Source organism: Cryobacterium sp. Hh38 (genome assembly GCF_004403235.1).
In the GTDB taxonomy this organism is placed as follows: Bacteria; Actinomycetota; Actinomycetes; order Actinomycetales; family Microbacteriaceae; genus Cryobacterium; species Cryobacterium levicorallinum.
In genome coordinates this window covers 1-57,287 of record NZ_SOHD01000024.1, presented here as the reverse complement: position 1 = coordinate 57,287, position 57,287 = coordinate 1, and the positions used below count along the sequence as shown (strand labels likewise).

Sequence of the window (57,287 nt, the reverse complement as noted above, 5' to 3'; positions counted from 1 at the left end):
TTCCGGTCGCTCCGCCGGTCGCTCCGACAGCGGATGCCCCGCCGGCCGTGCCCAGCGCGGAGGCCATGGACGCGGCGAAGCTCTCGGCCGAGGCTGTCGCGGCGGTCGCCGTGGCTGCGGCGACGGTGGTCGTCGCAGCGCGCGGTCCAGAGGCAAGCTGCTGCATCATCGACTGGATCTGCTCGATGCGTCCCATAGCGGCGATCATGGTCATTCTGAATCACCTTTCTCGGGCGAAGTTGGAGTGTCGGTAGGGTTTTGGTGCCACCGGGTTGAGGCGATTTCATCGAGCACGATCTGTTCGGCGCGCAGGTCTTTGGCCGCGACGGTTTCGTGGTGGCGTACCTCGAGCTTTTCCAGGGCGAGCGCTTCGGCGCGGGCCGCATCGAAGGCCGCCTGCGCCTCTCCAAGCGACGCGGCGTTGTTGCGGCCGAGGGCATCGAGGTCGGCGAGCATACTGCGGGACGACGACCGCGCGGCGGCCATGGCGTTCATAGCTGCGACGGTGTCCGGCGTGATCGACGTAGCGCTGAGAGCCGATCGTGCCCGGCCGCGCCGCGCTTCATTCGCGGCCACTCGCGCATTCGCTTCGGCCAGGTCACTCGCCGCCTGGTCCTGCTGCAGGTGGCGCAGGCGAAGCAGACCGGCCAGCGGAAAGAACCGGCCCATTAGACGCTACCCAGCTTGCGGGTGAGCCCGGCGAGCTGCTGCCAGGCCGCGTCTGAGGGAGTCTGGTCGTCCATCCGCTGTTGCAGAAAGGACTTGATGGCAGCATCGTGCGCAACGGCAGCGTCAACCAGCGGGTTGGTCCCGGCGCGGTAGGCGCCGACGTCGAGCAGGTCCTGGGCAGCCGACCGCGCGGCAAGCACCGTGCGCAGGGTCGTCGCTATGGCGTTGCGCTCGGGCGAGTTCACCCGCGACGCCACGCGCGAGATCGAGCCAAGCACGTCGACGGAGGGAAAATGGCCGGTGATAGCGAGTTTGCGGTCGAGAACGACGTGGCCGTCGAGAATGGACCTGGCAGCGTCAGCGATGGGTTCGTTGTGGTCGTCACCGTCGACGAGCACGGTGTACATGCCCGTGATCGAGCCGACCTCGTCGGTACCGGCGCGTTCGAGCAGGCGGGCCAGCACGGAGAAGGTCGAAGGCGGGTAACCGCGGGTGGCCGGCGGTTCGCCGACCGACAGGCCGATTTCGCGCTGGGCCATGGCCACGCGGGTGAGCGAGTCCATCATGAGCATGACGTCGGCGCCGCACGAGCGAAAGGACTCGGCGATGCGGGTGGCAGTGAAGGCCGCGCGGAGTCGCATCATGGCGGGTTCATCAGACGTCGAGACCACGACGATGGAGCGGGCCAGCCCCTCGGCTCCGAGGTCGTCTTCGAGGAATTCGCGCACCTCACGCCCGCGCTCCCCGACCAGGGCAATAACCGATACTTCGGCATCCGTTCCGCGGGCGATCATCGACAGCAGCGAGGACTTGCCGACGCCGCTGCCGGCGAACAGGCCCAGGCGCTGGCCGCGACCGACCGTGGTGAGGGTGTCGAGCACGCGCACTCCCAGGTGCAGCGGAGTGGTGATGCGGGCGCGGTGCATGGCCGAGGGGCTGTCGTTTTCGAGCGCCACGGCGCCGTCGGAGACCAGCGGGCCCTTGCCGTCGATCGGCCGGCCGAGGCCGTCGATGACGCGGCCGAACAGGCCGGAACCGGTGGGAACGAGCAGGGGGCTGTGCGCGGCGCGCGCGGGGGCTCCGGCGCGGAGTCCGGTCATGCGGCCGAGCGGCATGCAGCGGATGCTGTCGCGGGTGGTCGCGACGACTTCGGCGTCGATGCCCGGCGCATCCGTTTCACCGCCGAGAACGACGAGGTCACCGATGGCGGAGCGCAAGCCCCGTACTTCGACGCCGAGGCCGACGATCGACGACACGACGCCGATCCGCTCGGGGCGCGCGACCCGCAGCGCCGAGGCGAAGGCGTCGGCGTGCGGGCGCCACGCGGTCGTCGTGGTCATGGGGTCTGGCCCGCGGCATCGGCGAGCAAAATCTCTTTCGCTCGGGCCAGGGCGGTCTCGATGCGGGCGTCGAGAATTCCGTCGTTGAATTCGGCGATGGCATCCCCGCGCTTGATCTGTGCGTCGGAGATGAAGGTCACGCCGCTGAGGCGCACGGTCGTCGCGTCGAGCAGCGGCAGATCTTCGGGATTCATGCGGATGTTGTGGGCCGACGTGCGGTCGCCGTCATCAACCGAGCGCATGGCGCGGTCGAGGGCCCGACGAGCGGATGGCTCGGTGCGGCTGAGTTCGTTGCCGATAATGGCTTCGGCCAGTTGCACCGCGCAGGCCAGGAGGGTGTTTTCGGCGTCGACCAGCACCGGCCGGCGGCGCTGGTCGAGGGCTGTGGCTGCGGCATTGAGCACGCGCACGCCGCGATCCATTTTCGCCGCAACGAGACGCTCGCCCTGCTCACGTTCGGCTTGCAGGTCGAGCTTGATGCGATCGATCTCCACCGTCGCCGCGCGCAGGCCTTCGGCGTAACCGGCGGCATGCCCCTGGGCCCGCGCGGTTTCGTCGGCGCGGATGCGCTCATCGTCGTGCAGGCGGGGAAAAGAGATTCGGCCGAAAACGGTGTCAGCTGACATATTCGTCGTCCGATCCGCGCTGCACGGTGATGATTCCCTGGGCTTCCATGTCGCGAATGGCGCGCACAACACTGGCACGGGCATCCTCGACCTGGCTCATGCGAACCGGGCCCAGGCTGCGGATCTCGTCGTCGAGCACATCGCGGTTGCGCTCGGACAGGTTCGCGCGAATGACTTCGGAAACCGCGGAGGTGGTGCTCTTCATCGCCATCGCGAGAACCGTGGTGTCGATTCCACGCAGAACCTGCTGCACGTCGCGGCTTTCCAGCTTGACGATGTCGTTGAAGGTCAGCATGCGCGAGCGAACTTCTTCGGCCAGATCCGGGTCGCTCTCTTCGAGGCCCTCCAGCAGGGCGCGCTCGGTGGCGGCATCCGCTTGATTGAGAATATCGACGAGCGGCTGAATTCCGCCGACGACCTCGGTGACCTCGCGGGAGGCGAGGGAACCCGCCCGCTGCTTGAGCGATTCGGTCACGACGCGGATGGATTCGGGGGTGGCGCTGCCCATCGTGGCGATGCAGCGGGCGACGTCGGTGCGCAGGCTCGGGTCCATGCCGGTGAGCACACCGGAGGCTTGGTCGCGGCGCAGGTGGGCGAGCACGAGGGCGATGGTCTGGGGCATTTCGCCGTCGAGCAGGTTGAGCACATCGGTGGGTTCAGAGGAGTCGAGAAACTCGAACGCCTTGCTGGCCATCGATGTCGCCACGCGAGTCATCATGCCGGCCGAGCGCTCAGCGCCGAAGGAGGCCTCGAGCAGGCCCATCGCGAAGTCATGGCCGCCGCGGGCGTGACGTCCGCCGCGCTGGGTCATTTCGTGGAACTCGGTCAGGATCGCCTCGGCGATGCTGGAGTCGACCTTGCGCAGCTGAACGATCTCGGAGACGATGTCCTCGGCCTCGACCTCGGTGAATTCCTTCATCACCTCGGTCGCGCGCTTGCGATCCATGTTCATGAGCACGACGGCCACCTTTTGGGTGCCGGTGAGGGGAACATCCGTTCGGGCGACCGTGGGGATCGCTACGGTCTCGGTCATACGCTCTGCCGGTCGTCCATCAGGCCGCGCAGCTGCTCAGCCATGCCGCGGGGGTCGTTCTGGGCCAGTGCGTCGATTTCACCACGACGGATGTCTGCTTCGGTCGGTTCAAAGTGAACCGTACGAATGACCTGGGTCGGCAGGTCGGTCGGGTTGAAGAACAGCGAACCGGGGCCGGCGATGGCCGAGTTCGAGGGGTTAGCGCCGGGGCCGGTGAGAGCGCCGACACCGCCGACGCCGCCGAGCATGCCCCGGGTTTCGCTGAGTTCGCCGATCTCGACCGACTCGCGACGCTGACGGCGGGACCGGCGAGCGTAGAACACGAGGCTGATGACGATGGCGGCGACGATGCCGAGCACGATGACGGCGATGCGAATGATCTCGGCGGTGGCCGCTGCGGAGGCAGCATCCGTCGACGCCTTGAGCGCGTCGGCCGCTGCGGTTGCGCCGGCGGTGCTGAAGGCCATGACCTCAACGGTCACGGCGTCGCCGCGCACGGCGTCGATACCGGCCGCCGAGGTGACCAGCGAAGTGACGTCTGCAACGTTGATGCCCGCGGCGGCGTCGGCGTTGAGGGCGACGGATACCGTCTGACGGGTGATCGATCCGGCCGGAATGGTGCGGTTTTCGGTGACCTTGTTGACGGCGTTGTTGCGGGTGGTGGATTCGGAGCTGAAGGTACCGTCGGTGCCTTCTGTCGTGGCCGCCGTATCGGTGCCGAGCACCCCGGCCGCGGCGCCGCCGGTGCCGGTGTAGGTCTCGGTGTCGACCGAGTCGCTCAGGGTGAGCGCCTCGGTCGGGGAGGTGAAGGACTCTTCGACGCGGGAGGCTGATTCGGTGCTTAGGTCAGCGGCGACGACAACGGTGGCGTTGCCGACACCGACGACCTTGTCGAGCATGGCCTGCACGGCGCTTTGCACGCCGGATTCATAGTCGGAGGCCTGCTTGTCGGCGGAGCCGGTGGCGCCGATGCCGACGGCCGAGAGAACGGTGCCGGTCGAGTCGATGACAGCCACATCCGAGGCCTTCATACCGTCGATGGAGGCGCTGGTCAGGTGCACAATCGCCTGAACCTGGTCGCTCGAGAGGGTGACGCCGTTGCGGGCCTGCACGAAAACGGATGCCGTCGGCGCGTTCTTCTCGGACACAAAGACGGTGTCTTCCGGGATCGCCAGCTGCACCGACGCGCTCTGCACGCCGTTCATCGCTCCGATGGTCTGGGCAAGTTCGCCCTCGAGCGCACGCTTGTAGGTGACCGACTGCTGGAACTCGCTCGACGTGACACCCATCGTGTCGAGCAGGGAGTATCCCCCGGTGCTCGAGGAGGGCAGGCCCGCCGCGGAAGCCTTGATGCGCTGGCTGTAAACATCCGCTTCGGGAACCAGGATGCTGGCGCCGCCGTCGGCGAGTTCATAGCTGACGCCGTCGGCGGTGAGCTGGTCGACGATGCTGCTGGCGTCCGTGCCGCTGAGGCCGGTGAATAAGGGGGTGTAGGCGGGCTTGGTGAGGAACATACCGAGCGCGGATGCGCCGAGCACGAGCACGGCGATGCCGATGATGGCCACCGTGCGCTGGGCGACGGTGAATTCGCGAACGGCATTGCCGAAGCGGCGAAAGATGGAACTTACCTGACGGGGCATTATGCCTGCATCCTCATGATCTCGTTGAACGCGTCGACGCCCTTGTTACGAACGGCGGCGACGAGCTCCATCGTGAGCTGTGCACGGGTACTGGCAATGGTGGCGGTGTGAATGTCATCGAGGCTGCCGTTGACGGCCTGGATGGAAAGTTCGTTGGATGCGGACGACAGACCCTGCAGGTTGTCGACGGCGCCGGACAGCGCGTTGCCGAAACCGGCCCCACCGGTCGCGGTGGTGCTCGAAGAGCCCATGACGCCGCCAGTGGTGCTGGCGCCGATGATGGCGGGGGGAAAGCCGATTGCGCCAATAGGCATCAGCCACGTCCGATCTGTAGTGCTGCTTCGTAAGCGGTCTTGGCCCGGTCAACCACGGCCGCGTTGGCCTGGTATCCGCGCTGAGCCATGATGAGGTGTGCCATCTGCTCGGCCATGTCAATGTCGGGGTACCGCACATAGCCAGCTTCATCGGCGAGCGGATGCGTCGGCTCATAGACGAGAGTGCCGGCCGCGTCTCCGAAAGCGGCAGATGCCCCAACCCCGGAGGTGCCCTGACCCTCTTGAGCCACAATGAAGCGCTCCTGGAAGGCTGGACCGTTGGTGGCCTTGACCGTGTTGGCGTTGGCCAGGTTGTCGGCGATGGCGTCGAGCCATTTGCGGTGCATCGTCATTCCGCTGCCGGAGATGCTGATCGCGTCGGTCATCAGCTGGTCCGCAGCGCGGTGCGCATCGCCGTCGCCGGGCCGTCAACGGCCTTCGCCGCGAACTGGTAGCGCAGCAGGGCGTCGATGTTGGCGAGGGTCTCGGTATCGAGGTTCACGTTGTTGCCGTTGAGGTTCGTCGCCTCGGTGGAACGCGTCGTGGCCGCGGTGACTTTGCCTTCGCCGGCCTGCACCGACTGGGCCAGGGCATTCTCGAACGAGACGACCTTGGCGTGATAGTTCGGCGTGTTGATGTTGGCGATATTGTTCGCGATGGTGCGCTGGCGAAGCGCGAGGCCATCCAGTGCGCTGGTGAGGGCCACAGAGGTCACGGAATCAAGCACAACTACCCGTTTCGTCGACGAAAGACATAAACGGCCAATCCCTGGCCCGATGGTGAGCAATCCGTGCTCGATAGGACCTATCGGCTGGGGGAGATGCTGCGTTAGGAGTTTTGCTGAAAGAATTCAGAAATTGTTGCGATACAGCTTTCTAGCCGGCGCGGGGCGCGCTGCGTCGAGGTCGTCAGCCGGCAACGTCGAGATAAACGGATGCCCGCGCGTCGCGCTTCGGCGGCACCGCCCGCACCGCGGCGAGGTGCTTCGCGGTCAGATTACGCGCCGTCTCCAGCTCGCCAATGAGCTTGTGCTGGTTGTGCAGCAGGTCCCGTACGCGCTCCGCGAGTTCCGCCGGAATAGCTCCGAGCCCCCGCGGTGGCGTCCAGTTCGCGGCGGAGTCTGCCGCTGCCAAAACATTCGCACCCAAAAACTCGCTGGTCGAGCTTGCCGAGACCGCCAGAGAACCAGCCGACGCGCTCGACCCGGCCACGCCGGAACCCGACCGCCCGCCGTCGGTGACGCCCGTGATCGACCGAGCCGCAGCATCCACTCGCAGCTCGAGGTCTTCGAGCACCGCCTCCCAAGCCGACAGGTTACCCAATGCCGAGTATTCCGCCGACGCGAGCAGCGGGGGCCGGCGCGGCCGGCAGCATCCCGGCCGCTTCGTGCCAGGTCTGCCGCAGCGGCTCGAGCAGGGCGATGCACTCACGGGTGCGCTCCGCGTTGCGGCTCGTGTTCGCGCTCATCATGGCCGTCGACGCATACGTATATAGCGAGAACAACCCCTCGCCGCCGTCCCACGCCTCAACGTTGAGCGAGGTGCTCAGCTCAGACACGATGGCCTGAGCGTGCAGCAGGTTGTCCGACGCGATCTGCCAGTCTTGGCGCAGCTGCGCGGCCTCGGCCCGGTTCAGGTCGAGCAGCAGGCGGTCATACAGCATGGTGAGCAGGCGCACCGGCGTCGCCGAAAGCACCGCGTCGCGGTTGTAGCGCGAGCGCTGGGCCTGGGTTGCTGCAGTCATCGTCATGGGTATCACTTCGTCGTCGAGCTGGTCAGTGAGCTCACCTGGGCGGTGAGCCACGCGGATTGTGCGTTCATATTGCTGAGCTGTACTTCCATGGCCGAGTACGTGCGCTCGAGAGTCGACCGCCGCGAGGCCAGCCTCACATCCCAGCTGTCGATCTGCGTGCCGAGGCTCTTCACGAGCGATTCCTGCCCGGTGATTCTCGACGTGATCATGCCGTCGTACTTGTCCGACGCGTTCTCGGCGACAGCCTCGACCCGGGAGGCGATCGTGGCGAGCACGCCCTTCACGTAGTCCGGGTCGGCGGCCATGGCCGTGGCAAACTTGGCCGAGTCGAATTCCATCGTGCCGCTCTTGGTGATGCTGATGCCGATCTCCGACGGGGAACGCCCGTTGATCGGCTGGCTGGCAGCGTTCAGAATCTGCTGCTTCACGTCGCGCACCGTGCTGTCGCCGCTGAACACGCCGGCCGACAAAATGGCCTTGCCGCTCGAGTCGGTGCTGTTCACCACGGCGCTCTTGGTCGAGATCAGCGCGAACACCCCGTTGAGGGCGCTCACCAGGTCGGAGGCGATCGTGCTTACCGCGGCATCGTTGCGCGACACGCTCACGGTCACGGCTTCGGTTGCTACAGCGGATGCCGTCACCGACACTCCCGGAAGCAGGTCACTGAAGGTGTTGGTCGCGCTGGTGATGGTCTGTTCGGCACCGGTTCCGGACCAGAGCCGAACTTTGGCGTCCTGAGCGGCCGTAATCTGCGTCATGCCAGGCGGCGTGATGGCCGCGTCATATTTAAACGAAAAGGCGCTCGACGCACCGGTCGAGGTCGCGGTGAATTGCACACGATACAGCGCATTTCCGCTGCCATCGGTCCCGGCAGCAACCTTTACGGCTTTCACTCCGGCATCCGCCGCATTTACGGCCGTGACGACATCGTCGAGACTGGCCGAGTCGGCGACAATTGCCGTCGCCACGCCCGACGCATCCAGGATTGAAAAATTCGATCCGGGCCACACAGACACGGCGTCAGAAACCGACACCTGCGGCTTGGCCAGCTGGTCGACCACGATGTCGATCGAGCCGGCCGTAGCGGATGCCCCGGCCGTCACCGATACGCCGGTCGAGCTACTCTTTGCCGAGTACAGGTCGAGGGCATTGGTCGCCGTTGCCTTTGCGGCGAGGGTCGCGAGGGAAGCGATCTGACTATTCAGCCCCTGCAGGGCGGTCATGAGCGTGTTCGTGCTCGTGACCTTGGCCTTGAGCTGGTTCTGGGGACCAGCCTCGAGGGTCATGAGGGAGTTGATGAGGGACGTCGTGTCCAGACCGCTGATGAGCCCATCGACTGCCATCGACATGGGGTGCCTCTCCTGATGCTCGGTCAATCATTTATTACGGGGTCTGTATGGCGGCGGTGTTGGGCGAGGTCCAGTTCGCCGGTTCGCTTCCGCCATACAAGATTGAGGGTCAGCCCTGGTGGAGCACCGGCTGGGATGGATGCGGCGTCGTGAACGCGGGGGCGGCATCCGTTTTGATCAGGAGTTCACCTCGGCCAAGGTTCGGCGAATGCCGTACGCCCTGGCGGCAAGCACTATGTGTGTCTCTGTGCGCGCTAATGATGAGTCCTCCATGAACAAATGATGCTGCACCGGCCCATCCATGGGCCAGTACCATGAGCTATCGACCGCGCGGGCCTCCCGGTTAGAAAACCCGGCGAGAATCTGGGCGTGCACCGCCCTCAGGTTCGTAAACCGCCAGCGCGAGTCGGGGCCGAGACAGCGCGCCGTGTGCGCGCCCGCTGTGCACCCCCGATATCGGTACGCGCTACGGTAACCGGCGCAGCGACTCCCCGTTTTGGGCGCGGCCACGTGCAGACGTTCCCCGTCTCACCGACTCGCCCCGACCGCTGATCGAGCCTGCCGAGATCTCCATCGACCAACGCAACCCGCCTTAAGAAGCCGCGTCCGCGGCACCGTTCGTGCCGCGGACCGGCACCATCTGCGATCAGTCCGCCATGCGCTGCTTCCAGTATCCGGGGCGGCGACCCTGATGCGCGAAGGCGACAATCACGAGCTCGTCGTCGCGCACGAAGTAGATGACCCGATGGGGCGACGTTAACCTTTCTGCTTCGCACCACAGGTAGCCGATCCCAACCCGGAGTTTTCGGCCACGCGTCCGGGATCCACACGGCATCATCAACGGCCCGGGCGACCTCAGCATCGAACTCGTCGCCGAGCCCATTTTTCCGTGTCTGGTAATACCGGACGGCATCGAGAAACTCCGCGTCAGCCTCCGGATGAACGAGTGGGCGAAGCGTCACTTCCGCAGGTCGTCCAGGAGCGCTCGCGCCGTGGCCCGCGTCTCCTCGAAATTGCCCAGCTCAACGTTGCCATTCAGGATGTCGTCAACTCGGGAGCCGATCTCTGCCTGCCAGACCTGGTCGACCTCCCGCTGATCGGCACCTTGCTCTGGGTGCAGGCTGGCCAACAAACGGTGCGCGACGACAGCGCGTTCAGCGCGACTGAGATCGAGTCCTGCCTCGTAAACCTCATCAGCTTTGAGCGCCATAGGCCCAGTGTACGACGCGACGCTGGCATCCAGGAAGGTTCGTTGGGCCTGCTCCAGCTTGTGGTCACGGCGCAACCACCGCAGACCCGCGGATGCGGGATGGCTGGCTCCCAGGTGGATCACGCAAGTTTCACGCTGATCTCGGCAGCCCATCCCCGTCGTTGATCGAGCTTGCCGAGATCGCCATCGACCGACGCGAGCCGTCTCAGGTAGCCGCCGGGCCGCCTACATCCGGCGGCATCCGCTTCACCAGGTCGGCGATGCGGCCCTCCATGAGTGCGACTCGCTTCTTGCGGCCCCAGTTCTGCAGCTGCTTCTCACGACCGTAGGCATCGATCATGAGCTCATACTCCTCGAAGTAGACGAGCACGACGGGCCGGCGGGCGGCCGTGTAGTTGGGTCTGCCCTCAGCCTTGCCGTGGTTGTGCTGCCAGGTCCGACGCTCCAGGCTCCACGTGCTGCCGATATAGAAGGCCCCGTCGAAGCACTTCACCATGTACGCATAGGGCATGTCCCTCAGAGCGGCACTGTGCCGGCCAGCTCATAAAAGTTATCCTCAGGCCTGCCATCGCAGCGGATGCAGAATGGCTGGCTTCCCGAGACCGCTCACCCCAGTCGATGGAGGTCTCGGCAAGCTCGACCGACGGGATGGGTGCGTTTTCGAGGCCGGCTCACGCCAGACGATGCTGGTCTCGGCAAGCTCGACCGACGGGATGAGCGCGTCCCCGAAGCCGGCTCACACCAGACGATGCTGGTCCCGGCAAGCTCGACCGACGGGATGGGGACGTTTTCGAGACCGGGCACGCCCGTCGAGGCTGGCGCGACCCGTCCGCAAGACCCGACCCCCGCCGTTGATCGAGCTTGCCGAGATCTCCATCGACCAACGCGAGCTGCCTCAGAAAGCCGGGTCGGCGGGGGCTTCGATACCGTAGCCCGGTGTTCACACATCCAAAGTCTCAATAGATAATTCAACAAAGGGAATTGAGCGTCCGTAATCGCGTATTTACTTAGCGTATAGGTACTCGAAGAGACGCGCATATTCATCAAGCACGAACCCTTGAACCACTCCCCCATTAATTCACTAGATCCCTACCGTCATCATAGACTCGACCAATTCACGATATAGAAATCCATTGTCTACAGATCCGCAACTGCGCCCGCTTCGCGGGAGACTGGATGCAAACTATTTCTTAGTGAATCAGTCCGCAGGGCCACGAGGAGACTGTCTCAGAGCCCAAGCCGGCCAGCCTCGCTTCAATCCCGGTTTAGAACTATTTCCGATAGCAATTGACCGATACTAACGCTCATCCTAATAAACGAGAACACGAAAATAGCCTGGCTGCAGTTGAAGAGCGACGTCCAATTCGCTTTCTGACTGCGGCCAGGCTCAGGTCAGAATCGACCCGTTTGTTCGGTTGTGCTGGTGTTACTGGAGAAGCTGCAGAACGCCCGAGTTGCTCTGGTTGGCCTGCGCGAGCATGGCGGTTCCAGCCTGCGACAGAATGTTCGCACGGGTGTACTTGACCATTTCCTCAGCCATGTCGGTGTCGCGAATACGCGATCCGGCAGCGGTGAGGTTCTCTTTCGAGACGGCCAGGTTCTTGATGACGCTCTCGAACCGGTTCTGGTTTGCACCCAGATCGGCGCGAGCCGTGGAGACGGTAACAATCTGAGCCGTGATGGTGGCAATTGCTGCCGTGGCCCCGGCAGCGTCCGAGAAGTCTAGTGCGGAGGCGCCCACAACAGGGTCAACGGTCGTGCCCGCACCTGTTCCAGTAACGCCGGCCGAAGACAGAGCCGGGTCAAGAGTTCCCCCGTCCAGGGTCTTGATATTCAAGACATTGGTCGAGCTAACACTTGCATATAGGTTGTTCTTGAACTGACCGTCCGCATTCAACGCCGCCGCGAATTGAGAAACAGTTTGTACGCTGCCAGCCACAAACACGTCCGTTTCGATGGACGTGATAGTTCCATCGGAATTTTCAATGCTGAAAGACTGCGCGCCAGCGATCGTGTCCGCGTCAGCGTCAACGAGGGCATAGTTCACGGAGGACGGAGCTGTCGTCAGGTTAGCTGCGAGCGTCCCGATGTTTGCGAGACCAACTCCGATTGTGTCGTTCGCGTTTGCGCCGATCTGGAAGCTCATAGAACCTCCCTTGAGAAGGTCAGTTCCGTTGAAATTAGTTGCCGCCGCGATGCGGGTGAGCTCTTTGGTCAACGCGGTGGCTTCAGTCGTGATTGCGTCACGTGACTGCTCGTTGTTCGAGTCGTTACCGGCCTGAACAGCCAGGTCGCGCATGCGCTGCAAGATCGAAGTGACCTCGTTAAGCGAACCTTCTGCGGTCTGAATAACGCTGATCGCGTCCTGGGCGTTGCGGCTGGCGACCGTGAGGCCGCCGACCTGCGACTTCAGGCCTTCGGAAATTGCCAGACCAGCTGCGTCATCCGCGGCGCGGTTGATGCGCAGGCCGCTGGAGAGCTTTTCCAGCGACTTGGACAGGTCGTTCTGCGTTGTTGCGAGGTTGCGGTAGGCGTTATTCGCCGCAATGTTCGTGTTTACCTGCATGCCCATGATGAATCCTCCGTGATTGGGTCAATTTCACCGGCCCATCCATGGCCCGGCACCCGAAGCTATCGGCGGGGGTAGACGACGGGGTTAGAAGAAATCACGAAAAACTTTGTGGCACGACGAATAAGCCCGGCGGCATCCGCTTCACGAATTTGCATTCATGAGCGGATGCCACCCGGCTTAGATCAGCGGTCGATCTCGCTGGTGACGCCTACTTCAGGTGTTACTGGAGCAGCTGCAGCACCCCCGAGTTGCTCTGGTTGGCCTGCGCGAGCATGGCGGTGCCGGCCTGCGACAGGATGTTCGCACGGGTGTACTTGACCATTTCCTCGGCCATGTCGGTGTCGCGAATACGCGATCCGGCAGCGGTGAGGTTTTCCTTGGAGACGGCCAGGTTCTTGATGACGCTCTCGAAGCGGTTCTGAACGGCACCGAGGTTGGCGCGAGCCGTCGAGACGGTCGTCAGTTTCGTGTCCAACGTGGAGATCGCGGCCGCTGCGTTGGCAGCGGTGTCGAACTGCAGGGCCGGTACTGCGGCTGCAACAGATGTTGCAACACCAGTACCCGAGGAACCGTGGGTTCCAGCGGTGCTACCACCGACGACGGTTCCACCCGTATTTGACGTAACGGACAGCTGGTTGTTGGAGTCAACCGTTGCGGTCAAAGCAGAGCTGAACGAACCGTTGGAGTTCAACGCCGACGCGACGTCCTGAACCGACTTGTACGTTCCAGCAGCACCCAGGGTTGCCGTAACGGACGTGACGGAGGCATCCGCGTTGGTGATGCGGAAGTTCTGGGCTCCGGTGACTGCGGTCGGAGTAGCAACGGCCAGAGTCGCGCCGCCTGAACTGCCGGTCGAGAGGCTAGCGGCCAGCGCCGTGATGTTGACGGTAGAAAGGTTCACCCCGATTTTGTCATCGGCGGTGCCGTTTGCTCCGATCTGGAAGCTCAGGTTGGCGGTGCCATTCAGTAGCTTGGTGCCGTTGAAGTTGGTGCTCTTACTAATGCGGTCGAGCTCCGAGGTCAGCGCCGTGACCTCGGTCTGGATGGCGGTGCGTGACTGGGTGTTGTTCGAGTCGTTACCCGCCTGAACGGCGAGGTCGCGAACGCGCTGCAGGATCGACTGCACCTCGTTGAGCGAACCTTCAGCGGTCTGGATGACGCTGATGCCGTCTTGGGCGTTGCGGGAAGCTACCGTGAGGCCACCGACCTGAGACTTGAGTCCTTCCGAAATGGTCAGACCAGCTGCGTCATCCGCGGCGCGGTTGATGCGCAGGCCACTGGAAAGTTTCTCCAGCGACTTCGACAGGTCGTTCTGCGTTGTTGCAAGGTTGCGGTATGCGTTGTTTGCCGCGATGTTTGTGTTGACCTGCATGCCCATGATGATTCCTCCGTGAGTGGGTGTTGTTACACTGGCCCATCCATGGGCCGGTACCTACATCTATCGGCCGCCCCCCTATGGGGGTAAGCAGTGCGGCGATTAAAACGCATTAACTTAATTTCGCCGGTTCTCCCCCTATATACGAGTGCATTCGTCGCGAGGTCTTGACGGCACATTGGCCTGTCCACCCCCGATTCAACCCCGTCTTTATGCGGATGTTGCCGCTCACACTGGTCGGGATGCCCCGCCTTCCCCAGGCCTTCAGCCCTGAAAACAGCCCACCCCCCGCTTGCGGGACACATCGACTCCCCCATCGCGCTGGTGATTGACGAGGCCTCCCTCGAATGGGTGCCACCCATAAAAGGCCAGATGAGGCTAGGAATCTTCGATAAACAAAACGACACGCCGCATGATCATTCATGAGCGAATTCGCATGCCCCCACTCTGGGTTACTCGCTGTCTACCCCAATATTCGAGAATCATCCGCACACAATGTAGCAACACGCCATATCCCCGGTTTTACGGGGTTTCGGTTGCGCCCCACTCCGGGTTACGCCTTGTCTAGCCCGGTGGCGACGTCAGACGGACTCGTCGAAGAGGTTGCGGCAGCATCCGTTCAGGCGAAACGAAGTCGGGGCGCCTCAACTCCAGGAGAAGGGTCGCGGCACGTGTTTGGGAAGCCGGCACTGGTTCAATCACGTGCCGCGAGCCCAAACACGTGCCACGACACCAAGGCGTCCAGCCTCGGCCTGCAGACACGCGCGCCAGCCGGAGGCCTCAATTGCAGTCGTTCGCTGTAGGGCTACCGCAAGAACGGCACCGACGTCAGCCAGCGTGAGACCCTGACCTCGGAGGCCAGCCGCGACCATCCGTGATTCTCTCGCTGCTTCCTGCCGCGTCGCCAGCTCTTGTGTGAAATTCTAGAGCGGCCTGGCAAATGAGCCGCCGGGGCGGCCGAACAGGAACAGCAGGTGCGCCTCAGCGGTCCCGGCAAGCTCGGGGCCGCGACCGACGCGCCAGTTCGCATCCGTCGCTACCAGCGTGCGAGCGCGCAGTATGGCCTTGATCTCGGTCGGGGCGATCAGGCTCTGACGCAGGGCCACCGCGCCGGATACCGGCGGTGCCACCGGCAGCTTGACGCCGAGCGGATGCGCCAGGTCAAGGCCGTGCACTACGGCCTCGGTGAGTTCGGTAATGCCGTGGCGCCCGCGGCCGGCAGCCTTGTCCGCGGCGATCTGCCTGATCTGCGCGACGAGTTCGGCCGGGAGCGCTTCTGCTGCTGCGCGGCTGAGTACGTCGATCGCTCGGTTGGGATTGATGAAGTGCCCAAGATAGGCGCGGGCCGCGGTGCTAACCAGCTGCCGGTTCGAGCTGCCAACTCGCCAGACGACATGGCCGGCTACATCCCGAACCCGCCAGCCCGCACAGAGGCTCGGCGTCTCCCACTGCTCGTCGGAAAGCTCCGCGAGCAGGTCGGCGGTTGCCGTGAGAGTGGACACCAGATAGGCGCGCCAGTTCGAGTTCGCACCGGATTCGTCACCGACACGTCGCTGACTGAGCGGTAGGTATTTCGACAGGTCGGCCATGTCATTCAGCGTAGACGACAGTGATCGGTAGCACTCAGAAATACCAGGCCAGGAACACCAAAACCCCGCCGACCGAAGTCGACGGGGCAGGCAAAACACCGCAGCCGCTGGAGCGGCCGCGACGACTACTTACGGGCTGGCTGGAGCAGCTGCAGCACGTCAGAGTTGGACTGGTTGGCCTGGGCCGACATAGCGACTCCCGGCTGCGCGAGGATATTCTCCTGCGTGTGCTTGCTCATTTGGGCGGCCATCTCGCCGTCGCGCAGAGGCGTACTGGCGGCGATCTTGTTCTCGGTCGCGACCTGGGAGACCTTGCCATCGAATTCGACGGTGTCGGTAACGACGCGGTCTCGAATTCCGCTTGAGAGGGCGACAGTTGGCTGAGCGAGACTACTTTGCGACGCTGCCAGATTGCGCAGGGCAGTCGAAGCGGAGCTCGAAGTGTTGACCTGAATGCTCATAATTTTTTCTTCCGTGAGAGGTGATTGTCACCCCGGCCCGTCCGTGAGCCGGTGCTGTTTAGTGAGGTGAAACTAGGCAGTGAATTGGTAATGCGGGGGTCAGGACGCGATGCCCGCGACCTCGGGTAGGACAACCCCTGGGAGTGGGCCTCGCACCGCGCGGGTCATGCCCACGGCTGCCAGGTCGGCCAGTCGAGCGAGGTAGGCGCTGCGACGGGCTGGTGCGATGCGCGACTCCGGCTGATACTCAGCCTCGGTGTCATCGGCGTAGTGGGTGCCCAGTCCATCACGCAACAAGCGGATGGCCTCGGCTCGGGTCTGAGACACGGCCGAGTGGGTGGTACCCAGGTCGGCTGCAATCTCTTTGACCGATCGGGCGTCGAAGTAGACCTGCTCGACGATCTCGCGCATTTTCTCCGGCAGAGCCGCGATAGCAGCGCGCAGGTAGACCAGTCGCTCATCGGAGAGCAACGAAGCTTCGGGCAGGGCCGTGTCGGCCACGAGAAATTCGGCGGTGGTGTCGTCGAGAGTGGACAACGTGCGGGCAGCATCGGAGAGGCCGGCAGCGGCGGTATCGCGATCGACACCGAGCGCGGCGGCAACTTCTTCGACGTTGGGCGTGCGACCGAGAGCTGCGGACAGCGTGTCCTGCACGGAGAGGGTTTCCTTGATGCGGCGACGCGCGGTGCGGGTGGCCCAGTCGTTGGAACGCATCTCGTCGGCGAAAGCACCGATGATGCGACGGCGAGCGAAGGCGCCAAAGGGGACCCCTAGATCGGGATTGAAGGCATCCGCTGAAGTAATAAGGGCGACGGAGCCAGCCGAGGCCAGATCATCGCGAGACAGGTGACGAGCCTTGGCCCAGACCTCGGATACCAGGTATCCAACGAGCGGAAGGTTCTCGACGACGAGGGCGTTCCGATCAGTTCTATTCACAAGCCGGCCCCCAGAAATATTTCACTACCTGTCAAATCGTGCCCGCTCAGGCGACACACGCGATAGACCCATGGCCTGACAGGCTCAATCTACCCCAGAAAAGGGTAAATGGGTAGCACTTCTTTACCCATTTGGCTAATTTGCTGTCCCTCGAAGTGGGGATTAGCACGTTCCGGGAGCTGTGGTCCGGCATTTAGGCAACATCACGGCGGCAAACTGTTGGAGTTTTCGTGAATTGCGAGCTTTTTTTCTAACGCTTTCGGGTGACCGGCCGAAAGTGAGATTGACGGAATCGTTGCATCTACGTGGGTAGGTGCCGAACTAGACCGATAAAGGTGGTTGGAGGACTCATGGGCGCCAATGAACTCTCAGCGTTGCTCTGGCGCGAACGGGAACTCCTGGAACTGCTGGTGTTCAAGCTCGAAGAGGAACAACTGCTGTTGCAGGGCGGCAAGTCACGCTGGCTCCAGCACGCCACCCGCGAGGTCGAACAGGTCTTGAACCTGGTGCGCGAGGCCGGCCTCGGTCGCTCGGTCGAAGTCGCCGCCCTCGCTACCCAGTGGGGAACGCAGGACGATTCGACCCTGCGCGAGCTCGTCGCCAATGCGCCGACCGGTCCGTGGGGCGAAATCTTCGCTGCCCACCTCAAGGCCATGGGCGATCTCACCGCGCAGATCAAAGAGCTGCGCGACTCCAACGAACGCTTCATTCGTAACGCCGCTCGGTCGACGCAGGAGACCATGGCCAGCGCGAACGTCGGTGCCAAGACCTACAACGCGAGCGGAGCGACCGGCGCCCCGGTGACGAACGCCCGAATCTTCGACCGAAACCTGTGAGGAAGTCGCGATGAGTACCTTCAGCGGTCTGAACACGGCCTACTCGGGACTCGTCGCGGCCAGAAAAGGTCTCGACGTCGTCGGGCAGAACATCTCCAACGCCAACACGGTCGGGTACACCCGCCAGCGGGTGACTACCTCGGCGGTCGGCAGCCTGGCCGAAACCGGCCAGCTCACGGGCGGCTTGCGCGTGGGCGAGGGTGTCTCGGTCGACGGTATCGCCCGCCTCGGCAATGCCCAGTTGGATGCCCACGTGCGTAACTCCGCAGCGGCCGCCGGCTACACTGCGGTGCGCGCGAATTCCCTGAGCAGCATTGAGACCTCGCTAAACGAGCCCGGCGAGAACGGCATCTCGGCCAAGCTCGACGAATTCTGGGCGGGCTGGCAGGAACTCTCCAACGGATCGGATTCGGCCACTCCGGCCGCGCTGCTCCTCTCTACTGCCGGCGAACTGACCACCATGATCGCCCAGGGCTACCAGGCGGTCAGCACCGAGTATTCCTCGGTGCGCGGCGACCTCGGCAGCATGGTGTCCGAGCTCAACACCGCGGCGAGCCAGGTGGCCGCCCTCAACGTGCAGATTCGCACGACGCTCGCCACCGGTGGCAGCGCCAATGAGCTGCTCGACCAGCGCGAACTGCTGACGACGACGATTTCGGCGCTCACCGGGGCATCCGTTGTCGCGCAGAGTGACGGCACGGTCAACGTGCTGATTGGCGGCAACGCGCTCGTGAGTGGCGGGACGGCCAGTGCGCTAACGGTGTCTGGGGCTTCAACGCTCGACGACGCCATGGGCGGCAGCGCGGTCACCCTCGCCTGGGCCGATTCCGCGCGTACGTCTGCTGTGACGATTGACGGCGGGGAGATTGCCGGGGCGTTGACTCTTCTAGCTACCGAGGGCGATCTGGTCACGGCCGCTCAGGGATACAACGCGTTTGCGGAGAACCTCGCTAAAGGCGTCAATGACATCTACAAGACCAACGACGACAAGACTAATTTCTTTACCTTTGAGTCCGGCAACGCTGCACGCTCGCTGGCCGTGATTCCCCAGACCGGTTCAGCAGTTCACTCTGGTAACAGCGCCAATGGCGCCTACGACGGTTCCATAGCGGATGCCATCGCCCAGCTCGGCGCAGGCAAGGCTGTCGACGTCGATGGAAACCCCGTCGTCTCCCCCAATACGACCTGGTCAGACTTCGTCTCGACCATTGCCGTCGCCACCCAGTCCGAGCTGCAGCAGGCCAACCTGGCCAGCACGACGGCCACCTACGCGTCCAGCCAGCAGCTTGCCAACTCCTCCGTCGACCTTGATGAGGAGAACGTGAACCTGCTCATGTTCCAGACCGCGTACCAGGGCGCCGCCCGCGTGTTGACGGCCGTGGACGAGATGCTCGATACTCTGATCAACCGCACCGGACTGGTAGGAAGGTAAATCATGATCACTCGTGTCACCGGCCAGACCCAGATGCGCGCGGCCCAGCGCAACCTGCAAGACAACATGGCACAGCTGTCCAAACTGCAGGAACAGGCCAGCACGCTCAAGGGCATCAATCGATCGTCCGACGACCCGACGGCGGCGGCATCCGCTCTCGCCGTGCGGGCCGAGCAGGCAGCGACCGGCCAGTACAGCCGCAACGCCAACGACGGCGACAACTGGCTCACCACCATCGACTCCGCCATGTCGGCCACGAGCGACATTATGATTCGGGTGCGGGACCTCACGGTGCAGGGCGCCAACGGCGCCGTCAGCGCCACCGCCAAAGAAGCCATCGCCGTCGAGCTCGAGGGCCTGAAGGCCGAGCTGCTCACGCAGGCGAACACCACCTACCTGGGCCGCAGCGTGTTCGCGGGCAATTCCGACGCTACGGCAGCCTTCGTTGATGATCCTGATACCGGGATCTTGTCCTACACCGGTGTCAGCGTAAGCGGCGTACCCAACAGCCCCGTGGAACGGCGCATCAGCGCCGACACGACGGTTCGAGTGGATGGCGATGGTGCGGCGATTTTCGGTGGGAGCGCCGGGGAATCCGTTTTCGATCTACTCGACGGTGTCATCGCGAGCCTGCGCGGCACTTCGACCACGGACGCTACGGTCAGCAGCCACCTCACAAATATCGACACCCGAATGGGCACGATGACGAGCGAGTGGGCCACCATCGGTGCCCGCCAGGTGCAAGTCGAACGCGCGCAGGAGAATCTGCTGAGCAAGACCGAGGCGCTCGAGACCCAACGCGTTGGACTCGAAGACGTCGACCTCACCCAGATCGTGCTCGAACTGCAGTTGCAACAGGTTTCCTACCAATCCGCCCTCGCTGTCACCGCCAAGGTGCTGCAGCCCACACTGATGGACTTTCTCCGATGAGCTCCTCTTCGCTTCTGGTCAGCCCCCTGCTGAGCTTCGTCACTCCGCCGCCCGGGCTCGATCCGCACACGGATTTTCGTCTCAGCGAGATCGAGGGTGCTGCGGGGCTGTACTCCCTGCAGGCCGAGGCCGAGGCCGAGACGCGCATGTTCGTGCTCGACGCCGGAGTCTACCTGCCCGACTACTCCCCGGTGATCTCGAGCGAGCAGTCCGATGCGCTGTCGATCACGGAGGCGGCCGATGCGATCGTGCTCGTCGTGGTCAACCCCGGCGAGGAGGCGACGACGGTGAACCTCATGGCTCCAATCGTGGTCAACGCGCTGACCGGCATCTGCGCCCAGGTCATTCTCGACGGCCAGGAGTGGCCGCTGCGCGCCGAGCTCGGGGCTCTCGCCGCCTGATTCCTCCGCGCGTCCAGCTTTCTGCGCGAGGACGCCCACTCATGGGGCCAAAGATGGCACCTCGCGGGTAGCGCTGTCAGCTAGCGCGACTCGGCCTCGATCAGCGCAGCCTCGAACGCTACCCACGGCAGCATCGCGCACTTGACCCGGGCTGGATAGCGCGAGACTCCCCCGAACGCGGCCGCATCGCCGAGAATCTCTTCGTCGGGTTCGATCTTGCCGCGCGAGCGCAGCATCTCGCGAAAGTTGTCGAGCAGGGCCCGGGACTCGGTCACACTGAGGCCGCGCAGTGTGTCCGTCAGAATCGAAGCGGATGCCTGCGAGATCGAGCAGCCCTCCCCGGCCCAGACCAGGTCGGCCACGATGGCATTCGCAGCTGTTTCCGCGCCACCGGCCGAGTCAGCGCCATCCGTTTCGGCAGAAGCCCCTGCGCCGAGCGACACGCGCAGCGTCACCTCGTCACCGCAGGTCGTGTTGATCTGGTGCGATTCGGCCACGCGCAGGCCGCTAGCCGCGCCGAGCGCGACAGCCTCGGCCAGCGGCGTGAGGTCGACGGCTCCGTTCCTGGCCTTGGAGTGCTCCAGAATGATGGTCTGGTAGAGCTGCTGCAGGTCGCTCATCGGCGCACTCCCGTGCTGACCCCGAAGAAGGGCGCGACCTCAGCGAGGGTAGCCAGAAACAGGTCGACCTCATCAGTGGTGTTGTAGAGGTAGGTGCTCGCCCGGGTCGAGGCGGTCACGCCGAGTCGACGGTGCAGCGGCTGGGCACAGTGGTGGCCGACCCGCACGGCGATGCCGGCGTCGTCGAGAAACTGGCCAACGTCGTGGGCGTGCACGCCGGCGACATCCACGGCGGCCAGTCCGAGCCGTTCCACGCCGAGCCCGGGGCCGAGCAGGCGCACTCCGGGAATTTCGGCCAGCCCCGCCACGAGGCGCTGACCGAGCTGCGCCTCCCACGCTGCGACCCGATCCATGCCGGTCTCCCGCAGGTAGTCAACGGCCGCGGCCAACGCGATCGCCTGCGAGATGCGCTGAGTGCCGGCCTCAAAACGCTGCGGCGGCGCCAAGAACTCGGCGGTCTGCATGTTCACGGTGGTGATCATCGACCCACCGGTGAGGAACGGCGGCATATCGGCGAGCAGGTCGGTCTTGCCGTAGAGCACCCCAATGCCCGTGGGGCCGAGCATCTTGTGACCCGAGAACATTGCGAAGTCCACATCGAGCGCCGCAACGTCGACCGGCAGGTGCGGCACGGTCTGGCAGGCGTCGAGCACGACGAGGGCACCGACTTTGCGGGCGAGGGCGACGAGTTCGGCGACCGGGTTCAGGGTTCCGGTGACGTTCGAGCCGTGCGTGAAGGCAAGGAGCCTCGTGTGGGGGCCGACAATGTTCGCTGCGGCGAGCAGGTCGAGGGTGCCGTCATCCCGCACCGGGATGAAGCGCAGCGTGGCGCCGGTGCGCAGCGCGAGTTGCTGCCAGGGAATGAGGTTGGCGTGGTGCTCCATCTCAGTGACAACGATCTCGTCGCCGGCGCCGAGGCTGAACCGGCGGGCGGCCGGGCCGCCGAGGCCGAGCGAGGCGTTCGAGAAGCTGTAAGCCAGAAGGTTGATGGCTTCGGTGGCGTTGGAGGTCCAGACGATTTCGTCGGTTTGGGCGCCGACGAACGCAGCGACTTTCTCGCGGGCGGCTTCGAACCCCTCGGTCGCTTCGACGGCGAGCGTGTGGGCGCCGCGGTGCACGGCGGCGTTACGCTGCTCGTAGTACTCCTGCTCGGCTTCCATCACGCTGATCGGGTTCTGCGAGGTTGCCCCGGAGTCGAGATAGGTGAGCGGATGCCCGTTCACCGTCTGATGCAGCACCGGAAAGTCGTTGCGAATGCGTTCAACGTCAATGTTGGTCAGTGGGGCCAACTCGGGGTGCTGGGAACCAGCTGCGGGAGTTCCGGGTGGTGTAGCGGCGGACGATGGTGCAAAAGACGTCATACATCAAGGATATTGCCTCTCCCCGAACCCGGGCACCGCGCGGGCACATCTGCACGGGAAGTCTGCGTGTGCGGTGGAAAACTCCGCGGCGGCGTGTGAGGCTTAAGGGGTGACCCAGACTGCCGAACACACGGAGCTACGCGAGCACGTGTTACTCGACCGACCGTGGGTGACGCTGGTCTGGGACGACCCGGTCAATCTCATGTCGTACGTCGCCTACGTTTTTCGTAGCTACTTCGGGGTCACCCCGAAGCAGGCCGAACGTCTCATGCTGCAGGTCCACAACACCGGTCGGGCCGTCGTGGCCACCGGCAATCGCGAATCGATGGAGCGCCACGTCGAAGCCATGCACGGCTACGGGCTCTGGGCGACCCTGGCCAAGGCTGACGAATGAGCGGCCTGAGGCGGTTCACCCCGCACGTCTCCGGTTTCCTGTTCGCACGATTCGAGGCGATCGAGGTCGATCTGCTGCGTCTGGCCACCAGCCAACTGGTCGATATGCTCGATGCCGGAGCCGCCGACCCCGTGCTCGCCCGCAGCGACGGTGTCTTCGGCCGCCTGCTGCCCGACGCTTACCGTGACGACGATGAGGCTGCGGCAGAATTTCGTCGCTTCACAGCGCCCGGCCTACTCGAACGCAAGGAGCACAACGCCCAGATTGTGTTGGACACCCTCGGAACGGAACGGGACGAGACCGAAACGGACGACGAGGAACACCAACCGGTCACCATCAGCCTCGACCCCAATGCCGTGCAGGCCTGGCTGCGCAGCCTCACCGACCTACGGCTGACGCTCGCCGACCGGTTGCAGGTCTCCGCCGACGGAGTCGTCCACCTCGAGGGTGAAGACGCACCGTTTTTGCGCGAACTTTATGACTGGCTCGGCATGCTGCAGGAAGAACTCGTCTACGCGATCGACGTGTGACCTCGACGACGAGCTGACCCATCGGCGTTCTCGGCCAACAGATCTCGGGCAGCGATACCGATCACGGCGCTGTAGGTGGGGTAAGCGAAGCGCACTTTGGCCAGCGTGGCCACGTCGATTCCGGCGGCCATCGCCGTGGTGACCGACTGAATGACCTCCACGGCGTTCTCACCGACCGCGTGAGCACCCAGAATGAGCTCACGCCGACGATCGGTGATGAGTTTGAGAAATCCACGTTGGCGATCGTCGATCACAGCACGATCCAACCGCGAGAACGGTACCACCGCCACCACACACAGCTCGTCGCGACTCCGGGCCTCCACCTCGGACAGGCCAACGCCAGCGTAATCGGGATCCGTGAACCCACCCGCCGGAAGCAAATGGTGCGTGGTTCGCCGGTTGGCATCCAAAACGGCGTTCTCGGCTGCTGCCTCTCCCTCGGACTGTGCAGCTTGCACCAGCATGTCCCGGCCGTTGGCATCGCCGACGGCGAAGATGTGCGGCACCGAACTGCGAAAATACGCATCGACAGGGATAGACGATCGGCTCGTAACGACGCCGGCTGCTTCCAGTCCCAGGTCGTCGACATCCGCTGGCCAGCCGGTTGCCATGATCACGGCGTCGAAGCTGCCTGACACGTCGTGCCCGTGCTCGCGCCAGGTCAGCGTGATCGAGCCGTCCGTGGCACGATCGAGCCCGGCGACACCGTCAATGCCGAGGTGGACGGCGACCCCCTGTTCGACGAAGGCCTCCGCAACGGCCTGCGAGACGGACTCATCGGAGGTGGCGAGTACCCGGTCGGCCACGTCGAGCAGCGTCACTGTTGAACCGAAAGAATTGAACACGGTGACCAGTTGTGCGCCGGTGTTGCCGCCGCCGATAACCGCCAGCCGATCGGGAACTCGAGGCAGGTCGAGCACGTGTTCGGGCACTACCGCCAGTTCAGCTCCCGGCACCGGCAGACGGCGAGAATGACCTCCCACGCACACCACGACAGTGTCGGCCGAAATTGTGCGCCCGGTGTCGAGCTTGAGCGTGAAGGCATCCACAAAGCGGGCGCGCCCCTCCAGGATGAGATGAACGCCGGCATCGGCAAATCGGGTGGCCTCACCCTTCATGGAACGAACCCGGTCCACGGTCTCCCGTACTCGGGCGACCGTGGCGGGCCAGTCGATGGGACGTTCAGTCACGGAGATGCCATACGCGTCGGCCGTTCGGATCTCTCGCATGAGTCTTGCGGTTTTGGCGAGTACGCGAGTCGGCACGCATCCGGTGTTCACGCACGTGCCCCCCAGGCGATCAGCCTCACAGATGGCGACGGATGCTCCAAGCTCGGCGGCGCGCAGGGCTGCAGCGACTCCGGCCGGGCCGGCACCGATCACGACGACGTCGAAATGGTCGCGCCCGAGCACGCGTGAATCGGGAGCCGGGTTGGCGGCTGACTTCGTGTGCGCGAAGATTGGGGTCGCAGTCATCTCGGTCTCCCACCGTCGAAAGGTGCCTAAATCCTGACAGTGTCGGCTGGGAATCAACCGGTGCCGACACCCCGTTTCTACAGGAAATCTCATCATCATGGTGGGTTCAGTTTGGTGGGCAGAGTGTGCGGTAGCCTACTTTGTGAACCCCCTATTACCGTGTGCTCAAGGCCGCACGCACGGCTCGACTTGGCCCGCGACGGAGACCCATGGACCTCAGCACTGTGACACACGTCACCTCTGCTCGACAGCGGAGCGACCTCGCCGCGCTCGGTCCGACAGTCGTACCGCTGGCCGGCGGATCCGAGCTGTTCGCCGACCCGCGAGCCCACCTCAGGGGTCTGGTCGACCTGCACACCTTCGGGTGGCGCGCGCTGACCATCACGGACGACGGCCTCGAGATTGCCGCGACCTGCACCTTCACCGAACTCTCCCAGCTGCCGATGCGGGAGGGCTGGGCGGCGCATCCGCTGTTCTATCAGTGCTGCACGGCCCTGTTCGGCTCGTTCAAGGTCTGGAATGTTGCCACGGTCGGCGGCAACCTGGCCACCGCGCTTCCGGCCGGGCCCATGATCACCCTGGCCGTCGCGCTCGACGCGGAGGTTCTGGTCTGGCGTGCTGGTGGGCGCGATGAGGTCGTGCCGGCCCGTTCGTTTGTCACGGGAAACATGACCAACGTGCTCGCACCCGGTGATGTGTTGCGCTCTATTCACGTTCCGCTCGCCGCGTTGCAGTCGCAGACGGCATATCGCAAGATCGCCCTGTCGCCGCTCGGACGCTCTGGCGCGGTGCTCGCCGGGCGGCTCGATGCCGACGGTCTGTTCGTGCTCACGGTCACGGCGGCGACGCTGCATCCGGTGCAATTGCGGTACCCGAAGCTACCCGCCGCCGAGGTGCTGGCCGGCGATATTGCCGCGATCGACTGCTGGTTCACGGATGCCCACGGCGCCGCCGACTGGCGACGCGCGATGGGACTGCTGCTCGGCGAAGAAATTCGCGCTGAACTTGTTGGAGGTCTCGCATGACGCTGGAACGGGTCGCAACGGTTGGCACGGTCATTTTTGAGGTCAACGGCAGCCCGGTCGAGGCGACGCCCCAACCCGGCCAGTGCCTGCGCACCCTGCTGCGCGACCACGAACACTTCGAGGTGAAGAAGGGCTGCGACACGGGCGACTGCGGCGCCTGCACGGTTCAGGTCGACGGCACGCCCGTGCACTCCTGCATCTACCCGGCCTACCGGGCAGCCGGCAAGCAGATCACGACCGCGGCCGGCCTCGGCCAGCCCGGCAACCTCGCGCCGGTGCAGCAGCGCTTCGTCGACGCCGCCGGGTTTCAGTGCGGCTTCTGCACACCCGGCATGGTCGTCACCGCCGCCGCCATCGAAGCGGATGCCGACACCACCCGTGCAAACGGCGTCGATGCCAGCTTCAGCACCGACCCCGACGAACTTCCCCGCCTGCTCAAGGGAAACCTCTGCCGCTGCACCGGTTACCGTTCGATCAATGACGCCATTCGCGGTCAGCACACCCCGCCGGCGGTCTCCTGCCACGTCGTCCCAGAGCGCGAGCACGCCGAAACGTCCAGCCTCGGACCGGTGCGCACGACCGGCCAGGCCACTCCCGAACCGGCTTCGGCTGGTGCGGGATCGACCGGATTGGCCTCAACCGGACGGGTCGCGACGAGCGAGTCCATGACGGGCCACTCCGCCACGAGCCGCATGGTCGGCCCGGTTGGCACCTCCGCCGGCGCGATCGCCGGGGAGCGCGTCGTGAGCGGGCTCGAGCCGTACACCCTCGACGTTTCCGTTGCCGGACTGCTGCACCTCGCGGTGCTCGGGAGTCCGCACGCGCACGCGCGCATCCGCTCTCTTGATGCGTCGAAAGCGGCCAGGCTGCCCGGGGTGCACCGCGTGCTCACCCATGCCGACTCCCCCACGACTCAATTTTCAACCGCGCGGCACGAGAGCCGGTTCGACGACCCCGACGACACCCTGGTCTTCGACCAGACCCTGCGTTTTCGCGGGCAGCGCGTGGCAGCGGTCGTCGCCGACTCGGTCGCGATCGCCGAGGCCGCCTGCCGACTGATCGACGTCGAGTACGAGGTGCTCGATGCCGTCTTCGACCCTTGGCTGGCTGCTCTGCCGGGTGCCCCGCTGGTACACGGCGACAAGGACCCGGTCATGTCGCGACTGGCCGACCCGGGGCGCAACCTCGTCGCCGAACTGCACGGCGAATTCGGTGACGTTGCGGCCGGACTCGCCGAGGCGACCACCGTTATCTCGGGCAGCTGGCAGACCCAACGCATTTCGCACACCCACCTCGAAACCCACGGCACGATCGGCTGGATCGACGGCGACCGGCTGGTGCTGCGGACGAGCTCGCAGGTTCCGTTTTTGGTGCAGAAGGAGATCTGCCGGCTGTTCGACCTCGACCCGGCCGGAGTGCGGGTGTTCACGGCCCGGGTCGGCGGCGGTTTCGGCGGCAAGCAGGAGCTGCTCACCGAAGACCTCGTCACCCTCGCGGTACTCAGTACCGGCCAGCCGGTACAGTACGAATTCACCCGCACCGACGAGCTCACGATCGCCCCGGTGCGGCATCCGTTTGCGATCGACGTGACGCTCGGCGCCACGGCCGATGGCCGCCTCACCGCCCTGAAACTGGGCGTGCTCGCCGACACCGGCGCCTATGGCAACCACGGCCCGGGCGTGATGTTCCACGGCACGAGTGAGTCCGTCGCGCTCTACAACGTGCCCAACAAAAGAGTGGATGCCCGGAGCGTCTACACGAATAACCCGCCGTCGGGCGCCTTCCGCGGCTACGGCCTCGGCCAGATCATCTTCGCGATCGAAAGCGCGCTCGACGACCTGGCCCGGGAACTCGAGATGGACCCGTTCGAACTGCGCCGACTCAATTCGGTGCAGCCCGGCGACCCGCTCGTGGTCACGCACGAGGAAGGGCCCGACCTCGTCTTTGGAAGCTATGGCCTCGACCAGTGCCTCGACCTCGCCGAGTCGGCGCTGGGGCGCGGCAACCGGTCCGTCGTTCCGGTCGGTGCCCAGTGGAAAGTCGGCTCCGGCATGGCGTCGTCAATGATCGCGACCACGCCGCCACGCGGCCACCGCTCGCAGGCATCCGTTCAGCTACTCGCTGGCGGACGCTATCTGGTGCGGGTCGGCACGACCGAGTTCGGCAACGGCACTACGACCGTGCACGCGCAGATCGCGGCGACGGCGCTGCACACGTCTGTCGACCGCATCGATTTGGTGCATTCCGACACGGATGCTGCCGGTTACGATTCCGGCGCGTTCGGCTCGGCCGGGGTCGTCGTCGCTGGCAAGGCCGTGCTCGCCGCGGCGACCGCGCTGGCCGAGTCCCTGGTTGGGGCAGCGGCATCGTGCAGCGGTCTCGGTGAGGTGGATTGGCAGCTTGAACGGGAGGGGCTGTGTGCGACGGGTACGGTCGTCACCCTGGACGACCTCGCAGCCTGGGCCGCGGCCAACGACGTCGACCTCACAGCGATGCGCCGCGAAGACGGAGCGCTGCGCTCGCTCGCCTTCAACGTGCACGCGTTTCGAGTGGCCGTGAACACCGACACCGGCGAGGTGCGCATTCTGCAGTCGATCCAGGCCGCCGATGCCGGCTTCGTGATGAACCCCGAGCAGTGTCGCGGACAGATCGAGGGCGGAGTCGCGCAGGCGCTCGGCACCGCCCTGTTCGAAGAGATCGTGCTCGACGGCGCCGGAGCGGTGACGACGCGAGTGCTGCGCAACTACCACGTGCCCCAGCTCGTGGATCTGCCGGTCACCGAGGTGTACTTTGCCGAAAGCCACGACGTGCTCGGGCCCTTCGGTGCCAAGTCGATGAGCGAGTCAACCTACAACCCGGTCGCGCCGGCGCTGGCCAATGCGATACGCGACGCGATCGGCATCCGTCCGACCGAGTTGCCCATGTCCCGCGACCGTATCTGGCGTCTGCTGCACGGCTGAGCGGATGCGCCGCCCGGCTCGCGCAGGGTAGCTCGCGCCGGTCGATGGCGGTCTCGACGCGCTCGACCAACGCATCGGGTCGCGGCCCCGAAACCGGCTTGCGCCAGTCGATGGCGGTCTCGGCCACCGGACAGGCGGCCGACCTACGCGAGCCAACCATCTCGCTGATTGAGCTTACAGAGATCACCATACGACCGACCGCCGCAAACGGTCAAAATTACCGATTTCGACGCCGGAACACGATAATATCCGTAGATATGTACGAATCAACGGGTAGCGCGGTCTTTCGAGGCCACATTTTTCACATAGCCGGCGCTCCCACAGTTGCGCAGGCCCATTCGCAGCTCGTTTCGGTGCCCGACGGGGCCCTCGTCACGGCCGACGACGGCACGATCGCCTGGGTCGGCCCCTTCAACGAGCTGCCGGCCGCGTTCACTGCACTGCCGGTGGCCCGAACCGGGTTCATTTTGCCGGGTTTCGTCGACACTCACATTCATTTTCCGCAGACCTACACAACGGATGCCTACGGTGGCGGCCAGCTGCTCGAATGGCTCGACGAGTGCGTCTTCCCGGCCGAGTCGCGGCTGGAAGACCCGGGGTTTGCCCGGCAGGTGGCGCGCGATTTCACGCGGCGGCGGGCATCCGTCGGTACGACCAGCGCCCTCGTGTTCGGCTCGGCGTTTGCGCCGGCGCAGGACGCCCTGTTCGAAGAAACGCAGAAGGCCGGCCTTCGCCTGGTGAGCGGGCGTGGCATCCAGACCGTCGGCACCGACTCCGCGAAGGCGCTGGTCACGAGCGAGCAGGCCGCGATCGCGCTCACGGCGGCCGAGATCGACCGCTGGCACGCCGTCGACACCGGTGACGCCCAGACCGCGCTGCTGCAGGTCGCGATCGTGCCCCGGTTCAGTCTGTCGGTGACGCCGACAACCCTCGCAGGCCTCGGCGAGCTCTACGACTCGGTGCGCGGGCGAGGCGTGTACTTTCACAGCCACCTCAACGAGAACGACCGGCCGGGCACGGGAGAGATCGACGCGGTGCGCTCGGTGTTCGGCACGAAAACCTACCTCGACACCTACGACGGATGCTTCCTGCCGGGCTCCGCCCGCGGCGGCTCGTCCTTGCTTGGCCGCCGCAGCATCCTCGCCCACGCCGTGCACTGCCAGAATTCGGAGCTCGCCCGTCTCGCCGACACCGGCACGTCGATCGCGCACTGCCCGACCTCGCAGGCGTTCCTCGGCTCCGGCACCATGCCGTGGCGGCGCACGACCGGGTTCGGGGTGAACGTCGCGATTGGAACGGATGTCGGTGGCGGCGACGAATGGCTCGTCGCGCGGGTGCTCAACGACTGCTACAAATCGCACCTGTCCGAGCCCGGCGACGCCGGAGTGGCACTCGACCCGGCCGCGCTGCTGTTCACCGGCACACTCGCCGGGGCCCGCGCGCTCGATATGGAGGCCCGGTTCGGCAACTTCGACCTCGGCAAGGATGCGGATTTTCTGCTGATCGACCCGGACCGCTGGGACCCGCTCGCACTCGTGCTGGCGAACGCCGTGCGCGCCGACGACGCGGTGCTGGCCGCCGAGCAGACCCTGTTCGCGCTGCTGCTCGCCCTGCGCGAGCCCGCGATCACCGGGGTTTATGTTCGTGGCCGCAGGGTGAGCGTGGAGTAGTCGAGTCGGGTGACGCATCCGCCCGTCGAGCCGTGAGTTCCAGCCCATTTTTCGTGATTTTGAGGCCAAGTCTCACGGCTCGGCACGGCTCAGCTACCGCGATAGGTGGAGTACGCGAACGGGGCGAGCAGCAAGGGCACGTGATAGTGCTCCGACACGTCGGCGAGGTCGAAGGTGATCGTGACCTCCGGGTAGAACGTGGCCTGGCCGGACCGCGCGAACCAGGCCCCGGTGGCGAACGTCACGCGTTACCAACCGGCGGGAAGCGCGACCGGGCCGAGCGCGGCGAGGCGGCCGTCGGCATCCGTTTGGCCGGTCGTGAGCAATTTAGCCAGCTCGGCATCGTCCGCGTCGGCCGAGGCCTGTTCGCGGCGGGAGAATCCATCGGTTGGGGTCTGGATGATGCGCGGATGGTCCGCGAGGGCTTCATACACCTCGAGCCGGGTCAGCGGGGTCGCGGCCCGCCGCGCAGCGTCAACGAGCGCCCCCGCCTGGCCTGTTCGACCGCGGCGGGCGTGAAGACCTGGCCCCAGGCGACCTCCCGCACGTGCACCTCGGCGCCGGCCCGCTCTGAGAGAATCATTGCCAATGTCTCGAGTTGTCCGTCGCGAGTGTGCCAGGCTTTCGAGCGTTTGCCATCCTGGGCCTGAAAATCGAACGAGTACGAGCTTCCGGACTCGATGTCGCCCACTTGGCATCCAGAGTCCAGCGGAATGTGACGACCCTTTTCGCGTTATTTCGTTCCCGAACCCGGGGGTGTTGTCACTCGATGCTCGCTGTGATCTACCACGTCTGGTTCCGCTCGCAGGACATCGGCGATCTCTTCCTCCGGACGCGGGGCGATGGTCTGGTCGACCTCGAGCTGTGGGATGGACGGCTCACCCGGGCCGGGAACGTGGCGCTGAGGGGAATGTTCGAAGTGGAGGGACACGGCGAATCCTTCGGTCGGTAACATTCACAGCGTATGCGCTTTTACGGCGGAGTAGCCAGGTTTCGAGCACATCGCTACGGCTGCGATCAGCCTGTGCCACACAACGTCAAGGATCTCGACGCCGGAGTCCATGGTGAGCACGCCCACATCGCGCGCAGGGCTGGAGTGGGCGGGGCAGAGCTAGGGACACATCCGCTCGACGAGCGGTGAGTCTTGGGGCCAAAACGGCACAAAACAGGCCCAAACCTCACGTCTCGGCGCCCGAAACTCACGGCTCGGCGGAGCCATGTAGTTGAACATGGCGCCACGCCGCGGCTCGTGAACCCTACGATGGCAGACATGCACAAGCCGCCAACACCCAACCACGTGGCCGGACTCGTGCTCGCCGCTGGTGCTGGCTCCCGCTATGGCATGCCCAAGGCGCTCGTGCACGATGCCTCTGGCCGATCCTGGCTGCAGAACGCCGTCGACGTGCTCGCGGCCGCCGGATGTTCCCCGGTCATCGTCGTGCTCGGCGCCCGCGGTGCCGAGGCCGCGGCGCTGCTCAAAACGGATCCCTTGGCCTCAAGGGACGGTGCGCGAGCCCGCAGCACGAACCGGCCAACAGCATCCGTTTTGGTCGTGCAGGCCGATGATTGGGCCGAAGGACTCTCTGCCTCCCTGCGCGCCGGCCTGCGCTGCGCCCTCGACCACCCCGAGCTCACGGCTATCGCGGTCGTTCCCGTTGACGTACCCGACCTGAACGCGGCGACGGTGGCTCGCCTGATCGGCAGGACCAACGAGACGACGGATGCGCCCGGCTCCGCCGCCGCGTCGGCCGGCACACTGCGTCAGGCCCGTTTTTCCGGCCAGCCGGGGCATCCCGTGGTGATCGGCCGGTCGCATTGGGTGTCCCTCCTTGAGACTCTCTCCGGCGATTCCGGCGCGCGACCCTATCTGCGCGCGCACGACGTCGAAGCGGTCGAGTGTGGCGACCTCGGCACCGGGGCCGACGTCGACCGGCCCAGGGAACCACCGGGCCCACCTTCGGAACATGGGCCCATGATCTAACTTGGGCCCACATTCCGGGCCCGGGCCCGGAACAAATGGTGAGGTCCCGAACCCTCGTGGCTCAACGAAACTGCGCCTGAACTACCCCCGTGCCACCACCCGAGTCAGCGCCGCGTAGGCACGCGCCGCGCCCGGCTGCACGGTCAGCGACACCGCGAGGGTGTCGAGACGGGCGCGCGTTTCGCCGGCGAGTTGCAGCATCCGCTCACAGGCGTCGCGCAACGCGAGAACGGTTGCGGTATTGGGCGGCAGCGATGTGCCGAAGCCCGCCGCGTCGAGGGCGGCTGCGCCGGCGAACTGGTCGGTGGAGAACGGCAGCACAACGAGCGGCACGCCTGCCGTCATCGCCTCGGTCACCGAATTGTTGCCCCCGTGCGTCACCGCGAGCACGGCCTCCTGCAGCAGGCGTACCTGCGGCAGAAACCCGCGCACCAGCCAGGAATCAGGAATGGGGCCGAGCGTTTCGCGGTCGGTCGCTCCGACAGCCATGGCCACCCGCACCGGCAGCCCGCTCAGGGCCTCGGCGACGCGGGCGAGCACATCACCGCGCACCGAGAGAAAACTTCCGAAGCTCACGTAGACGACGGGCCGAGAATCAGCCGCCAGCCAGGCTTCGACCTCGGGGTCGACGGCCTCGGATCGCACCGCCGAACCGAGAAACCGGTGGGGTGGAAGCTGGTCCGTGCGCGCCGACGAGTGCAGTTCGCCCGGATAATTGAGCAGCAGCAGATCCCCGCACTCTTGAAAGGCATCGAGGGTCGGTGCCGCGGACGGATCGAGTTCAAAAAGCGCGTCGTTCCACTGAGCGGTGAACGAGTCGCGAACGGCCGCACACTGCAGCTCAAGCAGCGCCAACTCGCCAACGTCGGGCGAGAACACGGCGGGCCAGGCCGGCGGGTAACCGTAGATTTCCGGGCCGACGGGCAAGGCAGACGGATGCCCGAGCACCACATCGGCGTGCGGCACGCCCGCACTGAGCAGCCCGAGCCGGGCGCTGAAGGCGAGGTGGTCGACGATCACCTGGTCGGGCTGCACCCGTTCGACGATGCGCTGCACCTCGCGGGCGATCGCGACCGGGTTATAGAGCAGGTCGCTGCTGCGGGCCTCAGCCTGAAAGAGCAGGGTATCGACCATTCCGCGGCGGGTGGCGTCGAAAAACCCGCGCAGGGCGTCATCTTCGCCGGCGGGCTGCTGCTCGACCCGGATGGTGCCGGGGTTGGAACCGCGGCCCAGCTGCAGGTTCTCCCGTTGGAACCCGAACGCGGCCACAATGTCGGCCGTTGCCGGTCCGCTCGCCACCACGACGCGTTCGCCGGCCTGCGCCCAGGCGGTGCCGAGCGTCGCGAGCGGGTACAGGTGCGAGGCGTAGTCGGGGCTGATGATGAGCAGGGTCATGAGACGCTCAGCTCCCAGGCGACCGGCTCGGTCGCCACGGCGACGTCCCGGTAGACCGAACCGAGTGTGCTCGCCATGGCTTCGATCGTGAAGTTGTCGGCCACCATGCGCCGGGCCAGGTCGGCGTACTCGCCGCCGTGCACTCCGGCCGCCACGGCGAGGGCATCTCGGATGCCGGAACCGAGAGCCTGCGCGTCGCCGGTGTCGACCAGAAAACCGGTCACGCCATTCTCGACGTAGGTGGCCGGTCCGCCGCCGTTCGGCGCGACGACCGTGAGGCCGGTCGCCATCGCCTCGAGCAGCGCGATGCCGAACTCCTCCTTCATGCTCGCGCAGACATACACACCGAACGGCGCAGCGAGCCCGGGCCGGCCGTAGCGGATCGCGGCCAGCCAGCGGGCGACCGTGTCGTTGGCGCGATGCCCGGCCAGAACCAGGCCGTGGGCCGCAGCGTCGTCACGATTCGCCCCAGACAGGGACCGGGACATGCGAGCCAGCTCAATGCCCTCGTCAAAGGACGGATGCTCCAAATCACCGCCCACAATCAGCAGGTTGCAGCGCTCTTGCAGGGTCGGGTCCCCGGTCCAAGCTTCGACCAGGGCCGCCATGCCCTTGACGCGGTGCAGACGGCCGACGCTGATCAGCAGCGGCAGTCCGTGCCGGGACGGCGGAAGGGTGCCCAGCAGCGCGTCGAGCTGGTCGAAGGCAAGCGCGGCGGACGCAGCGCGAGCATCGTCCATATTCGTGCGGTCGATGCGGTCAAGGTCGTGGTCGAAGTGATCAATCGGGTCCTGGTCGTGGCTGAGGTCGTCGTCGCTGGCGACCAAACCGTTCCCGCCGGACTGGCTAAGCGATGCCAGGGCATCCGTTCGGGCACGGTCGATCACCGCGAGGTCGATGCCCTCTGGAATGACCGAGTGTCGTTCCGGGTGTGCGTCAATGTCGATTCCGATCAGGCGCTCAATGTCCTGCTGCAGGTGCGGGCGCGGAAAAAGCACGGTGTGCGCGGCATCCGCGGCGAGTCGCTGCACCAGGCGGGCACGAAACCAGAAGTGTTCCACCGCATCAACCTCGCCGAAGTTCGTTCGGGTGAGCGCGCCACTCGATTCGAGCGAGTCGATCACGCCGTGCGGGTCGGGGGCCACGGTGAAGACGACCGGAATGTCCAGGTCGCGGGCCACGGTCGCGGCGGCGAGGCTGCCGACATCGGCCATGCGGAGGTGAATCGCGTCGACGACTCCGGCCGAGCGCAGGATACGCCGAATGCCGCGTTGCGCTGCGACCCGCCGAGGCCAGGAGTCGATCGACGGCACCGGACCACCGACGAACGGAACCGCCGCGAAGGAGTGCCCGCGCCGGGTCGCTCCGACGTCGGCCAGTCCATCAAGCGCTGACTCGTGGCTGCCGCGGGACATGGTGATAACCCGATCGACCCGATCTTCGCGGCCCGTCCCGAGACGGCTTCCGACAAACGGCGCACGCAAAGCGGATGCCGCGGCGCTCTCCGTTCCGCTGCCTCGGCCGGCCGGCTCGGCGACGAGGGCGTCACCGAGCCGCACCAGCAGGGTCGCGATGCCGCCGTTGTCGCCAGCACCGACCTGGGAGAGCTCCCCGTCGATGTCGGCGTGCAGAAAGAGTTGGGCGATTGTGGCGCCCTGGTTCCACTTCGGGCGTGGTGCGGTCGTCGCCGTCAAGTCGAACAGGGCCAGCCGAGCAACGGCCGCGAGTTCGCTCGCATTGTCGTCCTGAGAGAGGACGCTCAGTATTTCGAGCACAGCTTCGCTCGGGGATCGGTCCCCGAGGCCGGCGATGGCGGCGGCGCGAGCGGGCAGGCTCTCGGCACGGTCGGTGGCCACCCGCCGCAGCAACCGCTCGGGAATGCGGCCGGGCATGAGGCCGATGGTCTCGATGAGGCGGGTGCGGGCATCCGTTTCGGTCATGCCGAGCAGGGAACCTTCGAGGAACAGGGCCACCTGATCGGCGGCCGAAGATCCCCACTGTTCCAGAGTGCGCTGGGCGAGCATGCCGGTAAATCCGCCCTGCCGAACGAGCGTGACGAGGTCGGCGATGGCGTCATAGCGCGGCAGGCGGCTGCCGAAGGCCCAGGCGGAGTGCTCACGCAGAAAAGCCGAATCGTGGTGCAGCAAGGCAACAAGCACCTCGTCAGCGGAGTCGTCGAAGACCTGGGCGAGGGCGTGCACTGCGGCGATGGCGGTGAGCTGGTCGCTCGGATCGGTCGAGGCTTGTGCCAGCAGGCGCACAGCCCGGGCGCCCCCATCGCGGCTGGCTGCCACGGTGAGGTCGTCGGCGCGTCGAATTCCCTCGAGCAGCGTTGCGGCGGATCGTTGTTCGTCGAGTGCGGTGTGGGTAGCCATTGACTGCTCCTTTTCGTTAAACTCGTCGAATCAATCGTGGCGATTCGGGGTTGCCACGAGCGAACATGGGTAAATTTCGGAACTTTGGGCGCGAGAGGTCGAGGATCCCGAACACGAAAGCGAACGAAACAGGTATAGCTAGCCTAGCTAGCTAATTCCCCATTCGCCATCATTGCATGAATGAGGGCGCCAGGGCTGACAGACTGCCCTGATCGGTGCCGAGCACTCAAGACAAAAAAAGAACCATGCCCCAGTGAATGGGGCATGGCTCTATCTGTTTATATCTGCAAATGTCGGGTTTAGCCGAACAGGGCCGTCACCTTCGCGAGTGTCTGAGAAATGCCAAAGGCCAGCGGGATCCCTACTAGCGCCCAAGCCACAATGACTTTTAGAACCTTCATGCGTGCGCCTTCCAAGCTGTTGCACCGACGAGCGGCTTTTCGGGTTCGTGAAAGTCGGTGTGAACCGGTCGCACGAAAAGGTTCGCCACAAAGCCAACAACGAGCAGCCCAACCATGGTGAGCAGGGCCGGCTGATAGGCCGCAGCCGTCAACTCACCCGGAGCGCCCTGAGCATCGAGGAACGAGTTGACAATGAGCGGACCGGCAATGCCGGCCGCCGACCAGGCCGTCAGCAGGCGACCATGGATTGCCCCCACCTGAAAGGTTCCGAACAAATCCCGCAGGTAGGCCGGAGCGGTAGCGAAACCGCCACCGTAAAAAGAAATGATGATGAAGGCCAGTACAACGTAGAGCGCCGTCGTACTCGATCCGAAGAGCGCCAGCAGCACATACAACACCATGCCAACGCCGAGGTACACCATGTAGATGTTCTTGCGTCCGGTCTTGTCCGACGTGGCCGACCAGGCGAATCGTCCGCCCATATTAGCGAGCGACAACAGGCCCACAAAGCCTCCGGCAACGGCCGCCGAGACCAGCGAGTTGCCGTCGCTCTGCCGGAAGAAGTCCTGGATCATCGGTGCGGCCTGCTCGAGAATGCCGATACCGGCCGTGACGTTGCAGAACAGGACGACCCAGAGCAGCCAGAACTGACGCGTGCGAATGGCGTTCCTGGCTGAAACGTGGTTGCTCGTGACGAGGGCCTTGACCCGCACCTTCGACGGATCGAAACCGGCCGGCACCCAATCAGCAGCCGGAACCTTGATCGTGAAAGCTCCGAACATCATGTACGCGAGATAGATCACGGCGAGGGTGAGAAAAAGCTTGCCCACGGAGTCGCCGCTCGCCACCCAGTTCGCTGCCCCGGAGTTGGGGTCATAGAAGCCGAGGAGCGCCGTCGACACTGGGCTGGCGATGAGGGCGCCGCCGCCGAAGCCCATGATGGCCATGCCGGTGGCGAGGCCCGGGCGGTCCGGAAACCACTTAATGAGCGTCGAGACGGGCGATATGTAGCCGATGCCGAGGCCGATACCGCCGATGAAGCCGTAGCCGACGTAGACCAGCCACAGCTGGTTCGTAAAGATTCCGAGCGAACCGATGAGGAATCCGCCCGACCAGAACAGAGCCGCGACGAACATGGCCTTGCGCGGCCCGTTGGTGTCGACCCAGGTACCCATGATGGCCGCCGACAGGCCGAGCATCACGATGGCGATTGAGAAGATCACCCCGATCTGCACCAGGCTGGCGTCGAAGTGCGCCACAAGCGCGGTCTTGTAAACACTCGTGGCGTAGGCCTGGCCAATGCAGAGGTGCACGGCGAGTGCGGCCGGCGGAATCAGCCAGCGGTTGAATCCGGGTGGGGCGATGGTGCGGTCTCGGTCGAGCCAGCTCATGGAGATATCCTTGCTGCCGGTATGGCGATAGCGACTCTGCTGTGCGTTTCGGCTGTCCACGATGGCCGTGGACGTACTCCGCAAACGGATTGACTTAACAGTCTGCGGAGGCAATCCTAGAGGATTCATCGAGCACATTTCGTTCCAAAATCTCGCCCATTTGGTAATTCGGGGAAATTCCCCTTGGCGGCAAGGCAGTATATATATATGACACGTTCAGCACCTATCGACGACATCAACGAAAATAATCTTGTCGTCACCGCGCCCAAGACCCACGCTGCTGGCATCCAAGCCGTAGCGGTGGCGCTCGATCGGGGTATTGCCCAGGCTGGTCTCGTTCGCACCGCACGGTCGCTGCTGCGCCTCAACCAGCGCGACGGCACCGACTGTCCCGGATGCGCGTGGCCGGAATCACAGGGACATCGCAAGACCGCAGAATTCTGCGAAAACGGCGCGAAGGCCGTCGCTGAAGAGAGCACGCTTCGCACGGTGACGCCCGAGTTCTGGGCAGAGCATTCCATCGCCGAGCTCGCCACCAAGACCGAGTATTGGCTCGGAAACCAGGGCCGCATTACGCACCCCGTCGTCATTCGCCCGGGCGACACGCACTACTCGCAGATCTCCTGGGATGATGCTTTTGAGCTCATCGGTGAGCAGATTCGCGCCACGGTGCCCGACCGCACCGTCTTCTACACGTCTGGCCGCACCGCCAACGAGTCGGCGTTCATGTACCAGCTGTTCGCCAGATCGATCGGCACCAATAACCTGCCCGACTGCTCCAATATGTGCCACGAGTCCTCCGGCTCAGCACTGAACCCCACGATCGGCATCGGCAAGGGTACGGTCTCGCTCGAAGACATCCACCAGGCCGAACTCATTATGGTTGTCGGCCAGAACCCGGGCACCAACCACCCGCGCATGCTGTCCGCCTTGGCCGAATGCAAGGACAACGGCGGCAAGATTGTGGCCGTCAACCCTCTGCCCGAAGCGGGACTGTTCAACTTCATGGACCCGCAGACTCCGAAGGGCGTCGTCGGCAAGGGCACCAACCTGGCTGATGAGTTTCTGCAGATCAAGGTCGGCGGTGACCTGGCCCTGTTCCAGGCGCTCGGTCATCTGTTGCTCGAAGAGGAGGCCCGCGTACCGGGGTCGGTCATCGACCACGAGTTCGTCGCCGCGAACACCGACGGAATCGACGCCTATCGAGCCGCCCGATCGGTGATCGACTGGGCCGAAACGAAAAAAGCCACCGGCCTGGACCGTGCCGCGATCGAGACGGTGGCGCAACTGCTCATCGCGAGCAAGGCCACCATCATCTGCTGGGCGCTCGGACTGACCCAGCAGCCGCACTCGGTGAACACCCTCAAGGAGATCATCAACCTGTTGCTCCTGCAGGGCAACTTCGGCAAGCCCGGCGCAGGCGCCTGCCCGGTACGCGGCCACTCCAACGTGCAGGGCGACCGCACCATGGGTGTGTGGGAAAAGCCGAAGGAGCCCATGCTCGCCGCCCTCGACGCCGAGTTCGGCATCGTATCCCCGCGGGAGCATGGCCTCGACTCCGTCGACACGGTGGATGCCTTCGTGCACGACCGCGTCGACGTATTCGTCTCCATGGGCGGCAACTTCGCCCTGGCTTGCTCCGATACCGACCTGCTGGAGAAAGCCATGCAGCGCGTCGGTCTCACCGTGCATGTGTCGACCAAACCCAATCGCTCGCACGTTATGCACGGTTTGACCTCGCTCATCCTGCCGACGCTCGGCCGAACGGATACCGATGACAAGCATCCGTCGGGCCGCCAGGTGCTCTCAGTGGAAGACTCGATGTCAGTCGTTCGCACCACTCAGGGACGCCTCGAGCCGGTGTCTGAGCACCTCCTCGCCGAACCGGTGATCATTGCCCGCATGGCCAACGCCACGCTCGGAGAAGACCACCCCGTCGATTGGAAGGCGATGGCGGAAGACTACGACGTCGTTCGTGACCACATCTCCCGCGTCGTACCCGGCTTCGTCGACTTCAACGTTCGACTCAAGACCAAGAATGGGTTCGTGCTGCCCAACCCGCCGCGCGATACGCGCAGCTTTGCCACCGATATTGGTCTGGCCCGGTTCACGGTGAGCCCGATCGAGTACCTGTCGGCGCCAGAGGGTCACTTGATTCTGCAGACCATCCGCAGCCATGACCAGTACAACACCACGTTCTACGGTCTTGACGACCGCTACCGCGGCATCAAGAACGGTCGTCGCGTCATCCTCATCCACGAAGACGATGTCACCGAGCTGGGCTTCGCCGACCGCGATATGGTCGACGTGATCAGCACGTACCAGGGCGTCGAGCGTCGAGCCAACACGTTCCGCCTCGTGGTCTATCCGACACCGCGCGGTTGCGCGGCTGCGTACTTTCCGGAGGCGAACGCACTCATGCACCGCGAGCTCGTGGCCCGCGAATCGAACACCCCCGGTTACAAGGCCATGACCGTGCGCTTCGTTCCGGCCGGCGCCGCTGCCTAGCCTGAGTCAGGCGGCCTGCTCGTCACTGTGTGCGTCGATGATCCGGTCGCCGCCGGCATAGACGACCATGGAGTTGCCGCGGAGAAAGCCGACCAGGGTCATGCCAACCTCGACGGCGAACTCCGCGGCGAGTGACGAGGGCGCCGAGACCGCCGCGAGCACGGGAATGCCCGCCATCAGGGCCTTCTGGGTGAGTTCGAAACTCGCCCTGCTCGATACCATGAGCACCGTGCCGGTCAGCGGCAGCCTGTTCTCCTTGACCGCCCAGCCGATGACCTTGTCGACGGCGTTGTGCCGGCCGACGTCTTCGCGCAGCACGAGCATTTCGCCGGAAGCGGCATCAAACAGGCCGGCCGCGTGAATGCCGCCGGTTTTCTCGAACACGTTCTGCCCCGCGCGCAGCTTGTCGGGAAAAGTCGTGAGCAATTCGGCAGTCACTTGCACCGCGTCATCCGCTATCTCAAAGACTGATTTGGTGCGCACGGCATCGATGCTCTCCTTGCCGCACAGGCCACAGGAACTGTTGGTGATGAGGGAGCGCTCCAAGCTCCGTTCCGGTGGCGCGACGCCGGTACCGAGGGTGACGTCCAGCACGTTATAGGTGTTGACCCCGTCGATCGCCCCAGCGCAGTAGCGGGCCGAATTAAAATCGTCGCCCTGCGTGATGACGCCCTCCGAGACCAGAAACCCCGCCGCAAGGTCGATGTCGTTACCCGGGGTACGCATCGTGACGGCAAGGCGGCGGCCGTTCACTCGAATTTCCAGAGGTTCTTCGACCGCAAGCAGATCCTCGCCAGCCAGAGGCTGGGCACCGACGGTGATTCGGGTAATTTTGCGTCGCGCGGTAATTCTGTTCATTCTTAAAGTCTCCCACGCTGGTGCCGGTACCGCACTCCAGCCTTTCCGATTAGCCGCCGATGTAGGACATTTCGATTTTCTTGGCACCAGACGCCCGCAGCTCACTGGTCTTCGCGCTCCGCAGCTGCGAATAGCGGTCGGTGCGCTCCCGCCAGAGGTGCGCCATAACGGTGGAGAGTTCTGCGTCGGAGCATCCGCCGCGCATGAGCGCCCGCAGGTCGTGGCCCTCGGTGGCGAACAGGCAGGTGAACAGCTTGCCATCGGTCGACACGCGGGCGCGCGAGCAGGTCTGGCAGAAGTTCTGGGTGACGCTCGAGATGACGCCGATCTCGCCGCCGCCGTCCTGGTAGCGCCAGCGGCGGGAGGTCTCGCCGCTGTAGTTCGGGGCGATCTCTTCAAGCGGCAGCTCGGCGTGGATGCGCGCGATCACGTCCTTCGACGGAACGACGGCGCCCATCTCCCAGCCGTTGCTCGAACCGACGTCCATAAACTCGATGAACCGCAAAATGTAGGGGGTGTCCTTGAAATGCCGGGCCATGGCGACGATGTCCTGGTCGTTCTTGCCGCGCTGCACGACCATGTTGACCTTGATCGGGCCGAGGCCGACGGCTTCGGCCACGTCGATGCCGTGCAGCACCTTCGCGACCGGAAACTTCACGTCGTTCATGGTGCGAAACGTGGTGTCATCAAGCGAGTCGAGCGACACCGTGACGCGCTTCAGGCCGGCATCCTTGAGCGCCTGCGCCTTCACGGCCAGCGCCGACCCGTTCGTGGTCAGGGCAATGTCGATCTCACGGCCGTCGGGGGTGCGCAGCTCGGCCAGCAGGGCGATGAGGTCTTCAAGCCCCCTACGCAGCAGTGGTTCACCGCCGGTCAGCCGAATCTTCTCAACGCCATGGGCGACGGCCACGCGCGCGAGCCGGGTGAGTTCCTCGAAGCTGAGCAGTTCGTCGTGTTCCATGAACGCGAAGTCCCGGCCGAAGATCTCCTTCGGCATGCAGTAGACGCAGCGAAAGTTGCAACGGTCGGTGACACTGAGGCGCAGGTCGTGCAACGGCCGGTTCAGCCGGTCGGTCACGGTGCCGGTGGGCGTTTCCAGGTCCACCGGAATGTCCGAGCGCTCTCGATAGAAGCGCGGAGCTGGTTGTGCAAGGTCGGCGCCGGTCATGTTTCCACCCTAACCCCGCGCTCCGCCCGGGGATACCGAGAACACCGGTTCTAAGCTGATGCCGCGGCTCGCGGCCTGATTCCGTGGCTAATTCAGGAATTATTTCAATTTCTGAACGGATCCGACGCTATTCGCGCAGATTCGGGTCGGATTTCCTGAATTAGCCACGCGATGAGCGGATGCTGATGACGCCGATACAGGAATGGCCCGCCCGGGAGAATTCCCGGGCGGGCCATTCACCTATCTGCTGTTAGCCCTTGACGTAGCCGTTGGGGTTCAGCACGTATTTCGTCGCCGCGCCGGCGTCGAATTCGGCGTAGCCACGCGGGGCATCTTCGAGGCTGATGGCCTGGGCGTTGACAGCCTTGGCAATCTGTACCTTGTCGTGCAGGATCGCCATCATCAGCTGGCGGTTGTACTTCATCACCGGGCACTGGCCGGTGGTGAACGACAGCGACTTGGCCCAGCCGAGGCCCAGCCGAATCGACAGTGAGCCCACCTGAGCGGCCTTTTCCTTGGCGCCCGGGTCGCCCGTGACGTAGAGGCCGGGAATGCCGAGGGCACCGCCAGCGGCGGTGACCGTCATGAGCGAGTTGAGCACGGTGGCCGGAGCCTCGTGGTCGGCGTCCTTACCGTGACCACGCGCCTCGAAGCCCACGGCGTCAACACCGGCGTCGACCTCTGGCACGCCGAGGATCTGTTCAATCTGCTCCCCCGGCTCGCCTTTACTGAGGTCGATGGTCTCGCAGCCGAAGCTTCTGGCCTGCGCGAGACGATCCGCGTTCATATCACCGACAATGACGACGGCCGCACCGAGCAGCTGCGCCGAGACGGCGGCCGCGAGGCCCACCGGTCCGGCTCCGGCCACGTACACGGTCGTTCCGACGCCGGCACCGGCAGTGTAGGCCCCGTGGAATCCGGTCGGGAAGATGTCGGACAGCATGGTGAGGTCCATGATCTTTTCGAGCGCCTGATCCCGGTCGGGAAACTTCAGCAGGTTCCAGTCGGCATAGGGAACCAGCACGTACTCGGCCTGGCCTCCCACCCAACCGCCCATGTCGACGTAACCATATGCACTACCAGGACGGTCCGGGTTGACGTTGAGGCAGATGCCGGTCTTGCGTTCCTTACAGTTGCGACAGCGACCGCAGCTGATGTTGAACGGCACGGACACGATGTCGCCCACCTTGATGAATTCGACGTCGGGGCCTGCTTCGACCACTTCGCCGGTGATTTCGTGACCCAGCACCAGGTTCGCCGGTGCGGTCGTGCGGCCGCGCACCATGTGCTGGTCGGAGCCGCAGATATTGGTGGTCACGGTCTTGAGAATGACTCCGTGGGGCACCTTGCGTCCCACGTTTTCCGGGTTGACGCCCGGCCCGTCTTTCAGCTCGAAACTCGGGTAATCAATGTCGATTACCTCGACGACACCCGGGCTCTTGTAGGCGACTGCTCTGTTCCCCGTCATGAACTACCTTCCTGGTTTTACGCTGATCAGGATGATGTGTTGGGCACGACCCGATCGGCACTGGATGTTCCTGAACGCTGCGTGCGACGGCAGCTCCTCCACTCCATCACCGCTCAACTGAAATTACAATCAGCAAATTGCCAGTTCGCGCCCCCCTTTCAGGACTACGGCACGACCAGACCGGTGAGCGTCTCAGACCTTCCAGACCTGCACAACGGATGGCCGTGGACCGGTCCAGGCACCGGCCGGCACGGGTGCGCCGAGCGGAACATAGTCGGGGAATCGGCTCGACTGGGCCGCCCAGCTGCCTCTTTCCCCCGGGTGCTGCACGGCGACGTAGACCATCGATTGCTCAGAGCGGATGACCGGACCGCAGGTTTCGGCCTCGCGCGGCACTGAGAGGAACTGCTGCACCCGGCCACGCTCGGGGCCGGTGAGCGGCACTTTGAACAGTCCGTCGCAGTATCCGATTGTGTTCGGCGCGCCGTCGGTGGAGATCCACAGGTTGCCCTGGACGTCGAAAGCCACGTTGTCGGGGCAGGAAATGGGCGACACCTTCTCGCTTGGAAAACCGGCGAAGTAGGTGCTCGTGTTCGTCGCGGGGTCTCCGCAAACCAGCAGCAGGTTCCAGTCAAAGGTCACCGAGGTCGCGTCAGAGCCCGTTTCGGTGATCTCTACGATGTGGCCGTCGCGGTTGGCCACCCGGGGGTTGGGCTCGGTGGCGCCTTCCTGACCGAGCGCGCCGCGATCGGTGTTGTTGGTGCAGGCGACATAGATCTTGCCGGTCACCGGGCTCGGCTCGACGTCTTCGCAACGGTCCATTTTGGTGGCGCCGACGGCATCCGCTACCAGACGGGTGTTCACGAGGGCATCGTCAGTGCTGAAGCCAGGAACCTGGCAGACGCCGTCGATGACGAGCGCCACCCACTGACCGGTGCCGTCGAAGAGGCCGTCGGCGGGTAGCTGGCCGGTGCCGGTGATCTCGCGCTCTGGCGAGTTTCCAGTGAAGCGAGCCACGTAGAGGGATCCCCGGGTGAGCAGGGACTTGTTGTGGGTGCGTGCCTTCGGGCCCTTCTTCTTGTCGAAGCGATCGAAGGAGACAAACTTGTAGAGATAGTCGAAGCGCTCGTCGTCGCCCATGTAGGCGGCGACGTGGCCGGTCTTTCCAACGATGACATTGGCCCCCTCGTGCTTGAACCGGCCGAGCGCAGTGTGCTTGACCGGGGGCTCGTTCGGTGCCTCCGGATCGATCTCCACGATCCAACCGAATCGGTTGGGCTCGTTCTCGTTGCCGGCGACGGTGGCGTCGAAGCGGTCGTCGATCTGCTCCCAGAGTCGACCGGTGGGGCGATTTGCCAGGCCGTAGCGGGCATCAGCTGTGCTGGTGCCGTTCGTGCGGAAGTATCCGTTGAAGTTTTCTTCACCGGACAGCACCGTGCCCCAGGGTGTGGTGCCGCCGGCGCAGTTGCCGAGGGTGCCGAGCACGGTTCGGCCCGTCGGGTCCGCCGAGGTCTTCAGCAGGGCGCTTCCGGCGGCCGGGCCGGTGACGGTGAACGGTGTGCTCGCGGTGATGCGGCGGTTGAGGGGGTCACCCACGCGGTAGGTCCAGGGTTGGCCGGCGTGCTTCCGTTCGAGGGCGACCACGGACATGCCGTGGGCCATCATGGCCACGCGACGCTGCTCATCCGCTTCGACCGCAGTGAGCGCTGGCGAAAACATGATGCCCTCGTTGGTGTACTCATGGTTGGTGACGAGGAGGCCGGAGCGTCCCTTTGGTCCCTTGCTCTCGATGATGTCGAGGTAGTCATTGTTGTAGCCGAACTGGCGGGCCTGCAATGCGGCGCTCTGGTGTTCGGGGTCGAAACGATCGGTGGCGGCGAAGAGCGGGTCGCCCCAGCGGATGATCGGGTTCCAGGAATAGCCCGTCGGAACCACGAAAGAGTCAACGGCAGCCGGAACTGGAGCGATGGGGGCGAACGCGAGGCCGCGGCCAGCAGCGCCGGCCGGGCCGCCCGGCACGGCCATGGCGGGAGCGGGTTCGCCGGAACCGAGCAGGATGGCGGCGGCGCCGACGCCAGCCCCCACGAGCAGGGAACGACGGCTCATCGCGGCCCCCACGATGTCGCGAAAGTAGTCGTTCGAGCTCTCATTGGGTACCGGGTGAAAGCAGGCATCCGCGCACTTGAGGTGGCAGGTGACGGCGCTGCGTTTGCCGAGGGTGTGCCCCTGCATGGGAAGGAGCGGAAGCAATGGCCGGTCACGAGCTGGGGCGTGCCGGCGGGGGCCGGTGGATTCGTTGCTCAGCATGCGGGCGCTCCTCGTGGTCGTTTTGGTCCCCGAACTGGGGATAGAACCACTCTCTCGCTGTCCCCTCTCCGATTCACGACAGCCTTGTGGCCCGTTGATGAACGGACCATGAACGCTCGGGGCCGCTAGCGAGAGTGCAGGAAGAGTGCGACGGCGTGTGCCGTGGTTTCGCGTACCCGTGCGGCCGCATTCTGCTGCAGGTCGTCGAGCGTTGCCGGCCCACCGGCGATCGAGAACGCGGCAGCAACACCGGATGCCGCGGTGTCGGCCGCAGACAGCGCCACCCGCCCGGCGATGACGACGACCGGGCATCCTGCCGGTGCGAGACGAGCGACAGCCACGGCCACCTTGCCGCCGAGGGACTGGGAGTCGAAGCTGCCTTCACCGGTGAGTACGAGGTCGGCGTTGGCCATTTTGTGGGGCAGGCCGACGGCATCCGCTACCAGGGTGGAGCCGGGAACCAACTCGGCCCGAAGCAGTGGAACGAGAGTGGCCGGCATGCCGCCGGCCGCCCCCGCTCCGGGCCGGTCGGTCATGTCCTCGCCGGTCATATCGAGCACGATCGCGGCGAGGTGGGCCAGGCCGGCGTCGAGCTCAGCGATATCGCGGGGCTGTGCACCTTTTTGCGGACCGAAAACGGCAGCGGCACCGGTGGGGCCACAGAGTGGATTGTTCACGTCGACGGCGAGGCGCCAGCGCACGGTGCGGGCGCGTGGGTGCAGCTCGCTCAGGTCGATCAAGGCAATCCGGGCCAGCCCGGCGCCGCCGGGAGCGACGGGGGTGCCGGCAGCGTCAAGAAACCGCGCGCCTAGGCCAGCCAACAGACCTGTTCCACCGTCGGTGCTGGCCGAGCCGCCGACGCAAACCAGAATCTCTGCAACGTTTTGATCGAGCAGTTCGCGGGCGAGCAAACCGACCCCGAAGGTGTCGGCGCGCTGGGGCTTGGGCACGGCATCCGCTACCAGCGGCAGGCCATTGGACTCGGCCGCCTCGATCAGACCGATGCGGCCGTCGGCCGAGGTCGCGTACCGAGCCCGGCGGCTGCGACCGAGCGCATCGACGGTCAGCATGGTGCGGGGCGTGACTCCCCAGACCGCTGCGATGGCATCGAGCGTTCCCTCGCCGCCATCGGCCATCGGGCACAGCGTGATCCGGGCCTCCGGCAGGCCGAGGGCGAGGCAAGCGCCCCGTGTCCCGGCCGCCATGGCATCTGCCGCATCGGCCGCACTCAGACTCCCCTTGAACGAATCGGGTGCGATGACCAGTGTGAGCGGCTTCAGCGCCGTGCGACCATTCATTAATGCAGGCTAGAACAGAATTACGCACATATTCAGGTGGAACGAACCCACATTTACCGGCAACTTACGTCGTTAAACCTGTGCATTGTGCACATATTGGGCCGAATCTGCCGCCAGCGCGACTCGCATCGAAACGGCACAACTGAACCGACGAATATTCAGACCGGTGAGCAATTCGATGCGATCGAGTCGCTGCACCACGGTATTGCGGTGCACGCCGAGCGCTGCCGCGGTGTGCGCGATCGACAATTCTTCGCGCAGAAACACGCGCGCTGTTTCGCGCAGAACCTCGCCGAGCGGGTCGAGCACCGACCCGGCCACGTCGCCCAGCAGTTCGTCTGGCAAGACGGCGATGGCCAGTTCGAGGCCGAGGGAATCGAGCGGAATTTCGGAGCGCAGCTCTCCGACTGCGGTGCCGATGAGACCGGGCCGGGCGAGCAGCGCGCTCAGGCGCTCGGCATCATCGGTGAGTTGCATCATCGTCGCGCCAACCCGCCCGGTCAGAAATCGCAAGGACTTGGAGCTGGGCTGTTGCAACCGTTGCTGGAGCAGCGCGAGACCGAGAGCGGTCGACGATCCGCTCAACACCCAGACAGCACCGTGAATATCGGCGGCCACGACTCCGGATACATCGCGCAGCTGACGCAGCAACAACACCGAACGACTGGTTCCAAGATGCAGAATGCCGGTCAGATTCCACGGCGGCTGCAATGGAGCATCAATACCCTGCAGTGCCGCGATCAGGCGCCCTTCAGTGAGCTTGCGCAACGACAGGCTCGAGAGGATGTCCCGGGTCGCCGATTCCCGCCACGACGCGTTGTCCCGCAGCCGTTCCTGCATGATTAGCATCTGAACAGTGAGCACGAGCACCTGCGCCACCGGCAACACTTCGGCGGGGGTTCCGGTGACCCCGACCACCGCGGCGACGCGTCCATCGAGGATCAGTGGAATATTCACTCCCGGCCGGGTGCCCTGGTGCTCATCACCGGGAGCAATCTGCACCGTCTCGCCGCGTCCGGCGGCGTTTCGCGCCCCGTCGTGCAGGGTGCCGATACGTGACGCGTCCATCGACCCGATGATCAGCCCTGCGGCATCCATGATGTTGACGTTGTGCACGAGGCTCGGCGCGACCTGCTCGACCAGGCGCTGCGCGAGCGCCCGGTTGATCTGCACAGTATCAGGCAGCACGGCGTCGCTCGGAACGATGTCAGTCACCTGACCATCGTAGATCGAGGTCGGCGGATGGGTCTCGCGCAATCTCTTGTGGCGCGTGTCGGTGGGTTGACCTACACTTTTCATATAGAAGATGCATTCTATATGAATCGGTTTTTTCCAATATTTGTTCGAATTTAATACAGCACTTTTATAGCGCTGGCTGGCTCATCAGCTTTTTTGTGACCAGCCGGTGCGTATGCACCCGAATACCAGCACCCGAACAGGGAGGCCACCTTGCCCCAGATCATTGATACACCGGTTGACGTTGAGCTGTCCGCCGATGGCGACCCGCGCGCGTTCATTTGGAATCGATTCGAGCACACCGTCATCGGGCAACCACAGGCGGTGTTCAAGCGCACCCGCTGGTGGGAGAACGAGGGAACACCCACCCGCATCGACACCGAGCTGTGGCGGCTCGACGCCAGCCGTGGCGGCGAAGAGCAGCACCGATACGACCTGCGCCGCGGCACGGACGGATCCTGGACTTTAGCATTGGACTGGGGATGAACAGCGCACTGAACTTCCCACACCTGCACGTCGCGAGCGCCTACTCGACCCACTATGGGGTGACACTTCCCGAAGTTCTGGCCGAGCAGGCGGCCGCACAGGGGGCAACGTTTCTCGCCGTCACCGACCGTGACGGGCTCTACGGCGCCGTCAAACACGTGCGCGCCTGCGTTGCCGCGGGCATCCGCCCCGGGCTCGGCGCCGAACTCGCCGTGCACGACGACGAGTACCGCTCGCTCGGCCGGGTGGTCGTGCTCGCCCACGGCGACACCAACGGTCGCGGGTACGCCGCACTCTGCCGCGCGGTCAGTGCCGCTCACGCCGCCGATGCCGGTCACCGCTCTGCGATCACAACCGGCAGCGCCGGGCCGAGCATCTCGCGCGCCCGGCTGGCCGACCTGGCCGGCCTCGCTTCGCTCACCGTGCTACTCGGCCCAGACTCCGACGTCGGTCTCGCGATCGCACGGCGTGACAATACGGATGCCGCGGCGCGGCTCGCCCACTGGCAGCGTGCCCTGCCCGCCCAGGCCGTCGTGCTCGAGGTCGTCTGTCACCTCGCCGAAAGCGGCACGGTCGGCAGCGTGACCCCGGCCACCCGCATGCTTGCCCTCGCCGAGAACGCCGGGCTACCGGCGGTGCTCAGCAATGCCGTGCGGTACGGCACCCCCGAAGAAGCGGTCACCGCCGACCTCGCCGACGCCGCGCGCTATCTGCTGCCGCTCGCCGAACTCGAAACCCCGCAGACCAACGGCCAGGCCTGGCTCAAACCGGCCGGAGCAATGCGCCAGGTGGCCCGTATGGTTGTTGACGCCGGCCTGCATGACACGGGCGCCCTCGAACGGCTGCTGCGCGATACCGAACAGCTCGCTGACCGCTGCAGCCTCGATCCAGCCCTCGACATCGGCCTCGGGCGCCCGCGCATGCCGGAGGCGCGCATCATCGGCGTCACCGGCGACCCGGTCACCGAACTCTGGCGTCGGGCTCGCAGCGGCATCGCCGACCTGTACTCGGCGAGCGGCTCGCGCGCGGTCGAGGCCGCCCACGCCCAACTCGCCCACGAGATGAAAACGGTCGAGCACTTAGGCTTTGCCAGCTACTTTCTTACCGTGTCCCGGGTGGCCGACATTATTCGCGGCATGGGCATCCGCATTCAGGCGCGCGGCTCCGGGGTCGGCTCTGTGCTCAACTATGCGCTGCGCACCTCCTCGGTCGAACCGATCGAAAACGGGCTGCTCTGGGAGCGGTTTCTCTCCCCCGAACGCCAAACGCTGCCCGACATCGACATCGACGTCGAGTCGGCCCGGCGACACGACATCTACCGCGAGGTCTTTCGCGCTTTCGGCAGCGACCGGGTCTCGCTCATGTCGATGACCAACGCCTACCGCGGCCGCGGCGCCGTGCGCGACGCCGGCCTCGCCCTCGGCCTGCCCGACGCGCAGATCAACGTGATCGCCAAGCAGATGTGGCGGTTCAACGCCCGCGACTTTCGCCGCGCCCTCGAAGAGAAGCCCGAGCTCGAGGCCCTCGCCACCGAGGTGCGCGAATCGCAACAACTCGATCTGCTGGTCGACCTCACCGCGAAACTCGACCGACTCCCCCGGCACATTTCGGTGCACCCCTGCGGCGTGATCCTCTCCGACGCGAGCCTGCTCGACCGCACCCCGGTGCAGGCGAGCGGCATGGGCCTGCCCATGTCGCAGTACGACAAGCACGACATGGACCCGATGGGCCTGATCAAACTCGACATTCTCGGCGTGCGCATGCAGTCGGCAATGGCGCACGCCGTCGAAGAGCACCACCGACTCACCGGCGAAAGCATCGACCTCGACCGGGTGCCGCTCGACGATGCGAAAACCTTCGAGCTCATTCGCTCCACCCGCACCCTGGGCATCTTTCAGATCGAGTCCCCCGGCCAGATGGAACTCGTCGGCAAGCTGCAACCCGAGGTGTTCAACGACCTCACCGTGGAGATTTCGCTGTTTCGCCCCGGCCCGATGAAGAACAACATGCCGCTCAAATATCTGCAGGCCCGGCACGGCGAGGTCATACCCGACTACATCCACCCCCGCTTCGAACCGATTCTGCGCGAAACGAACGGCGTCGTGATCTTTCACGAACAGGTCATGCGACTGTTCGACGAACTCACCGGCTGCGGCCTCGGCAAAGCGGATGTCTTTCGCCGGCACCTGGGCAAGCCCGAGCAGCTACCGCAAATTGAGGAGTACCTGCGCGAAAAAGCGCTCGCCCGCGGGTTCAGTACGAAGGTCATCGACCAGATCTGGACGGTATTGGCGGGGTTCGGCAGCTTCGGCTTCGCCAAGGCCCACGGGGCCGCGTTCGCCCTGCCCACCTACCAGTCCGCCTGGCTGAAAACCCACCACCCGGCGGCTTTTCTCGCCGGGCTGCTCACCCACGACCCCGGCATGTGGCCCAAGGACCTCATCGTCGCCGAGGCCAGGGTGCTCGGGGTGCCGGTACTCCCCCTCGACGTGCAGTCGAGCGCGCTGGACTACCGGGTAGAAGATCTCGCCGACGGGAGCCAGGGCATCCGTTTGGCGCTGCCCGAACTTGTCGGCAGCACGGAGGCGGAGCGGGCACGCATTGCGCAGCACCAGCCGTTCGGATCGCTGCAGGACTTTCGCGACCGGGTGCATCCCCGGCGGCGCACCTTCGAGGCGCTCGCCCGGGTGGGCGCCCTCGACACGTTCATCGGCTACGATCGCACCCGGCGACACGAGCTGCTCGCGCACATTCAGTCGCTGCGCGGCACCGCCGTGGTCATTCGCGCCGACCAGCTCGCGTTCGAGGTGGAGCTGCCGGTGCCGCGCTATTCCGGTGACCGTGCGGGCGCCATCACCTCGCTGGAGCTGCACGGCCGCACCCAAACCGATCTGGAACTGCTCGATCTGAACCTGGCCGTCGGGTCGCACCAGATGAAACGCTTTCACGAGCTGTTTCGCGAGTTGGGGGTGACCCCGGCGAGCGAACTCGGCAACCTGCCCGGCGGCACCGAGGTGCTGCTCGCCGGAGTGCGGCGGGCCACCAACACGCCGCCGATGCGCGGCGGCCGCCGAGTGGTGTTCATCAGCCTCGACGACGGCACCGGACCGGTCGCCAACGTCGTGTTTTTTCACGACGCGCAGGAACGGGTCGGCGGGCAGGTGTTCCAGACCAATTACATGCTCGTACGCGGTCGAACCCGGCGCTCCGGCGCCCGCGGAGTGTCGGTGACCGGGGAGAACATCTGGAATCTGTTCGACGTGGCCAGGCAGGTGAAGGAGCGGCACGCCGTTGAGCGCGCCGCCGCCGAGGAAGCGGCGAGTGCGGCCGCGTATGCCGCCGAACTGGCCGCGCAGGCTGGGCACGGCGTACATTCAGGCGGTAGCCGCGGCGGCGGCACCCTGCACCACATCAAGGCCGCGCAGAGCGCGTAACGTCTCCTGGCGGCGTTATTGGCCAGGCGGGGCAGGAGCCCCGGGCGGCGGCGCGACCGGCGGTGCAGGCTCAACGGGCGGCGCGGCGACCGGTGGCGCCACAACCTTCGGCGGTGGAATGTACTTGGGAGCCAGTTCTTCGAAGGCGTCACCGCCGTACTTGGCGTTCGCTGCCGACATAACGACCGGCCACATGCGGTGGCGTGCCGTGGCGATCTGGTCCCGGCCGAAGAATTGCCGCCGCTGACTGAGCGTCCCAGTGAGGCTGACCACCGCGACCACGGTCGCCACCTTGGTACTCGCGCCGCTCATCCAGGTGTCTTTCGCGCCATCCGTTGTCCCGGTCTTACCGATCATGGGCACATTCGGATTCGTGTTGTAGTTCGATTGCTGCCCGGTGCCGCCGAGCATCACCCGGCGCATGGCATAGGCCATGCCGGCGGCGACCGTGGCATCGACCGATTGGGAGCACACCGACGGCGGAACCGGAACCTCCACTCCATCGGGTCCGACGATGCGGTCGATGGCGATCGGCGAGCAGGTCACCCCCTTGTTCGCGATGCCGGCGAAGGCGATGGCCATCGTGAGGGGTGCGATTTCGTTGGTTCCGATAACGGATGCCGCGGACTGCGACAACGGGTTGCCGTCGGCTCGGTGCACCCCGAATGCTTCAGCCGTCTGGCGAATGCCGCAGAGGTCGAGCCGCTTGGCCATTCCGATGAAGCCGGTGTTGATCGAGCCGACGGTGGCCTGCAGCGCACTGTAGTTGGCGCCGGATTCGTTGGCATCATTGCGCGGGTTCCAGGGTGGTTTCTCCTTGTCGTAATTCTGCGGGCCGAAGCAGCTGTCCTGGAAGGTGCCCCAGTTGGATTTGCGCCGGGAATCGACCCGTTCGTTGAGGGAGTGGCCTTCCTTGAGCCACTCGGCCAGGGTGAACACCTTGTAGGTCGATCCGGGTTGGAACCCACTCGAGCCGCCCTCGGCATAGTCGGTGGCGTAGTTGATGCCGGTATAGTTGGCCCCGGTCGCCTGCACGGCTGGGTCCTGGCTGTAGTCCTTGTTCTGCGTCATGGCGAGCACCCGGCCAGTGCCGACCTGCACGCTCGTGATGATCGCGCCGACATCGCCACCGGCATAGACCTTAGGAACCTGTTGGTTCATGGTGGTCACGGCCGCGTTCTGCACGTCGAGGTCTAGGGTCGTGTAGACGTCGTAGCCGCCCCGGCGAAAGTTGAGCATGCGCGCGGCCGCATCGGCGCCGAAGGTGGGGTCGGTCTGAAGAATCTTGGTCACATAATCGCAGAAGAAGGCATTGCCCACTGCGGTCTGGCAGCCGGTACTTGGTTCGGTGATGATCGGTTCGACCGGCGCGGCGATCGCGGCGTCGAAATCGGCCCAACTGAGCTTCTTGTAGCGCAGCATTTCACGCAAGATGTAGTCGCGACGTTGTTTGTTCGCGGCATACCCGTTGGCAGCACCGTTGGTCTCGCTCGCGGGCTGGTCGAGCTGAAACTTGACCGGGTTGTTCACGATTGCCACCAGGCTGGCCGCCTGCGGCAGGGTGAGTAAGGCAGCCGTCGTGTTGAAATAGTAGTTGGCGGCGGCCTCGATTCCATAAACGGTGCCGCCGAATCCGGTGATGTTGAAATACTGGCGCAGAATGTCGTGCTTGCTGTACTTCTTCTCCACCCCGATGGCCAGCCGCATCTCCTTGAGTTTGCGGTCGGGGGTGGTCTCGGTCGCTGCGGTGTAGCAGGCGTCGTGCGCGCGCTGGTCGGTGAGAAGCTCACACTTCTGCACCAGCACGTTCTTCACGTATTGCTGCGTGATGGATGACCCGCCCTGCGTGTCTCCGCCGGCCACCGTCGTCGCTGTGGCCCGCAACGTGCCCTGCAGGTCGACCCCGCCGTGCTCATAGAACCGGGGATCCTCCCCCGACACCGCAGCGTCCTTGGCGAATTGGCTGATCGCATCCCAACTCACCTCGATGCGATTTTGGTCATAGAAGGAGGCGAGGAGTTCGACGGTTCCGTCGCTGCGCGTCGCCAGGATGTCGCTCTTCTGGGACAGCGGCTCGATATTCACGTACTCGGGCAGGTTCTCGAACACCGAGATCGTGTTCGTCGCGGCCAGGCCCGAGAGCGCAACCACCGGGGTCACCGATGCGGTGACGAGCACACCGGCCGCGACGCTCATGGCCACGCAACCGAACAGGCCACCGAGCGCGCCGTGCAGTGTGCGCCGACGGGACAGAGCTGAATTGCTTGGAACCTGAGTGACCTGCACCACGTTTACTCCCAGCTGATGCCATCCAGTGCGAGAGCCAACGCCTGCGCATTGGTTCGCGAGTCAAGGACATGCTAGTCAAATGCGGGTGATCAGATGGTGGACAGTCCGTTACGAAAATGTATCGGCTTGATTCCGGTTTGCCGGTACTATCCGGTAAAGGTGCTGGAGGTGATGCATGCGAACGTTCGGCATTGAAGAGGAATTCATCTTTCTCAAACCGGCGACGCTTCAGCCAGCAAACGTGGGCGACGCGGTGCACGCGGAACTTCTCGGCCGCGCTCCGATTTCCCGGTTCGTCAGCCACGAGTTTTTGGCCTCGCAGATCGAGCGGTCGACGCCGGTCTTTGAACGCTTCGAAGAGGCATCCGCTGATCTGCTGGCATTTCGGTCGCGGCTGGCGCGGGCCGCCCTCAGCCGTGGGGTCCTGGCCGCCGGCGTCGGAGCGCCGTTCCAGACCGAGGGCTGGCCGGAAGTGACCGATGTCGAGCGGTACCACACGGTCGAGAGCGAATTTCGGGGGCTCGTGCCCGATCACCTCATCAACGGGCTGCACGTGCACGTCGGCATTCCGAACCGCGAGGCCGGTGTACAGGCACTCAATCGGGTGCGCGTCTGGCTGCCCACGCTGCTCGCGCTTGCGGTGAATTCGCCGTTCTGGCGCGGCGCGGACACCGGGTTTTCGAGCTGGCGCAGCGTGCACATGCGCCGCTGGTCCACCATCGGCTGCCCGCCGCTCTTCACGGATGCCGCCGATTACGACCGCCGGATTCGCCAGCTCGTCGGCGTCGGCGGTACCTACGACCTGCGCACGATCTGGTGGAATGCGCGGCTGCCCCTGGAACATCCGACAATGGAGATTCGCGTCTGCGACGCCCAGCTCGATGCGCCGTCGACCCTGCTGCTCGCCGCCCTGACCCGTGCGCTCGTCACGACCGCCCTGCGCGACAGCGAAACGGATGTCGCCCCCATCGACATCGCGCCGGAACTGCTCGATGCCGGGCTCTGGCACGCTGCCCGCGAAGGCGTGGAGTCGAACCTGTTGAATCCCGTGTCTGGCACCCTGGAGGGTTCGACCGCCGTGACGGATGCCCTGCTGCACTACTGCGGCGACGCCATCGATGAGGTCGGCAATCGCGACCGCATCCAGACTCTGCTGGCCCGCACGCGGCGACTGGGAACCGGGGCGGAGCGTCAGCGCGCCGCCATGCGCGCCGGAGGCCAGTCGGCCCTCGCCGCTTTGCTCGAGCACGCGCTGACCGCGCACGACTGACCAAAGCTCTACCGTTATTTGAGGCCTGAAACTAGCCTGTGGAGAACTTAAACGGGATTATAGCAATCCGGTCTACTGTGACCCCATGCGAAACCCGTTACGTCGCCGTCCCCTGCACGCCGTCGTGCCGAGCGCTGTCCTGCTGGTCTCCATCGGTCTGCTGAGCGGATGCATGGCCACTCCCGCCCCGACCGACAGCTCCACGCCGTCTGCGGCAGCCGAATCCACCGCGACACCCCCGGTCTTCGCCTCGGACGAGGAAGCTCTCGCTGCCGCCGAGGCGGCCTATACCGCGTACGAAGCGCTTTCAGACTCAATCACAGCCGATGGAGGAATTGGCGGCGATCGGATAAAGCCTGCGGCTAGTCCCAAATACCTACCGGACCTGTTGGACTCATTCGTTGGATTCTCGAAGACGGGCTTCATTAGCCGTGGTTCGTCAACTTTTGACAATGTTTCATTAATACGCAATTCCGTCGATCCGCGTGGAGGAGTTTCAATTGAGCTCTACCTCTGTTCAGACATTTCGGAAGTTCGACTGATTGACAAAACAGGCGCTGACGTCACTCCAGCCGGGCGCACAAACCGCACGCCATTGCAAGTGGGCTTTACTTCGAGCGCGGCGAACCCTTCGCTATTGCTCCTCAACAAGGAGGACGTATGGTCCGGCAGAAATTTCTGCTCGCACTCATAATTGGCACTCTGCTAACTTTCTGTCCACCAATCGTCCCAGGTGCGTCTGCGTGTGAACTTGCGTCCCGTCTGATCGGAGACTGTCCGGGCGAGCTAGTCTCGGGCGGACTCAACAATGGCCACGGCGTCGATGTATTCGCCGAAGGGTCTGCGACTTCGGACGGCACGGGGAAGGCCACTGGGTCCGGCGGCGGCGCGGCGGGCAGCCAGGTGCGACCGGCCATGTGCG

The 57,287-nt window shown here is 65.0% G+C and carries 51 protein-coding genes (1 of these 51 running past the window's edge); 16 read left to right on the top strand and 35 right to left on the bottom strand.

Annotated elements, in window-relative coordinates:
- The 19 genes from E3T41_RS08360 to E3T41_RS08265 all read right to left on the bottom strand — a co-directional run.
- On the bottom strand, window positions 1-214 hold the 5' end (the start) of the coding sequence (locus E3T41_RS08360) for a C40 family peptidase (RefSeq protein ID WP_134478091.1). The gene continues 431 nt to the left of window position 1, outside the view; only the first 214 of its 645 coding nucleotides appear in the window; its start codon is at window positions 212-214; its stop codon lies beyond the left edge, outside the window.
- Entirely contained in the window at window positions 211-669 is a 459-nt protein-coding gene (locus tag E3T41_RS08355; RefSeq protein ID WP_134478089.1) for a flagellar export protein FliJ, read from the bottom strand. The genes E3T41_RS08360 and E3T41_RS08355 overlap by 4 nt, the downstream gene beginning before the upstream one ends.
- Complete coding sequence (locus E3T41_RS08350) at window positions 669-2,009, bottom strand: FliI/YscN family ATPase (protein ID WP_092450636.1); 1,341 nt, start codon at window positions 2,007-2,009, stop codon at window positions 669-671. The genes E3T41_RS08355 and E3T41_RS08350 overlap by 1 nt, the downstream gene beginning before the upstream one ends.
- On the bottom strand, window positions 2,006-2,635 hold the full coding sequence (locus tag E3T41_RS08345) for a FliH/SctL family protein (RefSeq protein WP_166791520.1): 630 nt from the start codon (window positions 2,633-2,635) through the stop codon (window positions 2,006-2,008). The genes E3T41_RS08350 and E3T41_RS08345 overlap by 4 nt, the downstream gene beginning before the upstream one ends.
- Window positions 2,625-3,668: a flagellar motor switch protein FliG gene (fliG, locus tag E3T41_RS08340; protein ID WP_092450641.1), complete on the bottom strand. Its 1,044-nt coding sequence runs from the start codon at window positions 3,666-3,668 to the stop codon at window positions 2,625-2,627. Before fliG ends, E3T41_RS08345 begins: the two co-directional genes overlap by 11 nt.
- A complete protein-coding gene (gene fliF, locus E3T41_RS08335; protein ID WP_092450643.1) occupies window positions 3,665-5,308 on the bottom strand; it encodes a flagellar basal-body MS-ring/collar protein FliF in 1,644 nt (547 codons plus the stop codon). The genes fliG and fliF overlap by 4 nt, the downstream gene beginning before the upstream one ends.
- The gene (locus E3T41_RS08330) at window positions 5,308-5,622 is read right to left on the bottom strand and encodes a flagellar hook-basal body complex protein FliE (protein ID WP_092450645.1); all 315 of its coding nucleotides are present in this window, start codon (window positions 5,620-5,622) and stop codon (window positions 5,308-5,310) included. Before E3T41_RS08330 ends, fliF begins: the two co-directional genes overlap by 1 nt.
- Entirely contained in the window at window positions 5,622-6,011 is a 390-nt protein-coding gene (locus tag E3T41_RS08325) for a flagellar basal body rod protein FlgC (protein ID WP_092450648.1), read from the bottom strand. Before E3T41_RS08325 ends, E3T41_RS08330 begins: the two co-directional genes overlap by 1 nt.
- The gene (locus tag E3T41_RS08320; protein WP_104132884.1) at window positions 6,008-6,349 is read right to left on the bottom strand and encodes a flagellar basal body protein; all 342 of its coding nucleotides are present in this window, start codon (window positions 6,347-6,349) and stop codon (window positions 6,008-6,010) included. The genes E3T41_RS08325 and E3T41_RS08320 overlap by 4 nt, the downstream gene beginning before the upstream one ends.
- A 181-nt stretch (window positions 6,350-6,530) precedes the next feature.
- Window positions 6,531-6,944: a hypothetical protein gene (locus tag E3T41_RS08315; protein WP_134469130.1), complete on the bottom strand. Its 414-nt coding sequence runs from the start codon at window positions 6,942-6,944 to the stop codon at window positions 6,531-6,533.
- On the bottom strand, window positions 6,937-7,371 hold the full coding sequence (gene fliS / locus E3T41_RS08310; RefSeq protein WP_134469132.1) for a flagellar export chaperone FliS: 435 nt from the start codon (window positions 7,369-7,371) through the stop codon (window positions 6,937-6,939). Before fliS ends, E3T41_RS08315 begins: the two co-directional genes overlap by 8 nt.
- Before the next feature lie 5 nt (window positions 7,372-7,376).
- The gene (fliD, locus tag E3T41_RS08305) at window positions 7,377-8,723 is read right to left on the bottom strand and encodes a flagellar filament capping protein FliD (protein ID WP_134478085.1); all 1,347 of its coding nucleotides are present in this window, start codon (window positions 8,721-8,723) and stop codon (window positions 7,377-7,379) included.
- Window positions 8,724-9,681: 958 nt separating this feature from the next.
- Window positions 9,682-9,933: an addiction module protein gene (locus tag E3T41_RS17890; RefSeq protein ID WP_166787620.1), complete on the bottom strand. Its 252-nt coding sequence runs from the start codon at window positions 9,931-9,933 to the stop codon at window positions 9,682-9,684.
- Window positions 9,934-10,138: 205 nt separating this feature from the next.
- Window positions 10,139-10,444, bottom strand: coding sequence for a GIY-YIG nuclease family protein (locus E3T41_RS08290; RefSeq protein ID WP_092450664.1), 306 nt, complete (start codon window positions 10,442-10,444; stop codon window positions 10,139-10,141).
- Between the two features lie 915 nt (window positions 10,445-11,359).
- Window positions 11,360-12,505 (bottom strand): flagellin, encoded by a 1,146-nt coding sequence (locus tag E3T41_RS08285; protein WP_092450666.1) that lies wholly within the window; start codon window positions 12,503-12,505, stop codon window positions 11,360-11,362.
- Between the two features lie 220 nt (window positions 12,506-12,725).
- Window positions 12,726-13,877, bottom strand: a complete 1,152-nt coding sequence (locus E3T41_RS08280) for a flagellin (protein ID WP_370257330.1) — start codon at window positions 13,875-13,877, stop codon at window positions 12,726-12,728.
- Between the two features lie 926 nt (window positions 13,878-14,803).
- A complete protein-coding gene (locus E3T41_RS08275; protein ID WP_092450670.1) occupies window positions 14,804-15,469 on the bottom strand; it encodes a maleylpyruvate isomerase family mycothiol-dependent enzyme in 666 nt (221 codons plus the stop codon).
- 125 nt (window positions 15,470-15,594) lie between these two features.
- Window positions 15,595-15,930 (bottom strand): flagellin, encoded by a 336-nt coding sequence (locus tag E3T41_RS08270; protein WP_092450672.1) that lies wholly within the window; start codon window positions 15,928-15,930, stop codon window positions 15,595-15,597.
- A gap of 99 nt (window positions 15,931-16,029) precedes the next feature.
- Window positions 16,030-16,866, bottom strand: a complete 837-nt coding sequence (locus E3T41_RS08265; protein WP_134478083.1) for a sigma-70 family RNA polymerase sigma factor — start codon at window positions 16,864-16,866, stop codon at window positions 16,030-16,032.
- A gap of 350 nt (window positions 16,867-17,216) precedes the next feature.
- Between E3T41_RS08265 and E3T41_RS08260 the strand changes: the two genes are divergently transcribed.
- From E3T41_RS08260 to E3T41_RS08245, 4 genes are read left to right on the top strand one after another with little or no spacing between them, the layout of a single operon-like run.
- A complete protein-coding gene (locus E3T41_RS08260) occupies window positions 17,217-17,702 on the top strand; it encodes a flagellar protein FlgN (RefSeq protein WP_092450676.1) in 486 nt (161 codons plus the stop codon).
- A gap of 10 nt (window positions 17,703-17,712) precedes the next feature.
- Window positions 17,713-19,134, top strand: coding sequence for a flagellar hook-associated protein FlgK (flgK, locus tag E3T41_RS08255; RefSeq protein ID WP_134478081.1), 1,422 nt, complete (start codon window positions 17,713-17,715; stop codon window positions 19,132-19,134).
- Between the two features lie 3 nt (window positions 19,135-19,137).
- A complete protein-coding gene (gene flgL, locus E3T41_RS08250; protein ID WP_134478079.1) occupies window positions 19,138-20,064 on the top strand; it encodes a flagellar hook-associated protein FlgL in 927 nt (308 codons plus the stop codon).
- Entirely contained in the window at window positions 20,061-20,465 is a 405-nt protein-coding gene (locus E3T41_RS08245) for a flagellar assembly protein FliW (RefSeq protein WP_092450682.1), read from the top strand. Before flgL ends, E3T41_RS08245 begins: the two co-directional genes overlap by 4 nt.
- An 80-nt stretch (window positions 20,466-20,545) precedes the next feature.
- Here the strand turns inward: E3T41_RS08245 and sufU are convergent, their stop codons facing one another.
- Entirely contained in the window at window positions 20,546-21,085 is a 540-nt protein-coding gene (sufU, locus tag E3T41_RS08240; protein WP_092450684.1) for a Fe-S cluster assembly sulfur transfer protein SufU, read from the bottom strand.
- Window positions 21,082-22,446, bottom strand: coding sequence for an aminotransferase class V-fold PLP-dependent enzyme (locus tag E3T41_RS08235; protein WP_092450686.1), 1,365 nt, complete (start codon window positions 22,444-22,446; stop codon window positions 21,082-21,084). Before E3T41_RS08235 ends, sufU begins: the two co-directional genes overlap by 4 nt.
- Window positions 22,447-22,555: 109 nt before the next feature.
- On the opposite strand from E3T41_RS08235, the gene clpS reads away from it, so the two are divergent.
- On the top strand, window positions 22,556-22,840 hold the full coding sequence (gene clpS, locus E3T41_RS08230; RefSeq protein WP_092450688.1) for an ATP-dependent Clp protease adapter ClpS: 285 nt from the start codon (window positions 22,556-22,558) through the stop codon (window positions 22,838-22,840).
- Window positions 22,837-23,370, top strand: coding sequence for a DUF2017 family protein (locus tag E3T41_RS08225; protein WP_104132902.1), 534 nt, complete (start codon window positions 22,837-22,839; stop codon window positions 23,368-23,370). The genes clpS and E3T41_RS08225 overlap by 4 nt, the downstream gene beginning before the upstream one ends.
- On the opposite strand, the gene E3T41_RS08220 is transcribed toward E3T41_RS08225, so the two are convergent.
- Window positions 23,352-24,845: an NAD(P)/FAD-dependent oxidoreductase gene (locus E3T41_RS08220; protein ID WP_134478077.1), complete on the bottom strand. Its 1,494-nt coding sequence runs from the start codon at window positions 24,843-24,845 to the stop codon at window positions 23,352-23,354. The genes E3T41_RS08225 and E3T41_RS08220 overlap by 19 nt on opposite strands.
- A gap of 209 nt (window positions 24,846-25,054) precedes the next feature.
- On the opposite strand from E3T41_RS08220, the gene E3T41_RS08215 reads away from it, so the two are divergent.
- The 3 genes from E3T41_RS08215 to E3T41_RS08205 all read left to right on the top strand — a co-directional run bounded on the left by E3T41_RS08215 (window position 25,055) and on the right by E3T41_RS08205 (window position 30,500).
- Window positions 25,055-25,870 (top strand): xanthine dehydrogenase family protein subunit M, encoded by an 816-nt coding sequence (locus E3T41_RS08215; RefSeq protein ID WP_134478075.1) that lies wholly within the window; start codon window positions 25,055-25,057, stop codon window positions 25,868-25,870.
- Window positions 25,867-28,830, top strand: coding sequence for a molybdopterin-dependent oxidoreductase (locus E3T41_RS08210; RefSeq protein WP_134478073.1), 2,964 nt, complete (start codon window positions 25,867-25,869; stop codon window positions 28,828-28,830). Before E3T41_RS08215 ends, E3T41_RS08210 begins: the two co-directional genes overlap by 4 nt.
- 257 nt (window positions 28,831-29,087) lie before the next feature.
- Complete coding sequence (locus E3T41_RS08205; RefSeq protein ID WP_134478071.1) at window positions 29,088-30,500, top strand: amidohydrolase family protein; 1,413 nt, start codon at window positions 29,088-29,090, stop codon at window positions 30,498-30,500.
- Between the two features lie 89 nt (window positions 30,501-30,589).
- On the opposite strand, the gene E3T41_RS18525 is transcribed toward E3T41_RS08205, so the two are convergent.
- From E3T41_RS18525 to E3T41_RS08190, 3 genes are read right to left on the bottom strand one after another with little or no spacing between them, the layout of a single operon-like run.
- Complete coding sequence (locus E3T41_RS18525; RefSeq protein ID WP_134478069.1) at window positions 30,590-30,745, bottom strand: hydroxyisourate hydrolase; 156 nt, start codon at window positions 30,743-30,745, stop codon at window positions 30,590-30,592.
- 3 nt (window positions 30,746-30,748) lie between these two features.
- On the bottom strand, window positions 30,749-30,934 hold the full coding sequence (locus E3T41_RS18520) for a hypothetical protein (protein ID WP_134478067.1): 186 nt from the start codon (window positions 30,932-30,934) through the stop codon (window positions 30,749-30,751).
- A gap of 11 nt (window positions 30,935-30,945) precedes the next feature.
- Window positions 30,946-31,191: a hypothetical protein gene (locus tag E3T41_RS08190; protein WP_134478065.1), complete on the bottom strand. Its 246-nt coding sequence runs from the start codon at window positions 31,189-31,191 to the stop codon at window positions 30,946-30,948.
- Between the two features lie 87 nt (window positions 31,192-31,278).
- Here E3T41_RS08190 and E3T41_RS17885 point away from each other — a divergent pair, with 87 nt between their 5' ends.
- Window positions 31,279-31,452: a hypothetical protein gene (locus E3T41_RS17885; protein WP_166791519.1), complete on the top strand. Its 174-nt coding sequence runs from the start codon at window positions 31,279-31,281 to the stop codon at window positions 31,450-31,452.
- A gap of 318 nt (window positions 31,453-31,770) precedes the next feature.
- Window positions 31,771-32,481, top strand: a complete 711-nt coding sequence (locus E3T41_RS08185; protein WP_134478063.1) for an NTP transferase domain-containing protein — start codon at window positions 31,771-31,773, stop codon at window positions 32,479-32,481.
- An 81-nt stretch (window positions 32,482-32,562) separates the two neighbouring features.
- Here E3T41_RS08185 and E3T41_RS08180 read toward each other — a convergent pair whose 3' ends face one another.
- The 3 genes from E3T41_RS08180 to E3T41_RS08170 form a co-directional block, all read right to left on the bottom strand.
- Window positions 32,563-33,876, bottom strand: coding sequence for a glycosyltransferase (locus E3T41_RS08180; protein ID WP_134478061.1), 1,314 nt, complete (start codon window positions 33,874-33,876; stop codon window positions 32,563-32,565).
- Entirely contained in the window at window positions 33,873-36,251 is a 2,379-nt protein-coding gene (locus E3T41_RS08175; RefSeq protein WP_134478059.1) for a glycosyltransferase, read from the bottom strand. The genes E3T41_RS08180 and E3T41_RS08175 overlap by 4 nt, the downstream gene beginning before the upstream one ends.
- A 397-nt stretch (window positions 36,252-36,648) precedes the next feature.
- On the bottom strand, window positions 36,649-38,043 hold the full coding sequence (locus tag E3T41_RS08170; RefSeq protein WP_092450706.1) for an OFA family MFS transporter: 1,395 nt from the start codon (window positions 38,041-38,043) through the stop codon (window positions 36,649-36,651).
- Between the two features lie 207 nt (window positions 38,044-38,250).
- On the opposite strand from E3T41_RS08170, the gene E3T41_RS08165 reads away from it, so the two are divergent.
- Window positions 38,251-40,551: an FdhF/YdeP family oxidoreductase gene (locus tag E3T41_RS08165; protein WP_092450708.1), complete on the top strand. Its 2,301-nt coding sequence runs from the start codon at window positions 38,251-38,253 to the stop codon at window positions 40,549-40,551.
- Between the two features lie 6 nt (window positions 40,552-40,557).
- Here E3T41_RS08165 and fdhD read toward each other — a convergent pair whose 3' ends face one another.
- From fdhD to E3T41_RS08135, 6 genes are all read right to left on the bottom strand, one after another.
- Window positions 40,558-41,409 (bottom strand): formate dehydrogenase accessory sulfurtransferase FdhD, encoded by an 852-nt coding sequence (fdhD, locus tag E3T41_RS08160; protein ID WP_134478057.1) that lies wholly within the window; start codon window positions 41,407-41,409, stop codon window positions 40,558-40,560.
- Window positions 41,410-41,458: 49 nt separating this feature from the next.
- Complete coding sequence (gene moaA / locus E3T41_RS08155) at window positions 41,459-42,577, bottom strand: GTP 3',8-cyclase MoaA (protein WP_092450712.1); 1,119 nt, start codon at window positions 42,575-42,577, stop codon at window positions 41,459-41,461.
- Window positions 42,578-42,827: 250 nt separating this feature from the next.
- On the bottom strand, window positions 42,828-44,045 hold the full coding sequence (fdhA, locus tag E3T41_RS08150) for a formaldehyde dehydrogenase, glutathione-independent (protein ID WP_092450714.1): 1,218 nt from the start codon (window positions 44,043-44,045) through the stop codon (window positions 42,828-42,830).
- 192 nt (window positions 44,046-44,237) lie between these two features.
- The gene (locus E3T41_RS08145) at window positions 44,238-46,277 is read right to left on the bottom strand and encodes a PhoX family phosphatase (protein ID WP_241991090.1); all 2,040 of its coding nucleotides are present in this window, start codon (window positions 46,275-46,277) and stop codon (window positions 44,238-44,240) included.
- 200 nt (window positions 46,278-46,477) lie between these two features.
- On the bottom strand, window positions 46,478-47,650 hold the full coding sequence (locus E3T41_RS08140; protein WP_134478053.1) for a glycerate kinase: 1,173 nt from the start codon (window positions 47,648-47,650) through the stop codon (window positions 46,478-46,480).
- A 72-nt stretch (window positions 47,651-47,722) separates the two neighbouring features.
- Window positions 47,723-48,865: a sugar diacid recognition domain-containing protein gene (locus E3T41_RS08135; protein WP_158251529.1), complete on the bottom strand. Its 1,143-nt coding sequence runs from the start codon at window positions 48,863-48,865 to the stop codon at window positions 47,723-47,725.
- A gap of 234 nt (window positions 48,866-49,099) precedes the next feature.
- Here E3T41_RS08135 and E3T41_RS08130 point away from each other — a divergent pair, with 234 nt between their 5' ends.
- Both E3T41_RS08130 and E3T41_RS08125 read left to right on the top strand, forming a co-directional pair.
- Window positions 49,100-49,372 (top strand): hypothetical protein, encoded by a 273-nt coding sequence (locus E3T41_RS08130; protein ID WP_092450722.1) that lies wholly within the window; start codon window positions 49,100-49,102, stop codon window positions 49,370-49,372.
- Window positions 49,369-52,806 carry a DNA polymerase III subunit alpha gene (locus E3T41_RS08125; RefSeq protein WP_134478051.1) on the top strand — a complete coding sequence of 1,146 codons (3,438 nt, stop codon included), beginning with the start codon at window positions 49,369-49,371 and terminating at the stop codon, window positions 52,804-52,806. Before E3T41_RS08130 ends, E3T41_RS08125 begins: the two co-directional genes overlap by 4 nt.
- 15 nt (window positions 52,807-52,821) lie before the next feature.
- Here the strand turns inward: E3T41_RS08125 and E3T41_RS08120 are convergent, their stop codons facing one another.
- The gene (locus E3T41_RS08120; RefSeq protein WP_134478049.1) at window positions 52,822-55,095 is read right to left on the bottom strand and encodes a transglycosylase domain-containing protein; all 2,274 of its coding nucleotides are present in this window, start codon (window positions 55,093-55,095) and stop codon (window positions 52,822-52,824) included.
- 175 nt (window positions 55,096-55,270) lie between these two features.
- On the opposite strand from E3T41_RS08120, the gene E3T41_RS08115 reads away from it, so the two are divergent.
- On the top strand, window positions 55,271-56,365 hold the full coding sequence (locus E3T41_RS08115; RefSeq protein ID WP_092450727.1) for a YbdK family carboxylate-amine ligase: 1,095 nt from the start codon (window positions 55,271-55,273) through the stop codon (window positions 56,363-56,365).
- Between the two features lie 85 nt (window positions 56,366-56,450).
- Window positions 56,451-57,059: a hypothetical protein gene (locus tag E3T41_RS08110; RefSeq protein WP_134478047.1), complete on the top strand. Its 609-nt coding sequence runs from the start codon at window positions 56,451-56,453 to the stop codon at window positions 57,057-57,059.
- The last annotated feature ends 228 nt before the right edge of the window (window positions 57,060-57,287 follow it).

What these genes read in the sequence shown, in the direction of transcription:
- E3T41_RS08355 (WP_134478089.1), bottom strand. Translation starts at nt 669, where the DNA reads ATGGGCCGGTTCTTTCCGCTGGCCGGTCTGCTTCGCCTGCGCCACCTG.
- E3T41_RS08350 (WP_092450636.1), bottom strand. Translation starts at nt 2,009, where the DNA reads ATGACCACGACGACCGCGTGGCGCCCGCACGCCGACGCCTTCGCCTCG.
- E3T41_RS08345 (WP_166791520.1), bottom strand. Translation starts at nt 2,635, where the DNA reads ATGTCAGCTGACACCGTTTTCGGCCGAATCTCTTTTCCCCGCCTGCAC.
- fliG (WP_092450641.1), bottom strand. Translation starts at nt 3,668, where the DNA reads ATGACCGAGACCGTAGCGATCCCCACGGTCGCCCGAACGGATGTTCCC.
- fliF (WP_092450643.1), bottom strand. Translation starts at nt 5,308, where the DNA reads ATGCCCCGTCAGGTAAGTTCCATCTTTCGCCGCTTCGGCAATGCCGTT.
- E3T41_RS08330 (WP_092450645.1), bottom strand. Translation starts at nt 5,622, where the DNA reads ATGCCTATTGGCGCAATCGGCTTTCCCCCCGCCATCATCGGCGCCAGC.
- fliS (WP_134469132.1), bottom strand. Translation starts at nt 7,371, where the DNA reads ATGACGATGACTGCAGCAACCCAGGCCCAGCGCTCGCGCTACAACCGC.
- fliD (WP_134478085.1), bottom strand. Translation starts at nt 8,723, where the DNA reads ATGTCGATGGCAGTCGATGGGCTCATCAGCGGTCTGGACACGACGTCC.
- E3T41_RS17890 (WP_166787620.1), bottom strand. Translation starts at nt 9,933, where the DNA reads ATGGCGCTCAAAGCTGATGAGGTTTACGAGGCAGGACTCGATCTCAGT.
- E3T41_RS08290 (WP_092450664.1), bottom strand. Translation starts at nt 10,444, where the DNA reads ATGCCCTATGCGTACATGGTGAAGTGCTTCGACGGGGCCTTCTATATC.
- E3T41_RS08285 (WP_092450666.1), bottom strand. Translation starts at nt 12,505, where the DNA reads ATGGGCATGCAGGTAAACACGAACATTGCGGCGAATAACGCCTACCGC.
- E3T41_RS08280 (WP_370257330.1), bottom strand. Translation starts at nt 13,877, where the DNA reads ATGCAGGTCAACACAAACATCGCGGCAAACAACGCATACCGCAACCTT.
- E3T41_RS08275 (WP_092450670.1), bottom strand. Translation starts at nt 15,469, where the DNA reads ATGGCCGACCTGTCGAAATACCTACCGCTCAGTCAGCGACGTGTCGGT.
- E3T41_RS08270 (WP_092450672.1), bottom strand. Translation starts at nt 15,930, where the DNA reads ATGAGCATTCAGGTCAACACTTCGAGCTCCGCTTCGACTGCCCTGCGC.
- E3T41_RS08260 (WP_092450676.1), top strand. Translation starts at nt 17,217, where the DNA reads ATGGGCGCCAATGAACTCTCAGCGTTGCTCTGGCGCGAACGGGAACTC.
- flgK (WP_134478081.1), top strand. Translation starts at nt 17,713, where the DNA reads ATGAGTACCTTCAGCGGTCTGAACACGGCCTACTCGGGACTCGTCGCG.
- flgL (WP_134478079.1), top strand. Translation starts at nt 19,138, where the DNA reads ATGATCACTCGTGTCACCGGCCAGACCCAGATGCGCGCGGCCCAGCGC.
- E3T41_RS08245 (WP_092450682.1), top strand. Translation starts at nt 20,061, where the DNA reads ATGAGCTCCTCTTCGCTTCTGGTCAGCCCCCTGCTGAGCTTCGTCACT.
- sufU (WP_092450684.1), bottom strand. Translation starts at nt 21,085, where the DNA reads ATGAGCGACCTGCAGCAGCTCTACCAGACCATCATTCTGGAGCACTCC.
- E3T41_RS08235 (WP_092450686.1), bottom strand. Translation starts at nt 22,446, where the DNA reads ATGACGTCTTTTGCACCATCGTCCGCCGCTACACCACCCGGAACTCCC.
- E3T41_RS08225 (WP_104132902.1), top strand. Translation starts at nt 22,837, where the DNA reads ATGAGCGGCCTGAGGCGGTTCACCCCGCACGTCTCCGGTTTCCTGTTC.
- E3T41_RS08220 (WP_134478077.1), bottom strand. Translation starts at nt 24,845, where the DNA reads ATGACTGCGACCCCAATCTTCGCGCACACGAAGTCAGCCGCCAACCCG.
- E3T41_RS08215 (WP_134478075.1), top strand. Translation starts at nt 25,055, where the DNA reads ATGGACCTCAGCACTGTGACACACGTCACCTCTGCTCGACAGCGGAGC.
- E3T41_RS08210 (WP_134478073.1), top strand. Translation starts at nt 25,867, where the DNA reads ATGACGCTGGAACGGGTCGCAACGGTTGGCACGGTCATTTTTGAGGTC.
- E3T41_RS08205 (WP_134478071.1), top strand. Translation starts at nt 29,088, where the DNA reads ATGTACGAATCAACGGGTAGCGCGGTCTTTCGAGGCCACATTTTTCAC.
- E3T41_RS08185 (WP_134478063.1), top strand. Translation starts at nt 31,771, where the DNA reads ATGCACAAGCCGCCAACACCCAACCACGTGGCCGGACTCGTGCTCGCC.
- E3T41_RS08180 (WP_134478061.1), bottom strand. Translation starts at nt 33,876, where the DNA reads ATGACCCTGCTCATCATCAGCCCCGACTACGCCTCGCACCTGTACCCG.
- E3T41_RS08175 (WP_134478059.1), bottom strand. Translation starts at nt 36,251, where the DNA reads ATGGCTACCCACACCGCACTCGACGAACAACGATCCGCCGCAACGCTG.
- E3T41_RS08170 (WP_092450706.1), bottom strand. Translation starts at nt 38,043, where the DNA reads ATGAGCTGGCTCGACCGAGACCGCACCATCGCCCCACCCGGATTCAAC.
- E3T41_RS08165 (WP_092450708.1), top strand. Translation starts at nt 38,251, where the DNA reads ATGACACGTTCAGCACCTATCGACGACATCAACGAAAATAATCTTGTC.
- fdhD (WP_134478057.1), bottom strand. Translation starts at nt 41,409, where the DNA reads ATGAACAGAATTACCGCGCGACGCAAAATTACCCGAATCACCGTCGGT.
- moaA (WP_092450712.1), bottom strand. Translation starts at nt 42,577, where the DNA reads ATGACCGGCGCCGACCTTGCACAACCAGCTCCGCGCTTCTATCGAGAG.
- fdhA (WP_092450714.1), bottom strand. Translation starts at nt 44,045, where the DNA reads ATGACGGGGAACAGAGCAGTCGCCTACAAGAGCCCGGGTGTCGTCGAG.
- E3T41_RS08145 (WP_241991090.1), bottom strand. Translation starts at nt 46,277, where the DNA reads ATGCAGGGGCACACCCTCGGCAAACGCAGCGCCGTCACCTGCCACCTC.
- E3T41_RS08140 (WP_134478053.1), bottom strand. Translation starts at nt 47,650, where the DNA reads ATGAATGGTCGCACGGCGCTGAAGCCGCTCACACTGGTCATCGCACCC.
- E3T41_RS08125 (WP_134478051.1), top strand. Translation starts at nt 49,369, where the DNA reads ATGAACAGCGCACTGAACTTCCCACACCTGCACGTCGCGAGCGCCTAC.
- E3T41_RS08115 (WP_092450727.1), top strand. Translation starts at nt 55,271, where the DNA reads ATGCGAACGTTCGGCATTGAAGAGGAATTCATCTTTCTCAAACCGGCG.
- E3T41_RS08110 (WP_134478047.1), top strand. Translation starts at nt 56,451, where the DNA reads ATGCGAAACCCGTTACGTCGCCGTCCCCTGCACGCCGTCGTGCCGAGC.